This window comes from Symmachiella dynata (assembly GCF_007747995.1).
Taxonomy (GTDB): Bacteria; Planctomycetota; Planctomycetia; order Planctomycetales; family Planctomycetaceae; genus Symmachiella; species Symmachiella dynata.
In genome coordinates, this window is sequence record NZ_CP036276.1 from 6643811 (window position 1) to 6701481 (window position 57671).

The window sequence follows — 57671 nt, forward strand, 5'->3', positions numbered from 1 at the left end:
TCATTACTATGGAGCTGCGGGCAATGTCACTGCGGTCTTCGGTTGGCCCCGTGCAGAAGTCAGCTGCCGCATCTTCAGCCACCTGCGATCTACGCGTGACCAATGGGAAGCGCAAACGCAAATGCAGTGGCAATGCCAGTCGGGACAGCGGTTTACTTTGAAATGTGAGTTTCCTTCGGAATGGGACATCACGGTTGTCTCACTGCGAAACAGTTCGGGAAGATTCGCTACGGCCGAAGATTGGACCATCGTACCGGGCGCGCGTGATACGCGGACTTTGGTCGTCAAATTGAGCGAATCCCTATCGGCCACCAACCCGGTGACCATGGAATTCATCGCAACGCGGCCAATGACCGCGCATCATGAACCCTTGGCAATTCCGGCCCCTGTACCGTTGAATACCGAAGATGTGGAAACGTTGGTTTCGATTGCCGAAACTTCCAATGCGCAGCCTACGCTCCAACTCGGTACGACGTTTTCACCAATGTCGCAGTCCCGCGTTTCCCCAGACTGGCAACAGTTTTCTCTTTGGGAGACAGCCAAGCAGACCGATCGGTCCTCACAAGTCTTCCTCTCAACCGCCGTACGTCCCCAGGGACAATTCCTATTTCAGTCGGACCAAACTCCACTGAATATCACTGCCAATGTGCAAATGGAATTGTTCGACGACCGTGTCAAAGAAGATCTGAAAATCTTCGGCCGCGCCACCGGGCCCGCAGTCTCACAAGTTCTCGTTTTCGTCAACGAGCCGGGACCTAAAATCTCCTGGGAGTTACTCGAAGACAAAGACACAAAAGTCACCTCCCGCAGACTCACCACTTCGCGGCAGCTTGCCCTAGGCCTGCCCCGTTTCGGCGAGTTGTGGGAAATTGAATTCACTCCCCCGGCGACGACATTTACGCTGGTCGGCAACCGAACACGGACTTTCTCCGCCTCGGGACAGGCACCATTGGTTTTTGTACCGCGCGCAAAAAGTTTTCAAGGAACAGTCGAAGTCCAGTCCCCGCCGGAAATTCAACCACGGTTCGTCCCGCAGGACATGATTGAACTGCAAGAGGTCGACGCATCACCCAGCAACAATCCAACCGCTGCGAAATTGCACCGCTGGAGCTATCGTGCGGTGGATGCCGGATTGCGCATTGAAACACAAGTTCGCTCCAGTGGATCGCCGGCAGCCGCCATTTCCTCCGTCGACATTCATTCGCACCTCTCATCCACTGCCGAGGGTGAAAATCGTCACTGGGCGGTGGTCGACCTGACCGCACTTTCCGAGACCGCTGAACTCGAATGGACCCTCCCCGAGTCCGCATTACCAGGCTCGGTCCAGTTGGGAGATCAAACCGTCGAGCCGTTCCGCGTGGGAGAATCGTTTCGTTTACAGCGGGGCTCACGCGATCAGACCGCCATGGCTGTCATCCACTACCGGACACCTTCGGTTCCGCAGTTCGGTCCTGGGGTCGTTCAGACTCCCGTGCCAAAATTTAACGTCCCTGTCCTACGGTTTTCCTGGACCGTTGTTCGTCCGCCCCGAACGCAAATCCAGATACTCAACTTGAACGCCCGCCCCTACGGAGCCGCCGTCGGCGATTCGTGGAGCCGACGTTATTTAGGACCGCTGGCCCAGAAACCGGCATCGTCGCCCAGCCAAACCGCAGAAGAAAAACTGCCGCTCAACAATCCCCTCGATGAAGGGAACACGGGAACGGGAGCGGCGATTCCAGACGCTCCCCCCGGTTGGCAGTCGCAAACGTTTGAATTCGCAATGTCTCCCGTCGCCATCTCAGCAGCCATGTGGGATGTCGATCGCAACCGATTCATTTCAGTAGCCTTCCTCATGAGCTGCTTGGTCATCGCCGCCGGCATCCGAGCCTGCGGTCTGAATTTCAGCCACCGTTTTGTGATTGTCTGGCTTGTACTCTGTGTGGTCATCGCCACCTGGGTACCGACCGCCTATGCAGAAATCGCCGGTGGAATTGTCATCGGCTCATTTCTCGCCTGCCTGATTCCGCTGGTAGAAAAAATCATCGTCCGCGATTCTCCACGGACGGAAGAGCCGGTCTCGATAGGCAGTACGCGTAAATACATTCCAGTCGCGACGGCAATCCTCATGGCGGCGCTCTGCCTCACCCGGGCGATGGCACAGGAAACGACGACGACAGGCCGCGGCACTCAACCAGCACAGCACCGTGTGCTCATTCCCTATGAAGCCGGAGACCCGTTGGGTCGCAATGCCAAATGGGTCTATGTCGAGCCGCATACGCTCGCCGCATTAACCGGCGGTCAGTCGGACGAGCCTGCCGTTCCTCCCTATTTGTTCCGCTCGGCGCGCTACGAGCTGGCCGTCACTCAACAGGGGGGAAGCCAGTGCGACATGCGTTTCGAGGTCGATGTCCTAGCGACTTCCGACGATGTGACAATCCAACTGCCGTTGGAAAATGTGAATCTCCTGGCTGATGACCCCTGCCGCGTGAACGGCAAACCGCACCCGATTTGGCGGGACGCCGTGACCGGAAATTTGAATCTACAACTCAGCGGCCTCAAGCCGTTGGCGGAAAAAACGCCTCCAAACGATGCTGCCAATCCAGACGGTGAATCCGCGCCCTCCTCCCCGCAACATGTGCGATACCGGATCGACTTGTCGACCACAATTGCCAACGCTCCGGTAGAGAAACACATCAACCTGAATTGGAACATTCCGCGCGTCGCCAATAGCGTCTTGTCGGTCCAGCTCCCCACAGGCCAAGAGTTTGCACGCATCGAGTTGGATCAGCGACCGCCGTTCCTGCTCCAGCTGAAAGACAAAACAAAGCCGGAAGTCATCTCGGTGGGCAACACCGAACATGTGGACGTCATTTCGTCCGCTACGGTGGTCCCCAACACAGATCGCATCACCGTGGCCGCTGTCTGCCTTGCTGATGTGACCCCATCACTGATTCAATATCAAGCGCAAATCTCCTACCGTGTGCGGCAGGGATTCGTCAATCATCTCCTATGGAAGCTGCCTTCCGATATCGCTGTCCGTTCGATCCACGGCAAAAATGTGGCCGGGTTTCACGTGTTGCCCAGGCAACAGGGAGAACAGACCTTCGTCGTCGAGTTGGATTCACTAAACTCCGATCAAATTGAAATTCTAGCCGATTTCGTGCTGCCGGTTGCGGAAGAATCGCACGATCCGATTGTGCCTGTCTTGGATTTCGCACCGCAAGGCTATTTGGTCGAGGACTCCATGTCCCCCAATCAAATATTTGCCGTAACAGCGCCGTCGGAATTCGAACTGGAAATCAAACCGGCTGCCCCCAACAAGGTCATGCCGCTTGAGAAAATGGAGTTTTTGCGGCGTTGGAAAGGCAGCGCCGCGCAACCACGTGCTGTCTACGCCATCGAAGGCCCGGTTGATTTCGAGACGCACCTCCAAACCCTGGCCCCCAAACGCACCGTGAAGACTGTTTTTCACGGACGGATTTCGCGGCATCATCTCGATTGGGAACTCATCGCCGAAATGGACGTGCGCACCGCACTGGCATTTCAGCACCGTATGCAAATTGACCCGCGACTTCGCATCGAATCGATCTCGATACAACAAGCCGATGCCGAACGTCTACGCCGCGCGACTCGCACCCGCGATCAACTCGTGTTGTTTTTAAAAACCGGTGCCACGGGTAATCAAACCATCCGTATCAAAGGAGCCATGTCGCTAAAATTTCCCGGCGAATTCACGCTCCCCGCGATTGGGTTTTTTGACGCCAATCTGACGGATGCCGAAGTTGTCCTGTGGCAAGAAAATGATTTGGCGGTCCAATTGACCGGAATCGATGCCAATCTTCCCGTCCCCGACCGCGCTGCCTGGGAACAGGTGAACGATAGCGACCTGTTGGTCGGTCGATATCAAATCCCTGTCGGTACCGACATGGAACAAGTTGTGGTCAAGATCGACAAGAACTCCCCCGACATCGTGATGGATGCGGTCAATCTTCTCGATATGCGGGTGGTCGGCGTCCAAAAAATGACGACCGTTTTGCGGTTCAAAGTCGCCTCGGGCCACGCTTCGGAATTCTCTGTCAGACTGCCCAAGCAATTCGCTGATACCTGCGAAGTCATTTCGCCGGCGTCCACTCGTAAGGAACTTCGTGACGACGGATTAGAATTGACCTTTCTCCCCGACGACCCACGCCAACAGGAGATGGTTGCGCGCCTCAGCTTTCCTATCGAACTCGATGAAAGCGGGGAACTGGTGATTGATGAAATTTTTCCTATCAACGCCACCGTGGGAGAGGTTTTTGTACAAACTCTCACTGACGAAGAATCGTTTGGACCGGCGGCGGAATACTCGGGCTTGACCGAAGAGGAATTACCGGCGCAATTCGCTGATTGGATTCCTGTCGAGACCCCCGCAGCTTATACCAAATCTTACCGCGGCGGCGCCGGGCCATGGCGATTTCGTAACCGCAACAATCCCTCACAGGACGCGCTGACAATCGAATTGGCCGACACGCGACTGTGGCTTGACCACGCGCGGGGACTCGTCGGCCACACCAGTTATCTGATTTTACCCGGCAACAAAGAGCAGTTGGACGTGACGTTACCCGCCGGCGCGGAATTGCGGGCTGTGCTCACCGATCACGGGTTGGCCACCGTGTCGCAAGTCAGCGGCCAGAACATCACGATGACGTTGGATTCCGCGCAGGTCGGTCAAGAGATCATGCTCTATTGGACGCGACCCGCCGCCGGCCACAACCTGTTCACCGATTTCTATCGCCGCATGGATGTCCCCACTCCACAACCACAACAGTTCGTCGTCAAACAAAACGCGATGACCCTGATTCCCGCAGCTCATACTGGCCTAGAAGGCGCCGGGAATAATCTCGCGCCATTGAAATATGCACTGTTGCGACTGGATGCGGAATTCACGTTGTGCCGTGCACAAACCAACGCCGGCCACCCGCGTCTGAAATTCTTGTGGAACCGGCTGGAAGCACACTACGAACAAGTCGCACAACTCTTTGACCAAGACGCCGGTGAATTATCCGGCAACGATGCGGCACAACTACGAACAGAATTCGCTAAACTCCAACAGCGGATCACTAACCAATTGAGACAATTGCCCTCATTGGAGATCCCCGTTCTCGCCATGGACGACACGCCGATTAGCGAACCTACGCTATCGGACATCGTATCCCCCAACGGCAGTCTGCATGATTTCGATGCACTGAAAACTCAGCAGGCGACAAATTTCTCAACATCGGTATTTGACGAACGGCTCGCTCCTGCCATCGCGACCGTTTTGGGAATTCTTTTGGTCGCCATGGTTCGTTACATTTTGCGGCGACATATCGAACTCGATACCATCGCATGGCTGATCGACCATCCCCGCATCGCCTGGACCGCAGTCGGCCTTTTCTGGTGGCAGTTCATGAACCCCAGTTGGCTGGGACCGGCGATTATCGTGATCGCGGTGATCTCAAGATTCTATCCCCGGCAACAAGCGGCCAATGCAAGCACAGAACTAGACTTTGTCGTCGGCACATCCAGCAGCGCCTAGCGCGGAGGTACCAACTCGCTTCAGGCGGACGTGTGAATTTGAAAATACGCTCTAGCTTACCGCTGGAAGCTGCCCGGTGCCGGTTTCCTGTCGGCTATCGGCTGTTGGCTGTTTTCGAGAAGAATTGTTCACGTGGTAAATCGACAGACAGTACAAGATAACGGCGAATATAGTCGGATTCAACGAGGTGTTTTCACCGATGGGGCTGGAAATTAAGTTGGCGAGTATTTTCGCAACAACTGCAAGAGAGGCGCATGCCTGGAGAACAAAACGGTAATTGTAAACCTTTAAAGAGGCTGAATAGAAAAGCAACGTCAAGACAATGGTAACTTCAAACAAGCAGGCTGCCCTGAATTCCATTGTCTTGTCAAATACAAAGCTGGAGACGGCTAGGACCAACAACATTGTGATCAGAATATTCCAAGCAAATCCACCGGATCGTGACGTTTTGGAAGAGTTCATTACGTATCCTTCCTGCTAAACAAGCAGACGAATCAGGCTGACGGTGGTGTAGCGCGCGGGTGCCACTGGCTTCGGCCAATACTGTCCGGGAAATTATTAACGAGATCTTAACTTGCGCCAAGTGTGATGATTTGTTATTTGTTTTCGTATGGCAAACGAGCGAAGCAATCATCAATCGGCGGTGGACCGGGAATGGCCGGTGCAGGTGATTGGTGGAAAGTACGTCCGATTGCTCGCTCGGTACCTGCAAAAATTGCGAGATGAAGACGCACACGGGAATCGACGATTGTATCTGGACGATGTGTTTGTCGCCTACCTGTTGGCCTTTTTCAATCCGTCTATCCGTTCGCTTCGAACCGTGGAAGATTTTAGTCAGACGCGGCAAGCCCAACAGCACTTGTCGGTCCGGAAAATCTGCAAAAGCACTCTATCCGATTTCAACAAAATCGCTGACCCGCAGCGGCTGGAGCCAATTTTACAAGCACTGCGTTGTCAGCTGACTCGCAAGCACCACAGTCGCTCGAATTCCGCGGACGGTCTTTCCGAGATGCTTGAGCGGACGGTCGCGGTTGACGGAACATTTATTCCCGCAGTCGCTGAGGTCGCCTGGGCGATTGCCAACTCGAACAATCATGGAACAACACGTCATCGAGCGCGGTTGGATGCTCGTTTGAACGTAGCAACCTGGCTTCCCGAAGCACTTGTGGTTCCCGCTGTGGGCCAAAGTGAATCGGACTCGGCGATTGAGCATTTACAGGAAGGTTGCATTTATCTCTACGATCGCGGCTACATGAGTTTTGCGTTGCTTGCGGCGCATTATCACAAGCCGCATACCGAAAAGGCCGTAGTGAAATCCTCGTTCGTTGTGCGTTTCAAACCAGCGGCAGGTAATTCTCCGGACTTGAAAGACGCGACCGATTGTCCGCTCAGCGATGCCGACCGTGCTGCGGGAGTCGTCAGCGATCGTGTCGGCAATTTCATCTCGGCCACTGCGCGTCGCACCGGTATCTCGCGACTCAGGCTGCGCGAAGTGATCGTTACCTATGAAGAACAAGGACAGCCAAAAACACTGCGTTTGATCACCAATTTGCACGACGTTTCTGCAAAGACCATTGGACTTCTCTACCGGCATCGCTGGCAAGTGGAATTATTTTTCCGCTGGTTCAAATCGTTCGGCAACTTCGGCCACTTGATCAGCCACCAGCGCGAAGGCGTCTTGGCTCACCTGTACGTGACGATCATCGCTGTGCTGCTGATGTATCTGCACACAGGGTATCGCCCTAGCAAATACCTATTCGCATTGGTCAGCCAAGTGGCGGTCGGCGGCGCCACACTCGAAGAAATCCTGCCGATTCTCCAAGAGCGCGAACGCCAAAATGAACTGGCTCGCCAATCAGCCGCACGAAGGCGTGCGAAAAAAGGGCGGTGATTAAATCCAGGGCCGCAGTGCAAGCATTGCGACGCCCGCGCCCCCACATGCGCCGGCAACCCCCCCGAGTAGCCGGTAAAGCCGCGCCCCCCTATCCCAGCCCCCCCGCCAACACAAACACATATCAACAACTTGCCCCCAACCCATTTCCCGGACAGTATTGGGCTTCGGCAGTGCCCCTTAGGAACAACGGTATCGCCACCCAACCGCTTCCTCAAGACCATTATCCAATCAGCCCGCAGCCGACCATGGTCCGAGTTGCCAGATCAGTGTCCCGGTGGCCATTGCCAAGCAATAGTAGGCGAACCAATGCAACCGCATTGTCGCCACTGCTTTGAGAAGCAGTTTGAGCGCCACCACACCGACGACGAACGACGTCAGCGCGCCGGCGAGCAGTGCCGGCCATTGTGTGACCAGCATGGAAACGGCGGATTGGTCGGCCGACTCGAGCGACACCGCATCCATCAGCACTTTTAGCGCCGCTGCGGAGATGGCGGGAATGGCGATGAAAAATGAAAACGTGGCGGCGTCATTCCGCCGCAGCCCGCAGAGCATGCCCCCGGAGATTGTACTGCCTGACCGCGAGATGCCCGGCACCAGCGCCACCGCTTGAAACAGGCCGATCATGATCGCCTGCCAGGCGGTCATTTCTGCCAGTGGCTTTGCATCGGGCCGGTTGGCTGATTTTTGGCCGACCAACAACATCCCCGCTGTGGCGATCCATCCGATTGCCACCACCATGGGCGTCTCAAAAGCGCGGTCTAAGAGCGGCTTGAGCGTCAGCCCGGCAATCCCCAAGGGAATCGTTGCCAGCACGATGTACAGGCACAGGCGAAAGTCCTTCAGCAGGTTCCAGATCGCGCGGCGATAGACCACTAGAATGGAGAGCAGCGTGCCAAGGTGCAGCACCACATTGAGCACCAGATTCTCGTCGCTATGAGCAGTCGTCCCCATCCAGCGTCCGACGGGCGGACCAAGCACCACCAAATGCCCGGAGGAGCTAATCGGCAGAAACTCGGCAATCCCTTGCACGACGCCCAAAAGGACCGCTTGCCAAAATTCCGGACTGAACATGGGGTATCAATACATCTCGTGAATGCGCGTGGGCCGGCGGGCGACGACTTCCCACAGGCCGGACGAAAGCTAACTCACCACAGTATAACCGGTTTTTGTGACTGCGGCGGCGGTCAGCCACCAAAGGCAGCCACTGGCACACCCAGCCGCCGCTGGTCGGAACGATTACGCGGGCAAGTCACAGGCGGCGCGGAATGTAACAATTGTACCGAGCCAGTACCATTGGAATCGCCGGTACAGCTTCCGCTGAGTGAGATGCCTGCAAATCACTGGCACCCCATTTCACGGGCTGTTAAAAGATTCCCAGATGGTCGCGGGCATCATCGGTCATACGCTCTGGACTCCAGGGCGGTGCCATGACCAGTTTGATCTCGGCTTCGCTGACATCTTCCAGCTTTTCCAGCGCCATTTTCGCCTGTTGCATCAATTGCGGACCAGCGGGGCAAGCGGGGCTGGTCAACGTCATATCAACGGAAACTTTGCCCTCATCATCCTCGATGGCATAAATCAATCCCAGGTCAACAATATTGATCATCAACTCCGGATCAATAACATCTTTGAGTGCTTCAAGCAGCGCGGCTTCATCAGCCATGGTTTATTCTCCAAAAGTGTTCGTTGTAACTGTTTGGGCCGAAATAGAGAGATAATGCGGCAATGCCGCTTCCGCAAGTGACAGCGACCAAGAACGCCGCCCATGCCAACCGCCATTTCCGATTCCAGACTCCTCCGGCCATGCCCTACCTAGTAGCACCCCACGTCAACGATAACGCACAACAGAGCAGATTCAAGGGGGTTCTCGCCAGCCCGCTGCGAAAGATTCCCGCTTCAGGGCGGATGCGCTCGGTGCAGGTGTTTCCGCACTTAGCTCATAACTGCTCAGCCTCTTTCTCGCGGAGTTCTTCCAGGGCCTGGTCGATCCGCGAAATTTCTCCCGGCTCGGTTGCTTCCTCCCGCCGCGCCTCGAGTCGCGATCTCAACTCATCCGGGTCAATCTCCAAAATTGCCAGACCGTGCAGTGCGTTCGTCTGGTCCGTCCGAACCGAACTTCCCAGCCCGCTGAGCAGCACATCGACATACTCGTCGCGCAGTGAGGGATCGCTGTCCACCATTTCCTGCAGCACGAGATACTTGTAAAAGAAAACTCCCTTCTTCAAGTATGCAACCAGCGGTCCCCGCAACGACGGGTCGCGATTCACGAATGCCGCCAATGCCCAAGCCGCCGTGCCACTCTGGTCGACTTTGTTTGAATTCAGCCTAGGTTTCAGCCAGGCAATCATCCGCTGATCCGTCTCCGTCAGCGGCCCTGTGGCGTTTTCGGCATGCCTGAAGAAGAGCTTCGGTGCAGAATCACCAATCTCGGCGACGTGTTGCTTGTTTTCCAATGCGATGAGAAAAGCTTCGATGATGTTGTCCGACACTCGAGTCTTGTGAGCCAGCTCGGATGCCGCAAAAAGGCGAACATTTGCATCTGAGTGATGCAACAGCGCAATAAGATGGCTCTCCGTTTCCTCGCCAAGGCTCCGCAGCCGGCGAATCGCATCGTCCTGCTCATTGGGGTCCGTACTCGACAAATTCCGGTATGCCGACGACACTTCCAACCACGAATCCACGTGCGGTCGCAAGAAGACGATCACTGCCAGACTGACCACAACCGCCAGTCCCACCAGCAGAACCGCGTATAAGTTCCGCGATAGTCGACCGGTGTGAACGACCTCGCGCTGGGAGCTTGACTGGTCTGCATTCATCGACACTCGCCCTCCATCGCTGCTGGGGACAGGATCACGAAATCAAGTTGACGCCGTTCGTCGCTCTCTCGGTAGGAACTCTTATTGATGCAGCTTCTGTGGCGATTGAAAAATAGGTTGCGGCCAGAAATCGTTCGCCCATCCGCATCGTCATCTCACGACGAGTGCCCTCGCAATGAATGAGCAAGCTGGAGCAGAAAGTCGCGGTTGTCGGCGGTCAGATACCGCATGTGGCCGCCCATGCGGTTGAAGCTCTTGTTGTAGCGCAGGTAGTAGTCGGGGTTGTCGACCGGCGGCTCGCCTTGGGTCCAGTCCCAGTGAGACTTAGCCAGATCGACGACGTAGATCGAATGATCTTTGATCAAATCGTCGTGCTGGATGGCGACATTTTGGGAGATCGACAGCGATTTTTCGAACACCATCGGAGACATCACCGCCGAGCCGATCGAAAGGTAGACGCCCCCATCGAGCCGGCTCACACTCTCGGCGAAGGTGAGGAAGTCGCGTTCGGCAACGCGGCCCACGCTGGCGCCGTGATTCATGGGGTGGTTGTAAATAATGTCGTGGCCAAACATCGGATGCCCCGTGGATGGCACACCCAGCCGATAGGCGGCGGCTTGTACGCTGAAACGCTTCCAGGCATGCGGCACCTCCATCCGTCCCGCTGGCAGATCGAACGTCTTGATGATCGACAGCAGGTCGGCGGCCGCTGCCGCGCGGGCCGGGTTGTCGGCGGCGTGGGTGTTGATTTCTTCGACCAGCGAAGCAGCGTCGGGAATGTCGCCCCCTTCATTCTCGATGAAGGCGCCGACCGACTCGCCGTAACCTTTGCCTTCGTAAGCGCCGAGGTTCAAGGCGAGGTTGATGTTCCGGCCGGTTTCCTCCCAGTTGCCAAACTGGCCTTTTTTGACATAACCTTCAACATCTTCACTGGATTGCCCCTGAAAGGCGAACTCCCAGTCGTGGATGATGCCGGCGCCGTTTGTGGCCAAGTGCGTTACCCAGCCCGCCTCCATCAGTTCGATCATCACCAGCGCTAGACCGTTTTTGATCGAGTGGGCACCAAAGGTGAGCATCACCGGCGCGTCCTTTTGACGGGCTTCGACGATCCGCTCGACAGCTTCGGCAATCACCTTTTGCGCGACGTCGGTAAGTTGTTGCGGTGCAGCGTCGACGGGAACGTGGTCGCGCTCGATTTGATTTTTGTTGATGCGCGTGGAGAGCGGCAACATCTTGATCTTATGGCGGTCAAACTGCGGGTAGGGCATAGCTGTGTCACAATTTCCATGTACGTCAAACCAGGACAATCAACTTTGGGTGCCACTGCTGGCTTGTCTAGAAGTGCAAGTTGGGTCACCGGTAAAAAAACACTGGCGGGCAAGCCGCCAGTGGCCCCCTTACTGGATGGTCTGTTCTCTCAACCAAGCGGCATCAAACATCTGCGCCGTTCGTCAAATACGCCAACAACGCATCTCGTTCGCGGTAGTCGGGGATAATAATATCCGCGCCGGCTCGCATCAGGCGGTTCCGTTTCCACTCGTTGATTCCCTCGCGATATTTTTCATCGCTCGCGACGCCAACGGCGATGCCTCCCACGCGTTTGATCTCTTCGATTTCCACGTAACCGTCGCCGAATCCCAACAGTCCGCCATCGCCGAGGCTATTCTCCGCCATCAGTTTTTCGATGATCATTTTCTTGGAAAAGCTTTTGTACTCATCCTGTGCCCCGTAAACGTGCGGACCGAAATACGCATCCAGTTTCAATGCAGCCAACTCGTCGGCGACGAATTGGTGATCGGTTCCACTGGCCAAATACAGATCGCAGCCAGCCGCTTGCAGTTTTTCTAGCAGTTCACGCGATCCCGGTACGGTCAGGATTTCCGGTTCGACGCTGCCGTCTTTGAGGCCTGAAACACGCCCTGAAACCCGTTCCCACAACAGGTCGTGGTATTGCTGTTTGTATTCGAGCGGTTCCTTGGCCGTGCCGCCCCGTTTGCCGACCTCTTCGGCCAGATGAATCATCTGGTAAATGGTCTGCTTGCCGTTGAGCCGCATAACGAACTCTTCGACATGCTCGGACAATGCTTCGCGCGGTTCCGCCTGTGGAGTTTCAGCGAGAATGTCGACCATCATCGGGATCATGACTTCCGGCCAACCTTCGCGGACCAGCGACAACGTCCCGTCAAAATCAAATAACACAGCCGAAAACTGCCCACGCGGCAGATCAGGATTCACAATTTCAATACGGGTCCCAGGCAGGAACATAGGTGTGACTTTTTTCTGGAGCATTGTTTGTGTGATTGATTCACCACGGAGAGAGAAGCAGGCTTCAGGCTAGAGACTTTGGACTGTAGGTTTGGGAAATGAAGCGCCATTTCCTAAGGCCTACGGTCTACAGCCTACGGTCTAATACATCCGTGGTGAACTTCGTAATGTCAAATAATAATCGTCTGTTCGCGGTCAGGACCGATGGAGATGAATTCGACCGGGACGCCGACCAACTCGGCGACGTTGTCCAGATACTTGCGAGCGTTGGCCGGCAAGTCTTCGAGCGTTCGTGCCCCGGTGATGTCGGTTTTCCAACCTGGCAGTGTGCGGAAGATCGGCTTGACGACCGCTAAGTCTTCGACGTGCGAGGGGACATCGGTCGTTCGTTGGCCGTTGATTTCATAGGCCTCGCAAATCTGGATTTCATCCAGTTCGCTGAGCACGTCCAACAGCGTGACGGCAATGCAATCCACGCCGCAGACTCGCGCGCTGTAACCGGTCGCCACGGCATCCAACCAGCCGCAACGTCGTGGACGTCCGGTGACCGTGCCGTATTCGTTGCCGGTGTCGCGAATCAACTGGCCGATCTCGTTGTCCAGTTCTGTCGGAAACGGTCCACCGCCGACGCGTGTGGTATACGCCTTGACGATACCGATCATGCGATCGATATGCCGTTGCGGCACGCCGCTGCCGTTGTGAATACCAGCTGAGGAACTATTCGACGACGTAACAAACGGAAACGTGCCGTGATCCACATCCAGCAAACTGCCTTGGGCCCCTTCGAACAACAACCGTTTGCCGGCGGCGATCTCACGATGCAGTCGTGCCGTTGTATCGGTCACGTGCGGCTTGAGGATGCGAGCGTATTCCAAATACTCTTCCGCCACAGCCGCGTGGTCAATTGTCTCAGAGCCAGGCGCCAGGGCCTGGATGATCGTATTTTTCTGTTCGACGATGCTTTCCAGCCGACTGCGGAAAGAAGCTTCGTGGTACAAATCGCCCACCCGAATCGCATGGGTGCGTCCCGCTTTATCACGATAGCAGGTGCCAATGCCCCGCATCGTCGTACCGATCGCGTCATCTTTACGGCTGGCTTCGAGCACGGCTTCTTCGGCCATGTGGTGCGGAAAAATGACATGGGCGCGATCGCTGATGATCAGGTTCTCGCCGATCTCGATCCCTTGTTGGCGAATCGCCTCCATTTCGCTGAGCAGGGCTTTGGGATTGACGACCAAACCCGGCCCGATCACCGACAATTTCTCCGAGCGCAAAATGCCCGTCGGTAAAAGCGACAGCTTGTAGGTCTTGCCGTTAAAGACGACAGTATGGCCAGCGTTATTGCCCCCTTGATAGCGCACGACAATATCGTGCTCGAGGGTCAAAATATCGACGAGCTTCCCCTTGGCCTCGTCACCCCACTGTAATCCAACGACTGAAGTTGCCGACACGAGATTCAATTCCTCAATAGATTTCCCGCATTCCCATCCGGACACTTGCGCCGAGTCGGAATGTTGTTTAGTGATATACGGGCGCATACTCTGCCCGAAAACAGGCCTGTTGTTTCAATGACCGAAGATTCTGGACTCAGCATTCCGCTCGCGCGTGTCCGGTCATCCCAGCGGTACCATGTGATTTCTTACCCGGTTGCGGTAGAGCCAGTGGTGGACCAAATTTCGTCCGATCAGTCCTGCTCCCTGCATCAATGAGTCCGTCCGCAGGTCGCTTCACGATCAACAACGATTCACCGGAATCGGCAGTCGCCGGGACGTGGATTGCCCCGTACGGACATCAGATTGTGAAGGAGTTGCACCCTGTTTGCAAGGCTCGCGAAAGGGGCCAGCAGAGATAAAGCCAGCTGGCACCTCCAATTCGCCGGAACCTGCTTGTCAGTAGGAACTTGCGAGCACGCATCATCAAAACCGGAGGAAGAGCGATTTTTGCAGGGAATCTTGAAGACTTTTTACGGATTCCGCCGACAACGAGTACTGGTCCGTTGTATGTTTAAAACAGGCATTGGAACACGACAGTGAAAAATGCCCGAGCACAGCGGTTACCTTCCTCCCCACGTTTGTTGCCGGTGCTTTGATGAGCGACAGTAAAAAACGCGTCCTTGTCGTTGACGACGACAACGAAATCCTCGACTCCCTAGAGTTGGCGCTCGGGTCGCGCGGTTATGACGTGGTGCTCGCACACGACGGCAACGAAGGTCTCGCCCGCGTCGAACGGGATTCCCCGGATTTGGTGATCCTCGATATTGTGATGCCGCGCCGCAACGGTTTTAACGTACTGAAGTGCCTCAACCTCATGTCGACACTCAATCCGCGGGTGATCATGGTCTCCGGGAATGAGGACCCGCGGCATCGAGCCTTCGCCGAATCGAGCGGCGTCGATGCCTTTGTCAGCAAGCCGTTCGATGTCGACTACGTGCTCGATTTGGTCGATCAACTGCTCACGTTCAAATAGCGTGACAGTCTTTCACCAATCGTCGACAGCACCGCGTTTGCGCGACTAGAGCATTTCACGGGGGACGTTGCCCCCTTCCAATAGGTGCACAGGGCGACCGGTGGGATCGGTGATCGTGTCGTCTGGATGTAAGCCCAAAGCGTGATAGATGATGGCACAAAAATCATTGACGCCGATTTTGCGCGACGTGGGATGCTCGGCATTCCCGTTCGTACTGCCAATGACCTGACCGTGGCGATAGCCTCCGCCGGCAAACAGAATGCTCTGCGCCTGTGGCCAGTGATCGCGACCAGCGTTGGCGTTGATCTTGGGAGTCCGGCCAAATTCTCCAGCTGTGACCACCAACGTATCGTCCAACATGCCGCGCTGTGCAAGATCCTCGATCAGTACCCCCACCGCACGGTCGTGTCGCGGCATTTTGCTGTTCAATGCGTTATTGATGTTACTGTGATCGTCCCAGTATCCGGTATTCAGCGAGACAAACCGCACCCCGGTTTCGATCAGTCGCCGTGCCAGTAACGCTTGTTCTCCCCAGCCTGGTCCATAACGTTCGCGGGTCCGCGGGTCTTCTTGATCCAATTCAAACGCCTGTCGCGTGCGGCCGGAAAGCACGATGTCCAACGCCTTTTGATCGATCTGATCTAGGTTTTGAAAATCGGAGTTCGTCTCCACCCGGCGGCGCAGGCCGTCAAATTGCTCCTGCAAGGCAACGCGATTCATCAAACGGTCGCGGCTCAGACCGTCAACGAGTTGAAAACTTTTGTGATCGCCGGTCGGCAAGCGGCCCGCTTCGTTTCCGTAGCTGTATTCTCCATAACGGAACGGGTTATGCGCGACTCCCATCCAAGCGGCACCGTGGTAGCCAAAGCCGCCGTCGTTCATGTTCACCGTCGCCAGCGTATCTTTTTTTCGCGGCCCGAGCAGGTGAGACGCCACCGCCCCCATCGATGGTTGCCGTGCCGGGCGATCTGAACCGGTTGCCCCCAGACGTCCCGTTAACATCCAGTGCGCCGCAGCCCAGTGATCGCCGTTGCCATGCGAGAAACTGCGGATGACCGTGCACTTGTCCATCACCCGGGCATGATAGGGCAACAATTCACCGACATCCAAACCGGGCAGATTGGACTGGATCGACGAATATGGCCCACGCACCTCGGCCGGAGCGTCGGGCTTCATGTCGAAAGTATCGAGTTGCGAGGGGCCACCATGTTGCCAAATGAGAATCACTGAGCGGGGCGAGGTTGAGCTTGTCGCAGTTCCACCAACGTTGGCCGCGCTCGCCGTTCGTCGCAACAAATTCGGCAGCGATAATCCGAGGAGTCCCAGCGAACCAATTTCCAGGAAACGTCGTCGGCGAATTCCGTCACAAAATTGACCGGCCGGTCTTGAAGTCTCTGCGATGCGAAACACAATGAATCCCTACCGAGGAAAGCGTCAAATGAGGCGTGATAACGAATGGGGGCGTGGAATCAATCAAGCGGCAATCTCGCCGTTTGACCTGACAAATTATAGCACGCTTGCACTGCTAAGGGCAGTCTTCTTGGCCCGCTTAGCGACAACCGTGAACTCGGCAGTTCCCGAGGTGCATTGAAGTTTCGCCCCTGGGACCGTTCAATGGGAAACAACCCCAGCCTACGAGCGGCGCGCGTCGTTGCCCTCAGCAAATTGGGGGTCTGCATTCACTTCCCGGGAAACGGCCATGCGAGACTTGTCTTTCAACAAACTCCTCCGCACCGCACAGCGCGGACGGTTTCAAACGCTTTTTGTTAGTTTGATTCTATTTTCATTGATGACGCCCTTCATCAAATACTCAACATTTGAGGGCCTATTTTTCTACGGCTTGCTCGCTTTGAGTCTGGCAGCGGCTGTTCTGGCCGTCAGCGATCAACGCAGCCTCGCCTATCTAGCCAGCGTGCTACTAGGGATTGCCTTTTTGACCACGACTTGGTCGACGTTTTTCGAGAGCTCTCTGATCTCAAAAGTCGCGGCGAACACCATTGCTGATGGGACAGCTTTCATAGCCTTCGCATTTACCGCCACATTGATTCTGGGGACTGTCGTTAAGCCGGGACCGGTCACGACGGACAAAATCTTCGCCGCCGTGTGCGTCTATTTGTTATCGGGCATCGCCTGGGGTCTATTGTACGTGCTGGTGTATCTCAACGATCCCAGTTCGTTCATGTTTTCCTATGGGGAGCCTTGGCGCGAGAACGCACCCAACGAGACATCCTCGGTCTTTTCAGTGTTTTGCTATTTCAGCTTCGTCACCATGACCACGCTGGGCTATGGCGACATCTCACCGGCGTCAGATCTCTCGCGGACGTTGGCCTGGCTGCAAGCTGTGCTGGGGCAATTGTACATCGCGATTTTGATCGCCCGCTTGGTCGGCATGCATGCACAAACAGTGCACGAACAAATGCAAAGAGATCCATCCACCAAGAAATAGACACCGGGCACGAGGCAGCCGCAGCGTCCGTTTGTTGCATTAAGGCGCGGGTTTTCGGGGATTCCAACCGTTACTCTTCGTCTTGTTGAGCAACGTATTGTTTGTCGGCCGCGCCGATTTGGCGGGTGGCTTCGCTTCCGGCGGAACAGTGGTCGTTGCCGGTTCGCTCTTAACAGGCACGGTTTTGAGCAATTCCGGCGGCGCGGGAACCGTTTTCTCTGTAGGTGCTGTCGGAGTGGGCGGCGATTTGGGAGATTCTCCGGCCACTTGTTCGACTTCAGGGGGCGTTGCCGGCTTTTCGGAATCAGCCACCTTCAATGTGGATTGCGCACTGGCGAAATGAGCTTCCTCCTCGAAGGGAGTCACAGGCGATTTCTTTTCTTCGACTTCTTCGCCTAGCAATGGCAAAGCAATCTTGGAACCGGCGAATTCCGTTCCTTTGTGAATTGTGCCAGATTGAAACGGGCCGATGCCAAACACCGTGGTACTCCGTGCGGTGCTCTTCGATTGATTGGTCCCCGATTGCCAAATCGGTTGTCCCGTTTCGCGGTGATAGGCAAACACACCAATCTTGGCGACCGCCAATTCGTCTCCCTTTTTGGCAAACGCAATTTCCGGAATTGTCGGCGGCGCCGCCGCCGGGGCATTGGGAACCGCTGAGGCGACTGTCCCTAACAGATTGTTGGCGGGGATGCCCCACACGATTTCGTGGCGATCTGCTCCCAACGCACCCACGCGGGCCTCGATCACAAAGTCCGCTTGTTCACGGGTTTCCCGCAACCGACAGTCGGCCGCCATCATTTGCTGACGCAGAGAGCTGATGATGTAATCAGAGTTCACAAAACCGACCGAAGCCACATTTTTGATATACGTTGTGTCAAAAAACACGTTTTGGCCCCGCAAGTCCCGAAAATCGATTTCGCGAACGGAGCGATCCACCGCATCGGAGGCTAACAATTGCTCCGTCGCATTCCGGCTGATCGTGGTCCCACAGCCACAAAGGAACAGACTGGCAGCCGCAAACAACAAATAGAGTCCAAGAGTAGCGTTCAGCATCCGCATGGTTGTTGGTTTCATGCCGGCAAGGGCAACGTGAATGAGAGGGCGGGCATTCGATTGTTGGACAGCCCCCCCGGTGAGGGGAGTCCGCATTCAAGAGGGGCGGGAGTATAACGGATCGCCGTTGATCTCCAAACGGGAGTTTTCGCGTGAAATTCGCATCTCAAATCGACTTGCGCCGACCGCAAGACTGGCTTCGGACATTCTCATTTTTGATAATTTCACGCTGAAGTCGAAAAACTGCATGAGCCACGATTGGCCAGTCCCACGTGAGCCGACTATAATTTGAGTACGCACTTGTGCGCATGACGGCCGGCCGCCGTGTCGCTGAATCGAAAAAATCGATCGCCTCACGGATCACTCGCACGGCAGCCATTTCGGATTTGACGATTGGAGAAACTTTCAACGATGACGATTTCAGTCACCGACTATTTCGAAACCCGCAAAGCGGACCGCAAAAAAGAGACCCGCTACTTGGCGGTCATCAATAAGGACTCCTGCACGTCATGCAATTCCTGCGCGACGCAATGCCCGGTGGACTGCATCTACGAAGTTGTCAGTAACATTCCGTCGGAAAGCTACCACCAGATCGACACATCCCGCTGCATTGGCTGCCAGATGTGTTACCGAATTCCAGCGGAAAGCAACGACCACTACAACTTGGAAATCTGCCCCTGGAACGCGATCGACATGCTTCACAATCCCAACGTGAAGCCCGATGAAGTCTCCGCGCTCGAACCGTACTATCGCGGCACAGAAAGCGATCTGCCTTGGCCCAAACTCGAAGAATACGCCTACCAGTTCTTCCTCGACGGCGAAGTCTTCCTGCCGGTTGGCGAAGAGGATTTAATTGCATTCATGCAACCGCTGGCAGCTGAGGTTTGGTTTCTGACACCCGACGAAAACGCGCCCCTGATCGTCGAAGTCCCCGGCGGAAACGACTTTGTCCGTTATCGCGCCACCGAAGAAGGCCGGGCGATTTTGGATGCGATGTTCGAAGATTACGACCGCATCTTTTTGGACTGAGGAATCGGCCGTAGGCTTTGGGCCTTGAAACGCAATCTCAAAGCTGAGCACTGGTTTGGAGTCGCGGTGGCTGAGAACGACACAAAACAAAGGCGGTTCCGTGAAAGTTCTCGTCCCCGAAACAGAAATCCAAGCAGCCATCGCGAAACTGGCCGGAGAGATCCACGCCCAATACCAGGACCGTCCGCTGACCGTCTTGGGTGTTTTGACCGGTAGTGTGATCCTTCTGGCCGATCTGATTCGCCAAATTGAATTGCCGCTCCGCGTCGGTTTACTGCAAGCCTCAAGTTATCGCGGCGCCACAACGACTGCGGGGGACTTTGTGATCAATCCCGATTTCATTCCCGATATCGCTAACCGCGACGTGCTGCTGCTGGATGATATTCTGGACACTGGGCAGACACTCACGCGAATCTTAGAGCAGGTCCAAACGCTCAAGCCGCGCAGCATTCGCACCGCTGTGCTTTTGTGGAAACATGAGCGGACCACGTTCGAAGTGCAGCCGGATTACCATTGTTTTCGGATCCCCGATGAATTCGTCGTCGGCTATGGATTGGATTACGACGACCATTATCGCAATCTCCCTTACATCGCCACGCTGGACGACGAAGACATCGCCGCCACGGGCAATTGAGTTTTTTTCAATGCCCTATGCCGTTTTCACTGCTGAAGTCATCACCCCCCGCGGGCGTGGCGCCGTGGCGACGCTTATACTCACCGGCGATGCCGACCTGTTGGATCAGGCCCAGCTATTTCGCGCCGCCAACGGTCAGTCGGTGAGCAGTCAATCGCCGCAACGCATCATCTTCGGAGACTGGGGCAGCCAGCCGAGTGAAAAAGTCGTCCTCTGCCGGACCGCGGACGACCAACTCGAAATCCACTGCCACGGCGGAGACGCCGCCGTCCGCAGAATCCTCGCCGACCTGCGGCAGGCCGGATATACGACAACCGACTGGGAAAACAAAACATCGCGTGCGGCCAGCGGTTTCGCTGAGGAATGCGCCACAGCCATCGCAAACGCCAGTACCCTGCGCACAGCGGCCATTGCCCTCGACCAACAAAACGGCATCTTGCGCGCCGCCTACGAACAATTGCAAATCACCGACTGGAATGCTGCAACGCGTGCCGCAGCCACGGATCAACTCGATGCGCTGCTGCGTTGGGCCGACATCGGTCGTCACCTCACCCGGCCTTGGAGTGTGGTCCTCGCCGGGCAACCGAATGTCGGCAAGTCGAGCCTGATCAATGCATTGGTCGGATTTTCCAGAGCTGTGGTGCATGACCGCCCCGGGACGACACGGGATGTGGTCACCGCTGAAACGGCACTGGAAGGTTGGCCGATTCAATTCGCCGATACGGCAGGAATTCGCGCAGCGGCGGAACGCATCGAGGCGGCCGGTATCGAACTGGCGCAAACGAAATTCGCCGCCGCCGATTGTCGCATCCTCGTCCTCGACAGCGCAGCTCCACCCAACGACGAGACCCGCGCTCTACTGGCCGCTTGGCCCGATGCGATTGTCGTGGCCAACAAATGCGATCTCCCCAACGTCTGGAACGACGCCTTACCGGCCGACGCGTTGTTGACATCCGTGACAGCCCCGCAAGGCATCGACCAATTGGCCCGCGCCGTCATCAAGCGTTTGATCCCCGCTCTCCCCCCCGACGGCACTCCCGTTCCCTTGTCACATCGGCAAATCGACTTACTACAAATCGCCCGCTCCGCTCTCGTTGAGGACAACCAAAATGAATATGCCTCAGCCACTGAGGCAATTCTTGCGGGAAGCGTCTAATGGAAAGACGCGTCTGACCTAAAACGGTTCCTTCATGCTCTTGATAATGCTGCCAATGAAGGCGCTCGCCGAGACGTGTTTGAGCAGTTGATCACGCCCCCACCCCAGAGCGGCCGAATCAACGAACATCATGCGGCCGGCGGTGCGGGAATCGTTTTGGTTGGCTTTGACGATCTTGTAGCACCGCTTTTCATACAGCTCCAATGCCAGTGGCACGAGCTGAGCATCGGCGCGGGAGAGTTCATCGGCCAGGGCAGCGGCGGAGCGCATGGCGTTGGAGGCGCCGACACCGGCGGTGGGCAGAAAGGCCATACCGGAATCGCCGCACAGCACCACGCGGCCTTGGGTCCAATGCTCCATACGAACGTCATACATCGGCCAATCAAATAGTTTCGGAGCATCCTTGAGCGCCTGTGCGACGGCTTCGTCGTTGTCTATCAGTTCGGCCAGATGCGTGGTCAGTGCGTCATGCACAACGTCGTCAGGAGCATACTGATCTCCGACGACTTTAGTAGGCAGCCCGGCGCAATACATGCGGCGGTCTGGGGCCGGGTACCCGCCGAAGAACCAGCCGCGGCCCCAATACTCGCGAACTAGTTCCGGCGGAAACAAATCGCCGCTGCCCCACCAAGTCCAACAGGTCCACTCAGAATCAAATTTCTCCCCCGCACCAAAGACCTGCTTGCGCATGTCGGAGTGAATGCCGTCGCAGGATACGACTACGTCGAACTCGCCTTGAGTCCCGTCGCTGAATGTGGTGTGAACCGTTTCGCCAGTTTGTTCGACTTTGGAAACCGTCGTCCCCATCCGAATCGGCAAGTCGCCGCACGCCTTGCGTAACAGATCAATCAATGCCGTGCGTGAGAGCATGTACATCGGGCCGATTTCGTTGGTCAGGACCGACATGTCGAGGCTTTGCAGGATCTCGCCCGTGTGATCGGCGATTTCGTAGCGCTGCACTTCCAAGCCACAGTCGACCAGATCGTCGTAGACCCCCAATCCGTGGAGCACACAACTTCCTAGGGGATACAGACCAATGCCGTAGCCGATGTCGGTGTACTCATGCGCTTTTTCGATAACGACCGGTGTGCGACCCTGTTGTCGCAATTTCGCTGCGAGCGTCAACCCGGCAATGCCGCCTCCCACGATCAAGATACGCATCCGTGGTCTCTCCTTTTGCTGGAATGAGGCCTCTCAGAGGCACTTAGATCCTCACCCACGCTTTAATTTGGTGGTGATTGCTCCCCAGGCGACAGCGGCCGTCCGCTGGGAAATGTTACTATGTCTACTCTCCCATGGCGACCCTTGGATTTCCCCATTCACTTTTTAACCATCGATTCAGGAGTAAGGGATTACCAGGAAGAGGACAGAGAACATTATCTCACAATCGTAAATCTGTCGAAATCAGCAACATCGGTGTCTCGATATGCGATGCGTTCACTATCGGCTGCTTGCTGCTCTGCTGGAAAGAACACCTGATCTATGAAAGACTCAAGCCCTCATACAAGTTGGGGTGGGCAAGACTGCCTAACGTCAACGAACGACTTAACCACGTTTGTCAAAGGCCTGATTCCGCGTCAATCCCACACCGGGCGTGAAATGCGAATCAATCTGCGTCGCCCTTTTGTGGCTGAAATCCGTGTGCAAAAAGTCGACAAGGATTACCAACCGGTCGGGCTTGAATTTGCGACAGTGACGCGCGACATTTCCGTCGGCGGCCTGTGCTTTATTGCGCAGATGTTCATCGAAACCCCGCTGGTGATCGTGCAAATTGACCACCCTGCGGGCGTGGCAAAGCGACTGCTCATGGAAGTCCGCCGCTGTCGTCCGTTTCGCAAATATTTCGAAGTAGGCGGCCCGTTCGTAACGGATATGTCCTGAAGGGACAACGCGGGTGCCACTGGCGGCTTGCCCGCCAGTGCCGTGTCAGACTGGGTTTTCCTTGTCCAGGGACGTCGGTCCACGTGCGCACTAGCCCCTCACTTGGGACGACGTAAAACTTCATGGAGCACTGTCGTACCAAGAATGTGCACCAAACATAATTCCTGGCGAGGCCGGCTAGGGCTGCGTCTTGTCCTCGGCGGTCGGTTTATCGCCCGGCAAGCGGCCGGCCTCCTTGAGGGCTTGTCGCAACAGATATTCGATCTGCCCATTGATGCTGCGCAATTCGTCATCGGCCCAACGTCGGACAGCATCCAACACTTGGGGATCAGCTCTCAACAAAAACGAATCACGCTTAGCCAATGAACTGGCTCCTCTTCTGCTAGTTATCAACATGGAGTTTGAGGGACTGTAGGCTACAGACTGTAGACTTTAGGTTTGTAACAACAACGCGTTTCCTACTGTCTACTGTCTACTGTCTACTGTCTACTGTCTACTGTCTACTGTCTACTGTCTACTGCCTACTGCCTACTGCCTACTGCCTACTGCCTACTGCCTACTGCCTACTGATACATTCACCTCAATGATACAACGACCCCGTATTGACCACCGGTTGCGTGTGGCGGTCGCTGCAGAGGACGACTAAGAGATTGGAGACCATAGCGGCGCGGCGTTCGTCGTCCAACTCTACGATTTTGTCTTTGGCCAAATGCTCCAGCGCCATTTGTACCATGCCAACGGCCCCTTCGACGATTTTTGTACGTGCGGCGACGACCGCTTGGGCTTGTTGTCGCTGCAACATGGCAGCGGCAATTTCCGGCGCATAGGCGAGTTGGCTGATGCGGGCTTCGATGACATGCACGCCTGCTTTGTCGAGCCGTTCTTGAATGTCGTGCCGGAGTTGGTCGCTAATTTCGGTCGTGCTACCGCGGAGAGAAATCTCGTGGTCCTCGCTGTCATAAGGATGCCGACTGGCCAAATTGCGCAAAGCCGCTTCGCTTTGGATGGCGACAAAGTCCTCGTAGTCATCGACTTCAAACATAGCCTCGGCGGTATTGACGACCTTCCAGACCACAATAGCGGAAATGTCAATCGGATTGCCGTCGCGGTCATTGACCTTGGAAGGACTCCCGGCGGAGCGTGATTTTTTCTGCGTCACGCGGCCTTGTTCGTTTTTGATTTCCGGAGTGGTTGTGGAACCGGTTTCAAAATTGTGGACCCGCAACGACACCTTCTTTTTGGAGAGAAAAGGATTCACCCAATAAAAGCCGGAGGTGACGACCGAGCCTTTATAGATCCCAAACAACAGCAGGACCCGCGCCTCGTTTGGCGCGACCGGCATGCAACCAAACAGACTAATGAAACCGCACAACCCCGCCCCCACCCCGATCAGCACCGGTTGAAGTTCCTCTTTATTCGCCCCCACCCCGATCAGGACGGGCGCCGCAACGACCAGTGCCAGACAAATCACCAGGGGAATCCAACCGGTCAGCGGCCGGACTTTACGTTCTTCGTGCATGAGCATTCTCCTCAAGAGTTGCACAGGGATGGGATACCATAATGATATCACTTTGGTATCTTTGCGTCTAGCCAGAAATCACCAAAGTGGCATGCATGTGCTGTTCCACCAAGCGGACTGAATCGCGGTTCACTCAACTCATGGAACGTCAGCACAGCCACCTTGGATCACAAAGCTCGCCACTACCGGCGCAAAGAGAGCAGCAAAACCTGCGGACTCAATTTCAGCCCAATCGACAGCAACCAACGATTGACGCCCGCCGCCGCGCGGCTTAGACTTATCGCTCACAGTCGCGGGACGTAGCTCAGCTTGGCTAGAGCACCGGCTTTGGGAGCCGGGGGTCGCAGGTTCGAATCCTGTCGTCCCGACTATTCTCTAAATCCGGCCTTTCGGCGAGTTCGTCGAAGGGCTTTCTCTTTTCCAGGACTAGGTTTACGTCGCTCACAACCCGGTTCAAACAAACCGCGTCGAGTATATCGCGCCTGACCGTATTGTTTGAACCGCGCCAGATTTCTGCCGCCTTTTGCGTCCAATCGAAGAGCGTGACCGCTAGTTCGCCACGGGCCGGATCGACGTCGCCTAGTTTGTCCAACGACTCGTCCGCGCTGGCTGCTTCGGCCTTCAGCTCGTTGGATTTGGCCTTATATGCGTCATCGTCGATCGTCCCCGCCAGGTACGCGTTGAGGAGGCGGTCCTGCATGTTCGCCAATTCCGTCTTCCGCTTGGCAAATGAAGCGGCTTGTTGACGCCGGTAGCCCGTCAAGTCGTGCACAGCGGCACCAAGTTCCTTGCGGAACCATTCGGCGACCTCGAGCGTGGGCATCCGCATCTTCTCTAGGTCAGCGGCAATCGCCTCTTCGAGATCCTGTGCTTTCCAGCGAACCTTGGGGTGATCGGGGCCACGATTGTTGTTGCAGCACCGGTAATAGATGTGTTCGCGGATTCCACCCCCTTTGAGCTTTCGGCGAATGCGTTCTCCGGTAATCGATTGTCCGCAGTATTCACAGCGGAACAAACCACCGGCTAGCGGCAGGTGATAGGTTCCTGTTCGCCGCTTTCGACCACACAAGATCTCCTGACATGCATCGAACGTTGCGCGATGGATGACTCGCTGATAGCGCCCCTCGAACACATGGCCGTTCCGGTGCAGTTCACCGATGTAGAAACGGTTATTAAGAATGTGCGACAAAGCTGTACGGTTAAAGCGGGACTGGCTGTCGCGGAAAACATGACCTTCGCTGGCGAGTCGGTCGGCAAGGCTTTTGAAGGTATGGCTGCCTGACGAATAGAGGTCGAATATACGAATGAGCGACTTGGCCTTTTCCGGATGTGGTACGACTGGCTCTTCGCGGTCATCAACATTGAGGTACCCGTAAGGGGCCAATCCCGTGGGCCAGCCCTGGCGCACTTTTTCATCGAGCCCCTTGATCACCTCTTCGCGCAGATTATCGCTGTAGTACTGAGCAACGGCTGCCATCACATTAAACGAAAACGTTCCGGCAGCGCCTGGACCGAATTCGTTTTCCACAAAGGAAAGTTGCACGCCGCATGCGTCCTCCAGTTCCTGCAGGCGGACCGCGTCGCGCATATTGCGACAAGCTCGATCTAACTTGTGGCAGAGGATCGCTTTGATCTTTTCCCGCTTGGCGTTCTTTGCCAGCCACCGCAGCATCTCATTGAAGATCTTTCGTTCGGCACCGCGCTTGGCTGACTCGTCGAGTTCAAATTCCCGGACGACATTCCACCCCAACCGCTGTGCCTTCTCTCGCGTCACTCTCAACTGGGCGTCGATCGAGTATCCCTCTTTTTGTTCGCGGGATGAGACCCGCGTCCAAATCACCACATTCATGATTACGGCTCCTCTTCGGCACTCAAAAACACTTCTGCCAACCGTCGGACGCTCATCAGAATTTCCACCGCTTCGTCTTGACTGATCACTCGGCCATAGGCTTTTGACCAGACGCGACGGGCCTCGGCGATCCGTTCGTCCGACAACCACTGCGTCGACAACGGGCGCACGCCGCCCGAGTCGGACTCGGGTCCAGTGTGCCGGTTTGGCGGTGGAAATCCAGGCATGTGAGGCGAAGAGGGCACGAAATCTATTCTTGGAAAGCCATCATGTGGTGCCGGCCCACGGACTCGGCATCTGCACCCATTCTTCGCTTCATTTCGTCTGAAGACCGCCCCCTAAAGGCAAAAACGGCGAAACTCATATGTGGCGCATGTCCCCGTAAATTCGCGCATGTGTGGCGCATGTCCCGCGCATATGCGGCGCATATGAGTTTGCAATAGCGACTTATCCAAACGCACCTTTCTGCGTAGCATTCGGGCGAACGGAAACAGCCCCGAATGAATCGGGGGTGGCAATTGCAATCTTGGAGAGAGGTACGACGTGGTAAGTCCCGCCGACAACTGGATGCGCGTATCGCACAGTGACCCCTGCCCCGTTTGCGGCAAACCGGACAACTGTTCGGTTTCCAACGACCGTAAGGTGGTGTGGTGCGGGCGCGTCTCCGACGGTGCGCTGCGCGTGAATGCCGGTGGGCAATATCTACACCGCTTGGATGACGATCCGTATGACCGGAATCCGCCACCTCCGGTGCGTATACGGCCATCGACTCGTTCGACTTCGCCGACACAAGACTGGCCCGCGCTGGCGGAGCGGTTTGCTAATGGTGCTGAAGAACATCGTCATCGATTGTCCAGGCAATTGGGCGTTTCCGCTACGGCACTTGCTGCCCTCGGCGTCGGTTGGAACGTCGAACGTTTCTGTTGGACGTTTCCCGAGCGGGATGCGATCGGTCAAATTATTGGGATCGCCACGCGGCGACGGGACGGCTCGAAAATTCGCATGAAGGGTGGACGCACGGGGCTGACGTACGCGTCCGACTGGGATGCCGGTGCAGGCTCGATTCTGTTGGTTGAAGGCGGAAGCGACACTGCAGCGCTTTTGACGATTGGGCTTAGCACCTTGGGGCGGCCGTCCAATTGTGGTGGTGTGGATCATCTGGTTGGCATGTTGTCCGGGGTTGATCACAACCGTGAGATCATCGTCATCGGAGAACGGGATGAGAAACCCGATGGCAAATGGCCAGGCCGTGACGGTGCGGTTCGCACTGCCAAACGCTTGGCCGAAGTACTCGAACGTCCCATTGCCTGGGCACTGCCGCCGGACAACGCCAAGGATGCCCGTGGTTGGCTCAATGTGATGCCTGAACTTCCTGCAGATCGATTGGCGGATCTATTCGTTTCCGGTTTGGAAACCGCGGTGATCAATCCGCCAGTCGTAATCCACCCACCGAAGCCAACTGGGGAGGCGGTTGCGGTCGACGATTGGCGAGATCAGATGCTGCAAGTCCGACTCCGCTCGCTCGGTTGTCCGGGCGTGTACATCGACGCCAGTACGACCGGTGCGGGAAAGTCGCACGTCGACCTAGCAGTGATTCTCTGGGCTCTGGGCCGGAGGAACGCCGCATGAGGTCGCTACTTATTTATCCAACCCACGAAAATTGTGACGAGGTGCGCGAGCAATACGAGGGAAACGACATCATTGCCGCCTGTTATCCGCCGCGTATGACCGAAGACACGGGCGAGCGCCCACAGAATTGCTGGAACGACAACGCCAACATTGCCGAGGGGATGGGCCTGTCGGTCGTCCAAGCCGTCTGCCCGGCTTGCGAGTTTCGCAAAAAATGCCGCGAGTCGGGTTATTTGGGCCAGTTATCTACGGTGGCAGATGCCCACGTGGCAATTGCGACGCACAAGCGAGCCGAATACACCGGCCTCGCGGAATTATCGCAAAGCCGTGAGTACCTATCGATTCATGAAGATGCAATCAGCTTGCTGAGGCCGCCGGCCGAGATCAGTCTCGGTGACATCGTTCAGGCTCGGCTGTTGGTTCAAGACTACATTCTCAATGATCCGGCATCCCTCAATTGGTTTGGCGATGCGACCCGTGTCGACGACGAGGGCAATCGGTACCAGGATGAGGAACTGGCCATCCGCCGTGAACGCCAATACGTGTATTTCCGACTGATGTCAGGGCTTTTAGAGCATTTATTTCAGGCGATTGAAGCTGCTGACCAGACGGACGAATGGTCGCCTCCGGAGACAGCCAGAGTTCCCGCCGGTTTCGAACGCACCCTGTTCTTTAGCATCCGCCGCGCGAACATCGATTTCCGGGATCAGCCATGGCGGTTCTTGCTGACGGCCGCCTCGGGCAAACTCCATTTGGCGGCAATCATTGTTGAGCGGCGATTTCACAAGGGAGGCGGACAGGGGAATGCGTATCTGAAGAAATCGGTCGTCGGCGTGATCGATAATCCGCCGCCGACGAACTGCGTGGTATGGATCAATGACGCTACGGCCGACACCGAACACGTCGAAGCGATCGTTGGCCACGCGGTTCACCAAGCCACACCAGACGGACACATCGAACTCCGCAAGAAGGCGGTACAAATCCCGCGCGACATTACCCGGCGGACCTCCGCCAAGACCGTTCGCGGCCTGATTCGCGGAGTAATGGCCGACCGACCGCAGTTCCGCCGCATTGGCATAATTGGCCACAGTACACACATGTCGGTCCTGAAGAAGTTGGGGGCCGGTTTCGATGAGCGGATTGTCAAAACCAGTTATTTCGGCAGCGGTGAGGAAAGATCATCAAACGACTGGCACCACAAGTGTGATCTGATCATCGTTGCCGGCACGCCGCGGATTCCGCCTGCAGCGATTGCCAAACATCTCGTGCAAATCGGCGAAATGAGCGCCGCAACCTGCGAACCGGAATGGGGTGTTATCTACTGGCACGGCGAGACCGAGTCGCATGAACCCACGAAAGTGAATTCGCGCGGCTACAAGAATGAGGCGTGGCGACGCGCCCACCAAGATCTCGTCCGCGCTCAGATCGTGCAGGCCACCGGTCGGGGCCGCGGCATCCTGGAGACCGGGTGTGAAGTCCTAGTCCTCTCCGATGAGGAGTGTGGTCTGCCCCTTTCGGATTCCGGGGTTGAAATCCTCAACGATGCCAGTGTTGCGATATTGAACGCGCTCAGTGAATTAACGACGGAAAATCCTAATAAGTATATATTAGGAAAACCCGTCGTTAGCACCGGTCAGCTTGCCGAGACGACAGGCCTGTCCCGTTCGCGCTGCCGGGATCTGCTTCGTGACCTCGAACGCCGCGGGCTCGTTCAAAAGATCGGCGAACGCTCCGGTTGGCGTCTTGTGTTGAGTTCCGCCGAGGAGGTCGCGCCATGTCCGTGACTTCACCGCTGAATATGCTTTCCGCCAATGACGTTGTTCGGCTGGTTGCTCCAGTGACACCTAGGTGGGGCTGCCACAGAAATGCCAATAGGTACTTCCGGGCGATCCTGGCAAGGTGCCCCCCGCGAAAACAGTCGCGCTATTGATGACAGTTTGTTTTGGTTGTCCGAATCACCTTAACCCCTTGGCATGACACATGATGCTGACTGAAACATGGAAGGCCAATGATGAAATCCGCGACAGGCATGACGAAACGAAAACGAAAGTCGCAGCGTGTGCGGCAGGCGATCATGGAGCATTGGCGGTCACTGAGCGATCGCGAGATTGCTCTTGGGCTGCAGGTCAGCAACAGGACTGTCTCCCAACATCGGAAACGACTGGAAGATGAGGGGCGGATTCTTCCCCGGTCCGAAAGTACACAGGCTGTCGGGGCATGCCAGTTCGAGGTGTGTACTTCCGCGATTTCGCCGGCCCCGCTCAACGACCAGCTCTACGATCCGGTCGATGAATCCGAACCATCATTCTGTGCGCTGGTTGAGAACGTCCGTGAAAATGGAATCTTGGAACCGATCGTGGCCAGCGGCGATGGCTACATCCTCTCGGGGCATCGTCGCCACGCGGCGGCACGATGTGTGGGGTTGGAACGCATTCCGGTCCGCATCCGGCACGACGTGTCGTACGTCGGCGACCGGGATGAGTTTCTACGGTTGCTCGCAAGCTACAACCGCCAGCGGGTTAAGACGACTGCCGAACAGGTGCGTGAGGAGGTCGCGTTGATGTCAGAGCGTTCCTGTTCGCGGGTTCGCCGGTTTCGGCGCGATTCAGCAGTTGTCGACGGCAATTGCACGGTTGCACTTCGAAAACGCAAACGCCGGTCGGCAATTCGGGACAAGATGGCACTGCGGGAGGCGATCATAAAGGTCGTCCAAGACGAGCAACGCAATTGGCCGTTGAGCGATCGGTCTGTTTTTTATCGGCTGCTCAATATCCCCGGACTGGTCCGCAACGACCGTACGCGCGTGCCCTTTACCAATACGCCAGCCGCTTATGACGATGTGACCAATATGCTCACTCGGTTGCGACTGGACGGCTCGGTGCAGTTTGAGGCGATCTCCGACGAAACGCGGCCGGTCATGATGTGGGACACACATCGCGCCGCCGGGGATTTCGTCCGCCGGGAATGCGATCAGTTCCTGACCGGCTATTGGCGCGATCTGTTGCAAAGTCAGCCGAATTGGATCGAACTCCTGGTCGAGAAGAACACGGTCGCCAGCCAACTCCGCGCCGTCGCCGGTAAATACACGATCCCGATGACGAGCGGTCGCGGTTATTCGTCGCTGCCACCCCGCAAAGAGATGGTTGATCGCTTCAACAAAAGCGGTCGTGAGAATCTCGTAGTGATTGTGGTCAGCGACTTCGATCCTGAAGGGGAGGACATTCCGGCGAGTTTCGGTATATCGCTACGGGACGACTTCGGTGTGGCCGCCGATCAGCTGCGAATCGTCAAAGCTGCGCTTACGGCCGATCAAGTCGAGACGATGGATCTGCACGAGGGGCAGCTCTCCAAGGAATCCTCGTCGCGGTACCGCCGGTTCGTTGAGGCCCACGGCGACCGGGCCTGGGAATTGGAATCGCTCACGTCAGAGCAATTGCGGGAAGTGGTAGAGGCCTCCATTCGCGATGTGTTGGATCTAAATGCATTTGAGGCGGAAGTAGATCGCGAGCAACAGGAACAGAGTGAGTTGGAAACGAAGCGCCGGCAACTGCGCCGGTCGCTGATCGACGATGTGAACGACCTCGACTAAGGTTTCAACTATATCAACATCCCACGGAGTCCGTGACTATGAAGATTGAACAATGGCCCATCGATCGGGTCAAACCATACGACAAAAACCCTCGCGTAAATGATCAGGCCGTCGATGCCGTGGCCAAGTCAATCAAGGAATTTGGCTTCCGCCAACCACTTGTCGTCGACGCGGACGGCGTGCTGATCGTCGGCCATACGCGCTGGAAGTCCGCCCAGAAGCTGGGGCTCTCAAAAGTTCCGGTCCACGTTACAAAGGATCTGACCCCCGAACAAATCAAAGCGTATAGGATCGCAGACAACAAGTCCGGTGAATTAGCTGAATGGGATTTCGATCTGTTGGCAATCGAACTCGGCGAATTGCTGGCATGTGACTACGACTTGAGCCTGATTGCGTTCGACGAAGACGAACTCGCCAAGCTACTCGGGGATGATGTGCAGGCAGGCATGACCGATCCGGACGACGTGCCCGAGCCCCCCGATGAAGCGATCACACAGCCGGGCGACCTGTGGCTCCTTGGTGACCATCGCTTGCTGTGCGGCGACAGCAGCAAGCCACAGGATGTGGATCGATTGCTCGACGGTGCGGCTATTCATCTTCTGAATACTGACCCGCCCTACAATGTCAAAGTTGAACCGAGGTCGAATAATGCGATCGCCGCTGGCAACAGCAGCTTTGCAAAAACCAACAAGCACCATCAGAAATTCGACCTGGAACGTCACCCGGAGAAGGCGAAGGCGACGCACAAAAAAATGCGAGCCAAGGATCGACCGCTGGAAAACGACTTCGTATCCGACGAAGAATTCGACCGACTGCTCGATGCGTGGTTTGGTAATGCGGCCCGCGTGTTGGTACCGGGTCGCGGGTTTTACATTTGGGGCGGCTATGCCAACTGCGCGAACTATCCGCCATTTCTCAAGAAACACGGGTTGTATTTCTCGCAGGCCATCATTTGGGACAAACAGCACCCCGTGCTCACAAGAAAAGATTTTATGGGGGCTCATGAATGGTGTTTCTACGGTTGGAAGGAGGGCGCGGCACACAAGTTCTTCGGCCCCAACAATGCGACCGATCTGTGGGCTGTCAAGAAGGTCAATCCGCAGAGCATGATACATTTGACGGAGAAGCCGGTCGAACTTGCCGTGCGGGCGATCCAGTACTCGTCGCGAACGGGCGAGAACGTGCTCGATCTGTTCGGCGGAAGCGGCTCGATGTTGATCGGGTGTGAGCAGACCGGTCGCAAGGCTTTCTTGATGGAACTCGATGCTCCGTATTGCGACGTGGTTGTCGAGCGCTGGGAGAAATTTACCGGGCGGAAGGCGGAGCGGGTGGCGAACTCAGAAGTCGTACACACTTGAGGTCATCTTGCATCTTGCCAACTCCACACCTCAACACGGCACTCGCGGGACAGAGATGGTTCATAGAGCACGGTACATGCTTCGCAGAGGTCGTCGGCAGGATTCCATTTGACAAAATCACGATATGCGTCGAGCAGGCGACGCGGACCAAGAACAGGACATTGGGGAGATTGCAATCTGTGAATTATTTCTTCGCTTTTCCATCCAGTCTTTGCGGCGAGACGTGTCACCGCATCCGGACTAGGCTGCGGGTCCGAATGAAGCGCACTGATTACGCCATCCAGCAGTGGTTTAATAACAGATGTCATATTGCGAACAGCGTTTGGGAGTTTGACGATAACGCGCATCTCAAACAGACCATTGACGGCACGGGACGGACCTGTACTTGCAACACTAGCTGGCCACCAGATCTGATGGGGTTTCGTAGCGGACGTCAGCGAGCAAATTTCGAAATTCAGGCTACAGCACGGATCACGTGGCGGAGAATGAGATGGTTCGATCAATCGGTATTCATGGTAGTGGTTGAAACTTCCGCCACAGGGACTCGACGGTGGTTGTGTGCGGTTTCGTTCGAATCGAAGTCCCTCCATCGCCACTGCAGCAAAGGCAGCTGCGCCAACGTTGTACAAGAGCACGTTCTCGACATCGCAAAATCTGCAGTCAAGAGAGCGATACGTGGCGGCGAGGATATGACCGGATTTCGGCTCAAGAGACAAAAGCGCTTTCCGCAGTGCATCCCGCGCTTCCCGCATATTTCCCTTTGGCTCGAACGGCAGTCTGGTATCGACCCAGAACTGCACCGAGCTTCGATCGGCTTCCAGATAAAATCGAGCTTCATTTTTCATACGTCGAACATTACACCACTCCACGGCAGCGAATTCCAGCACTCCATCGAAATGGGTGTGCATCTCGAGCCGATCCATCGCCAATCCGCGAAGTCACTTATTGCACGCTGGGTACGTTTGTTAGGGCATCACATGGAGGTGGCAACGTGATTTATTTGGCCAGCCCCTATTCACACACCGATGCGATTGTCCGCGAGCGCCGGTTCCGTGCGGCGTGCCGTGTTGCGGCGCGTTTGATCCGCTCTGGTGAGGTCGTGTTCTCGCCGGTGGCGCATGGGCATGCGATTTCGCTCTACGGTGTCCCGACGGATTGGCAATTTTGGGAGCCACATGACCGACGGTTCTTGGAACAGTGCCATGAGGTCGTTGTGCTCATGCTTGACGGTTGGCAAGAGAGCGTTGGCGTGCAGGCTGAGATCCAAATCGCAGGGGAACTGGGCAAGCCGGTGCGGTATCTGGCACCGGCCGGAAACGGGGCGACGACGTTGGCCCACGTCGCCGAGGAGGCGGAGCGTTGAACAAACCTACCCCCAACAAGAAAACGCCCCGACGTTGGCAACGTGGGGCGTTTGTCGCGGACAGGGCCGGGAACTCGCTACTTATTGAGCGTGAACTGGCCCCGATCCGCCTTCAGGAACCGCGATTCCTTGCCCTTCGTTTGGATCTCGCGAATGATTGCCGCGTAGAGCGTAGCGTGCGGTGTCCGGCCGCCGGGGCTAGTCCAATATCCCTTCGCCGCCATCCGCTCGATCATCGTCTTGGCGTTGAGCGGTTCCTTGGATTCGCCGAGAACCTTCGCGGCCGCGTCGAGGGCACTCATTTTCTTATCGCCCGACTTCGCTGTGGTCTTTTTCGCCGCTGGTTTCTTCTGGGCGGCTGGTTTGGCGGGCGTTTTCTTTGCCGTCGCCGCTTTGCTCGTGGCAGTTTTCTTGGTCGTGGTTTTCTTCGCAGCGGTCTTTGTCTTCGTAGCCATGGTCGTTTTCCCTCATCGAAACTGGTTTGCGGTTTGCCCGGCGACCGACGCGGTCGCCGTCGACTGGACACCAGTTACCTCACCTTTCCGAAGACATCCAGCACTGTTTGGCAAGATTCTCCAGAATTCCGAAAGGTCGCCTGATGATCGAGAATCACCCCGAATCGATGAATCCGAACGCACTACCGATCGAAGTAGCGGTGCGTCTATTGACTAAGGCGGGCGGACGTATTGTCACTGAAGAAATGCTTCGCGCGGACATCGACGCTGGTGCACCGACAAACCTCGATGGCACGATTAATCTCGTGCACTATGCCGCTTGGAACGTGCAGCAAATAGCAGGGATGACCGATGGCAATTGACCCGCGCAACTTGCGACCGTCCGAACTTGTGCGGCTGATGAACTCCACGCCGTTGGGTGAGGTGATCAACGAACGGCAGTTGTATCGCCATCGTTCGCGCGCGGGGTTTCGGATTGGCGATGGGAAATCGGTGGACCTACTACGGTATGTCGCTTGGCTCGTCATCGAGCGGCACACTCCGAAGCCGGAAGCCGATGGTGACCCGTACGAAACACTCAAAGACCGAGCGCGGGCCCGTAACGCGGCGCTGTCCCTCGCCGGTCGCGACATCGGCGAAATGCCGGCCGTCATCGATCCGTCCAGAAAGGCAAAAGCGGAAACTGATTTCTGTTATTTCTGCGAAGCCTACTTTCCGCTGACGTTCTACTTAGAGTGGTCCGCCGATCATCAAAAGGTGATGGCCAAAATCGAACAGGCCGTTTTGCATGGTGGATTGTTCGCGATGGCCATGCCCCGCGGTTCGGGTAAAACGACGATTTGTGAATGCGCCTGCATCTGGGCCGTGCTGTTCGGACATCGCGAGTTCGTCTGCCTGATCGGATCGGACGAGGGGCATGCGATGGACATGCTTGACTCAATCAAAATGGAACTCGATGGCAATGAATTGCTGTTGGCTGATTTTCCGGAAGTCGTGTTCCCGATCCAAAGCCTGGAAGGGATCGCCAATCGGTGCAGTGGTCAGCTCTACAACGGCGAAAGGACACACATCGGTTGGACCGCGAAGGAAGTCGTGTTACCTACGATTCCCGATTCCAAGGCGAGTGGAGCCATTATCAAGGTGGGTGGGATCACCGGACGGATTCGCGGGATGAAGTTCAAACGACCCGACGGGCACACGGTGCGTCCATCGCTCGTTGTTTTGGACGACCCGCAGACGGACGAGTCGGCCCGTAGTCTTTCACAATGTGCGAATCGCGAAAGCATTCTGGCCGGAGCGGTATTGGGTTTGGCAGGTCCCGGTAAAAAGATTTCAGGCATCATGCCCTGCACCGTGATCCGGCCGGGCGATATGGCCGACAACATTCTCGATCGCGACAAACATCCCGAGTGGAACGGTGAGCGGACGCGGATGGTGTATGCGTTCCCCACGAACGAGAGTCTCTGGGCACGGTATGCGGAATTACGGGCCGAAGGGTTGCGCAACGGTGACGGCGGGAAAGCAGCCACTGAATTCTACGGCGAGCATCGCGCTGAGATGGATGCCGGTGCGATCGTGGCGTGGCCCGAGCGTTTCAATCCCGACGAATTGTCGGCGATCCAACACGCGATGAACCTCAAATTGCAGGACGAGGCGGCGTTCTTCGCGGAGTATCAGAACGAGCCGCTGCCCGAGGAGAAAATCGATGACGATCTGCTCACGCCGGACCAAGTGGCCGCGAAAACCAATGGCATGCGGCGTGGTGAAATCCCTCTCCCCTGTAACCACTTGACGATGTTTATCGACGTGCAGCAGAAATTGTTGTTCTACCTCGTGGCCGCCTGGGAGGACGATTTCACCGGCTACGTTGTCGACTACGGAAGTTACCCAGATCAGAAACGGCAATACTACACATTGCGGGACGCGCGGCAGACACTGGCGGCGGTTGCGGAGGGGACAGGACTAGAAGGGTCCATCTACGCTGGACTGGAAGTGCTAACAAATGATTTACTCGGTCGCGAATGGCGTCGGGACGATGGTGCGGCGATGCGGGTTGAACGCTGTTTAATCGATGCTAACTGGGGGCACTCGACCGACGTCGTCTATCAATTTTGCCGGCAGAGTTCTCATTCCACGATATTGACGCCCTCGCACGGCCGGTTTGTCGGCGCATCGACCATTCCCTTCTCAGAGTACAAGCGCAAACAGGGTGAACGCGTGGGATTGAATTGGCGGATTCCCAACGTGCGTGGCAAGCGCGCCGTGCGACACGTGGTGTTCGATACGAACTGGTGGAAATCGTTCGTACACGCGCGACTGGCTGTTGCCATGGGCGACCGCGGCTGCTTGTCGCTGTTCGGTTTCAAAGCCGAGACACACCGGTTGATAGCGGAACACATCACGGCTGAATACTTCGTCAAAACAGAAGGGCGAGGCCGCAAAGTCGATGAATGGAAGATGCGCCCCGAGCAGAGCGACAATCACTGGTTGGATTGCTTGGTGGGCAGCGCGGTTGCGGCTTCGATCCAGGGGGCGGTCTTATTCGGGACCGGCGCAGCACCGCCCAAAGAAAAGAAGCGGCTCAAGCTTTCGGAATTGCAGCGGAGCAAGCGGTAGGTGGAGGGAGGGAATAGAGATGCGGAAGAACCTCTTGGTACTCCCTCTACAACCTCGAGTAGCCAAGCCGTTCGCTAGTCGCATCGAATGACACTAGCAGGAACTGGTTGTCATACTTCTTTCGACGGTGGTGAGCGCAAGGGGAGGCGTCAGATCGATTCGCAGTTTTTGAAAGTGCTCAGCCAGTTGTTCAGCAGTGAACTGTTGGGACAAGTATTCAAGCAGGTCGTCTTGCCGAGGCTGACCGAACACCATGCGGTAAACGGCTAAGGAGCGTTTGAGGTCGGGGACCATCGATATTTCTTTACTCAAAGGCAGCATGGGAAGGTGCCTTTCGATCATGGCTCCATCTTCAATGCTGTATAGCCAATACGGAATAAGGTCGTGGTTTGTCACGCGACTCCGGCGGGCGGCCTCGAATAAATAAGTCCAAGGGTCTTCATCACGTCGAGAGTCCGAGATCGCGGTAACGTGCCGACTCGCCACATTCTTTCTGACAGCATGGCCTTTGTATCGGTGTACCCGGCCCTCGCGCTGTTCAAGGTCGACTGGATTAGCTGGCAGGTTCCAATGCACAACGGCGTGACAATACTGATGAAAGTCCAATCCCTCTTGGCCGATTGAGGTGGTGGCCAACACGAACGGCCAGAACGGCGAGTTGAAAGCCGCCCTGACATGTTCTTTTCGGAGTCGGGAACTCTCCTGCTCAGCATGGTCGTCGCCAAATCGCATTGCGAAACGGGAACGGGTGACGTGAGACTGAACTTTGATCGCGCCGTCCTTGCTGGCTTGAATGTCGTCTATATGCGGCTGAGAAACACGAATCGTGACAGCTTCTGTTAGAGATGTGGCTAGCGCTTTCACGGATACCTCCGGTGGTTTCCCGGCGAGCGACTGAGCGTCGTGCTGAACGTGCATGTACTCGTCAAGAACACTCTGCAAACAGCCGTCACAACAGTACTCGAGTACCCGCCGCCAATAAGGTTCGGCACGATTCAATCCGCGAATCATCGCGATGACTTCCGGTAGATTGAACTGATACCGGAGCGCCCAGCCAATTGCCCCTGCGGCATCACGAACTTCCATGTTTGTCGTAAGCTGTTCACCCTGGCACATTCGCACGAGAGCGCGTAGCGCTGCCGTCGCTGGCCCGCCGATTGCGGCTAACGCCATTACATCACCTAAGTCGTCAGGCGGTCTGCCAAGTTCACCGGGGTTGTTGGCCAGTTCCACGGCACGTTTGACGTGATCAGTCCAGGCAGTATCAGCCGTACCTTCTCGTCTTGGGATGTACGGCCCGCGCCAATCCTCCGCCAATGAAGCGTATTCCAGCCATTCACCGATCTCATTCGGCCACGTTTCAAGATCGAGCAGAATGGGTGCTACCCAATACCAATCAGCGTCTGTTGGACCTGTGTTCGGTTGATTCCGCGTGAGTTTGCGTAGTGCTTTCTTAATAGTCGTGCGAGCCTTGCCCAGCACTTCGGACAGCGGAGGACGTCGGCCTTCTCGGAGTGCAGGCTTCGCCAATTCCAGTGGGTCACAATAAGTCGCGAAGAAGCTACACGGGTAAACCAACCCCAGAACAGGCATGCCGCTCAGTCGCCCTTGCGAGCGAGCGAAATCCAATAGTCTCGCGCGTCGCTCGCGATCGGCGGTCGTGTTTCGGGCTTCCGCATCAAATGACTGAAACATCTGCCGTTCTGCTTCATAGCTGAGAAGCACTGAAATTGCTTTCGGCACGACTTTCCAGCTTGAGAATATCAATCGCTTCGTGAACTGTCCCAGACCCGTCGCCGCGAATGGCCCCGCCAGTTCGTGATAGGGCGCTGATGGCGGCAGCCAAAGGAGCTTCCATAATTCAGCACCGTCGCACTCCAGTGTCTCGCTTGCCAACTCTCTGAGTCGCGAATTCACAGGATCAATCGACTCGTAATTCTCCATTACACCGGTGGAGAGCAGCGAGTGCTTGCACGCAAGAAGCTGCGCGGCGAGTTCTTTGGCGGCGCGTGAGCCTCGACGAAGCCAATCAGCAGTGGTGTCGAACGACTGCTTCAGCTTGTATTGCTCCATGAAGTTCAGCAGGAAAGGCGCGGACTTCCAGTATTCCGTTTGGTCTGTCAACTGTCCGCCGTTGACTGATTCCAACCAATTGATAAGCCGCCCGGTCTCAAGGAAGGACTCAATGTCTTCTTTGGTAATCGGAACCGGAGATCGCACTTCCTTCAACATGGCATCACGAGTTGTCGAGACGGCCATGCGTTCCGTTCTCACCATGACATCTCGCAGCTGTGACTCCAGTGAGCATCGATGTTTTTCGGCTTGTTGTCCATCTCCTTCGGTCAACTGATACAGCGATCGTCGAAACTCGCGCAGAGTTTTGTCGATTCGTTCCGCTGCATTTGCATCCGACAACAGGAAGTTGATTGTCTTGAGGAAATCCCGGTAGTGATCATCGTCACCTGCATCGAGGCCGCGTGTGTACATCTTGTAGGGTGTTGCTGAAAGCAGAAGGACGCGAGCATCCTTCCATTCGAATAACTTCTCAGCCAGGAGGCCAGCATCGTCCTCGCCTTCCAGCAGGCTACGAAACCGTTGAAATTCGTCAAGGATGATCAGGTCCGGGCTCAATGCACGGATACAGGTTTCCGCGAGCAAAGCTCGCAACTCACCAATCATCGAGCGTATTTCGGAACGAGTGTCTTCGGGTATCCGTTTCCATTCCCGTGACCTTGGCAACTCGCGGCATACGCGATTGAACCGCACCTTGAGCGTTGACCGCCCTCGTTCTCGACATTCAGCATTATCGTCCGCAAGTGCTGCGCGAAACGCTGATTTCAGACCACGTGAAATACTGCGGTCTCTGTCGAATCGCTTGATCTGTTCTCGGAAATTCTGTTTTTCGACGCCGACCTGCAAGACGTTTTTGGGAGCCGCCCCATCCAACTGCCAGATTGACTTCAACATCCAGTACAGCAGCACTCGTTCCTCTTTACGGCCCGTCGCATTCTTGAGATCGAACGACGTTCCGGGAGTCAGGGCAATGAAATTCAGTTTGTTCTTCTTCAAATCCTCGACATGCTGTGGCAACAATGTGATGCGATCCGGTGACTTGAACTCGACGTCGCTACTGATGTTCAGCCTCTGCACGTTCTGCCGTGCAATATCTCCGCTGGAACAGATATAGATGATGTTGATACTGCGTTGTTGCCACAAATGCTCCACAACTTTGGCAATAACGCCACGTGCGACAAGCGTTTTACCGAGTCCAACCTCATCAGCAACGAGAAATCTTCGAGTTGGCTCATTTGCCTCGTACATGCGATCGAACACATGTTCGACCGTGCACCGCTGGAAGTCTTTCAGCCGATTCAAAACCACTTCAGGGTTAGGTTTTGGGGTAGCCTGAGTCATGGCTGCATCCCCCTTCGCACTTCCCAGATCGGCTTCCAGGTCTCTGCGAACTCCGGTGGAATGATCGCCCTTCCTTCAGGTGTTTTTTCCAAATCGGCAACCAATTGGGCGATCCGATCCAGTTTCTCTGGTGCCTTGGCCAACGCCTTGAGCATGGGTTCGAGCAAAGGAAGGTCGAAGGCAGAGCTGCCGTCCTGTGATCCGCTCGTTGATCCGTCAATTCCCTCCAGCAGGTTGAGCGTATCGCGAGCATCCCAGCCGTCGTCGGCGAGCAGAAACAACAAGTAACGCATGAGCTGAGCGCTGTTTCGCAGCAGCGACAGGAGCAGGCGTTCGCGGCGGTTTTCTGGCAAACCCTCAATGGGTAGATTGACGACAAACTGCCGCTCCTGTGTTCGATCCTCGATGCCAACTCGAACACTAAACAAAATAAATGGAGTCAGTCGGTCAAAGTGCAGTTGCTGAAAGGTAACGCTACCCGCGTCGGTAAAAGTCTGTTTCCAAGATTCCCGCAGCGTGATTGGTCGACAACTCACGTCACGAGCAGAAAGCCACCTTTCCGGGAACGGCAGTACGGCATGGACCTTGAGGTCGAACAGTTCCTCCTCAGGGCTGGTGACGGCTTCAACCTGGACGCGCAGTTCGTGCTTCGCAATGGCCATCTGCGTGTCGTCCAGCAGGCGTTCCAGTTTCTCTGCAACTTCATCAACCTCGTTTTCCTGCGGACGAACAAAGGGTTGCAGAAGCGTGTGGAGTCCATTCTTGTTCTGTGGATCGAGCACAGCTTCTACTCCGTATTCCTCGTGCTTTCCGACCAACTCGACAAGGATTTCGACGTTCTTTCCGAAAGCTGCGTCCGTCGCGTTGGCGGAACCGGTCCAGATGTGCCCCTCACCCTCCTGATCAGCAATGTAAACCTTGGCATGCAGACCAGATAGATTGTCTTGTCCTGCATCCTGTGCTGTTTCCTCGTTCGTTTGACCTTCTTCGGTAGCCTCGTTTGCAAACTCAACCGGTTCTTCACTGCCTGCCGAGTCTGGAACGTCTGATTCAGCGGCAGGATCGAGCGTGTATCTCGCCGTCAGTTGCTCAAGGGTTTCTGGCGTGAGTCGCATCAGTTCCTCAGCGCGTGAAATGATGGTTGTTTCAACATCTTGGGAAAGACGGTTGAGCAGTCCGTCCGACACGAATGGTGAAATCACCAGTAGGCGGTCCATCGGCTCCTCGAACGGCCACTGGTCTCGGCTTTCAAGCCCCAAGGGCCAGAACCGGATCGAATTCGAACCTTCCGGTGGTTCAAAAGCGACACGCGGCAGTTCCTTCGCAATCAGTTCTGCATGCTGGCGATATGTCTCCGTAGTCGGCTGCCTCACAGCGAGGTCCGGCAATTGAGAAATCATTTGTGCGAGCGGAGCGTTCTCAGCAGATCGAGGCTCACGCGGCCAATAGGTTCCATCGATGGCGAGCATCGTGTCCCAGGAACGATCAAATGTAAGGTTTCGACTGGGGCAAAGAACTCGGTACTCGATCGGCCATTCATCGTCAGGCTTTTGTCCCACGGGCTCGAACCGTAGGACCCACAGCTTTGGGTGAAACACCCCTCCCAGCGGCGCGGCGACTTCAACGACGCATTGCTCCAAATAGCCAAACAGCTGACGGGCTTTGGTCGGTGGTTGAATCTTTCCTGCTTGGCAGAACAGAGTCACATTGTCCGCATAACGCCGCAGCGATTCCAATAGAGCCGTGGGAGTTGCAGTTAGTTTGCCTTCTTTGGTCTCACAATCAAATAAGGTGAATGCCAACGGCGTGACCAGCAACGCAAGCAGATCAAGGCTGTAAGTCGTACCGACAGCACATGACAAACGGTAACCCGTTGGGGGCCTCAACAGCTCAAACAGTAGTCGGCGATCGGTTGGCTCCAGCATTTGCGTTAATCCTTTAGTGGCCGTACGATGTCTTCAATGATCTGTGAAGACGTTGGCCAACGATAATTCAGCTGGGTGGTTCCCGACTTGCCACCCCAGTCCTGTAACATCTGGTGATTTCCAATTCGTGCGCGACCTGTTTTGATTTTGCGTTCTCGATCTTTGACCAGAAATCTGGCGTCACTGTTGTCAACGATCGACGCCTCGCTTGCAGCCTCGACAACCATCTCATGCCAGCGATTGACAAACGTCTTGGTTGGCGGAGGAACCCGATGCGCTGTGTTGCTTTCAACCAACGACCAAAAGGCATCGCGTTTGTCGGCGACCGGTGACGCCCTCATCATTGGAACGTCCTCCCACCATTCAGTCAGGCTGTCGCGGTATTGATCGCAGAGGTCAGAGAATCGAGGATGCGACTCAGCCAGCAGCAGGTTGTAGAGCAAAGCCGCACCGTGCATGACCTCTGAAAAGTGTTGGGCATGGTCCACCAGATTGCGGATTTGCTCGGGCAATGCCTGGCACGCCTCATCCAGCCATGGCAATGGAGCTTCAGGAATGATTTCGTGGCTGACGTAGTGAGCCAACAAACTGCCAGCCGTCGTCTGCCTAATACGATCAGCAAGATAGTCCGCTTCCTCGATTGTCAGATCGAATGTCGTTCCGTCCGGGAATGTTTCCGGGGGTGACGGAATATGAGGATGCCAGTTCGCCGAACCAATGCTCCCCGCGTCGTCCAATTCTTCAGCAGCAGGAGCACGGTAGAGTTTGTCGTAATAGAGATCAAGCCAGCGGTGATATTCGTCTTTTGATCTCGCGAGTTGGAGGATTCCCCACTTACGCAATCCCGCCCAATATGCGGTGCTTGGCAATCTCTGGAGTTTGCCTCGTGAACGAGCCCCGATCACGCCTAAGTCCGCGCCGGCAGCCAATAGCTTGTCAATCAGGACCGTCTCCGCCTTGCGTGCTTCCATGGCAATGTTCGCGTAGCCGATTTTGCGACGTTCGAGTTCGAGATAGACCCACGGGATAAAAAGAAAATACCGGGCACGCGTCTGGATCGTACTTGTACCGGGAAATAGCAGGTCCGCCAATGAATCACGGACCGTGCCAATTCCCAGTTCGTCTCGCGTATCCTCATCGGAATACTGGTCAATCACCTCCATCGCCTGGCGACGTTCGCCTTCGGAGAAATCGAGCCATGTGAAAGTTGAAGCCATGGAAAGTACACTTGTTGCTCTGAATGTTTGTTTACTCTTGCCACATTGAATTCAACGTGTCCCTGATATTGTCAAAGGTCGGCATCAGGTGCGATTTTGACACTCCTTCAGCAAACAATAGCCGGCGCAAATCTTTTGCCTCACACGAAGGTAACACTAGCTTCTTCAGCGTGTCTGGGGTGCAGATGTCTTCGAGTTTCGGCCAATCGCCGTGCAAAACGAAGTCGCCATCTGCCGATCTGTGATACGTGAAAAGTCCGGCCTGCGAATGTAGGAAGCCGATCTGGCTTCTTGGTACTCGGTATTCCGTCCATTCCGATTCGAATAGGGCTAGCCCGTTCAAAGCCCAGACTGCAACTGCGCCAGCGGGATCGTTCGGGTTTTCCGCTGCAAAGTAGGCTGCGTTAACTGGGTTCTGCGTCCAATCAAGAAGACGTGTGGCCATGCCGTGGTGCTGCGCCAATGCGTACGCTGGATGCGGCGATGAGCAGTGAGAGTCGTTGGAAACCACTTCGCGGGAGATCTTGTGCGAAATAAATCCACCCGGAACGTGCAGTCCGAGTTCATCGGCCAAAGAGGTGAATGCTTGCACTTGCAAGAACTCGAATCGCCGCTGCGCAACCTGTTGGCGAATCTGTTTTCGATCTAATTCTGAACTGCCAAGTAGTCCTGTGTTCACCTTGATCACATCGTCAATGATCTCGTCGGTGATCGTTTCAAGGACTGCCTGAAAGTGATTGTCTTTCCAAATGCTAGGACGCCAGGCCGATGGTGTGAGTCCCCAGGTCGAGTCACCTTGACCACGAAAAACCCACGGTGTAAGTGACGCGTTGTCACTCAGCCAACGCGGATTTGATCGTCGAAGTGCATCGAGGAATTCGCGAGCAGTGTTGAAGGTGATCGTTTCGTATTGCTGGTTGAAAGCCATCTTTCCTGCACTACTTTCCACTGTGACACTCCTTTACCGCGACATTGGTCAGTCCATTTTGTTTCAGAAGCGTCTGCACTTCACCCACGTATGTCGTTTCAGCGTTTGGTTTGACCGCAACCTCTTGAATCAAGTCAGTGAGTTTGATCGGTAAATGAAACCCCCTCTCGTCCGCCGCCCGAAGTTGTTTGTATTCCGACCGACTTTTGGAAAGTACCAGTTCGCGATGATTCTGTTTCTCAAGGTCCGTGAGACTGGGGATTGGCTCCGATGGCCGAAGCGGCTTTGAAATCCGCAAAGGTAATCGGAGAATAATTGGCGACTTGGCCACCATGCGAACTTCGTCTTCGTAACTCCACCCCTCCTCAACAATCGCAAGAATGCTGCGAAAGTCATCGTACTCAAGGAAGTAACTCGAATAGTCAATGTAACCGACCGCACAAACGGAAGGTTGTGCGTGGCGAACTGGTGTATTGTGAGCCCAGCCGAGCGCGCGCTCAAGCTGCCCAACCGTCGTCTTGAAGGCGATACCATTTTTCGAAGTTGCGTAATCCCACATGCTCGAAGATATTGTTGCGTTTCTGTGCCAACAGGAAACCCCGCAAAGTTGGGCCATCAGCACGTTGCAGTCTCGAACAGTCTGCGTAGAAGCTGCCAGGAACCGTTGCTTTCTCCTTGCCGCCTCTTGATCAGTGAGCCCTCGCGACATCGCCATGTGGTCACAGTACTCTTCCGGGCTCTCATTGATGTCGGGAAGAGTTCCTTCATTGTCATCTTCAAACGTCCACGGATAACTGAACCACAGCTGTCCGACATCATTGAAGTATTTGATGTTCTTTCCCTTATTATCATCATCTGTCCAAAGACTATGCTCCGAATACTTGCGGAGCATGTCCTCAAACTTCCAGTCATCTATATAGCGCCATATCGATGTGTTGGCATCAGGTGGGTGGGGATCACTTGTCATTGTCAAATTTGCGTTTTCGCCTCCTGTTTACTATTGGGACTCGCATTGACAACACGGGGATGCTTACGCGACCGGAAAACAATGACATTGTTCATTGGTCTATCTCGCCATCAAACAGGAGCTTTTGAATTTCTTCACTCCCGAGGGATTGTTTGATCTCATTCACCTTCTTCTGAAGTCGCTCGATCACCAGCGTGTCTGAATCGTCAGTGAATGCGTAAACCCCAACAGGGCCGGGCCGCCCAACTCGAAGGAACTGCCCAATTCGGGCATCGACGGTGGCTGGATTCCATGGAAGGTCGTAGAAGATGACAGCGGCAACCTCCGGGATGCGAACCGTCATTGCCGAGGTACAGACCAGCACGCCGCCATTCTGTGAAAAATCGGCAATGATCTGTTCACGTTCTCCATAGGAGCTACTGCCGGTTATGGCAGTAACATCAAAATGATTGTCGCTGAGCGCACTTTCCAGATACGTTGCCGTATTCACGTAGCTTGTGAACACACAAATTCGCATGTCTCCGCTGGAAGAAACACCAATCGTATGCAGGAGTTCGAGCAACGATTCAAGTTTGGAATCCGTCTCGACCTCCTCAAGCATAGCGAGCAATCTGGGTACGTCGTCCATGAAAGATGATTGCGCCAGCGACTGACCATCCAAGTTCTCATCTGCGGATTCCGGTTCGATTTCGACATCGTCTGATTTTGACGCGACATCTCGAAGGCCATGAACTGTCTCGTTCCTAACTCGTTGCATTTGACTCAAACGCTGTTCAAGTGCTAGCAAGCTTGAAGATGCTGTTTGCAGCAATGCGGTTGCCTCTAACTGTGATCTCGGCTCTTTCACACCTGCTCGACGAATACACGCCTGCAATTCCAACAGAATCTGTTGTTCGTCATCTCGCCGGACATGATGTATCCACTTGATTTGAACGTCGGGAAGCAATGGGTTCCCATCGTTGTCCCTGACGGTGTCACGTGACCAGACCGTTACCTTCGCGTCGTGAAAAAGCGGATTCGCGACACCTTCGCCGTCTGGGATCTTCGAAAGCGCATGAAGAAGCAGCGACCGGGCTTGTGGGCTGCTCTCGAATAGCCGCTGTACAAGCTCGTATCGTTGTGTCTTTGGCCTGAGATGATGCGCTTCGTCAACAACAATCAGGTCCCAGATCGTTTTCGATAACAATTCTGCGACGTCAGCCTGTCGAGCGAAGTCGATTGACATCACCACTACACCGGTGTTCATCCAAAGGTCATCATCCTCGCCAGCGACCATCTCGCGTAGGCGGCGGCGATCGACAAAACGACATGGTACTTCGGGCGAATTACGCTGAAGCATGTCACACCATTGTTGGGCAATCCCCATCGGTGCCAGGACCAATACTCGTTTCGCCTGGCTGTGATAGAACGCGTATGCAACAATCTGGCTTCCAATAAAGCCTTTTCCCAGACCTGGTAGGCTGGTGAGTAGATGTTTCTGCTTGGAATCCGCAGCCAGAAAGTCGGCAGCGAATTCGGCTTGATGAGGGAAGCAGCCGAGTTCCAGGAAGGCGGTTGTAATCTCACTTTTATTCATTGTTGCCCCTCCCGCTGTCTCGCTTCGGCGGTTCGTGCCTTTCTCAGCATCCAATCTCGGTTCGAGGCGAGTGACTGATATTCGTCCACGGTTATCTCACGCCTGAAGTGGAAGATTACATTGCGGATGTCGCGTAGTTGTTCGAGTTTGGCTCTCGTGCGTGGACGACTACCGCCAAAGAATGGTGCAAAGTGCGGCCACCTTCGTCCATCGCCAACGATCTGGATGTAGTCGTTGAATGACATTTTGTGGAGTTCGGTTGGCATGCTCTCGGCATCGTACTTGTCCTTGAGACACTCATGAGCACACGCAGCGAGCGTCTCTGGATTAACGGCGATAGTCATCAGCGCCCTGAGAGCCAATTCAACTTCACCGATCAGGACAAAGGGGCTGGCGACGCGGTACAGATACCGAAGGATGTCCATCGAAGTGACTATACCGAGAAGCCGGTCGGGCGATCCGACAAGAATCGAATTGTTCCGGTCAATCACATCGAACCACTCGGCAAACTCGTCGGTCACTCGTGCGAACGACGGCTTTGAGTCCATGCAATCTTCAACGGTGAGTTCCAAGGCGTCGAACTTACGATTTTTGGTCGCCGCAAGACTCTGGGTGATGACTGCCTGTGCAAAAGTCTGGTGGGAAAACAGCCCCAGCACCTCGCGTCCCACGACGACGGGAACCTGTGAAAACCTATGCTTGCCGAGCAGATCAAGGGCGTCTGCAACGGGCATTTCTGGTTCGACTGTCAACAGTGATTGGTCATCAGGTATTACGCTGTTCACACGGTGGAACAACTCCGTCAAGGATGGCGGGTCTGGCTCGCGTGGCTGAGATGTGTTTTCTGTTGGTTGCATAGGAAAGGTCTCGACTTATTCCTCACCGTCTTTCCGGGTGATTGAACATGTTTGCGATGACAGGTACTGGCGTTGCAGTAACGGAATTCCTGTTTCTCGCCACCATTCAGAGCAGATCTGGCCGCTGGACATTCCGCCGGCGTCGTATCGTTCGACGAAGATGGGCTGGTCGCCTCGCAGCATGCTGCCAGTCAGGTCTTTGATCTTCAATTCCACTTGAGCAATGAACTTCTCAGCCGTTTCTGGAAGCTCGGCTGCTGAGAAGTGGTCGCGGAGTTCCTTCCAGAGGAACGGATCGCCACGCAGGCCCCATTGCCTTGGTTCCGTGAAGACTGACTGGATGCGGTTGGGCGCACTCATGACTCCACCTCCGCTTCACGTGGTGGATGGATGTGGGAGGTGTTGAGTTCGGGGGTCCATTGGGCGAAGGGGATGAAGTTGCCTTCGGCGTCGGTTGGTGGGCCGGGTGGTGGATTGAGGATGGTTTGGTAGGGTTGGCCGGTGCGGATGGCTTTGGCCATTTGATCGTAGATTTCGAGGATGGTGCGTTTGGTGCGGTATTCGCCGTCGTATTTGGCTTCGTCCTTGCGGCGAACGATGGGGAAGGTGTCCATAATGTAGTCGACGGCGTCGCGCGGCGAGGGGAACATCTCGCGGAGCGTCGGATTGTCGGCTCCCCATTCTTCGTCGGAGCCGAGATAGAGATGGAAGTAGGCCGCATCCAGCTCGCACCGAATCTGAAACCGCCGCTCCTCATCCCAGCGAAACGGCGGTCCGTCATAGCCACAGTCTGTCGCGAATTGTTCTAGGTCCCAAGCTGTAAAGCTAAGTTCAAGGACCGCAGTCCCAATCCACTCTTGCAGCAACTCGCCGCTGCTCCACGGACAAATCTGTCCAAACAAGCTCTTCTTCACAAGTGGAAGCTGGGCAAAAATAAAGTGGCTCAAATTGATGCCGCCCATTTTTTCACGCAGCACAAAATCCAATCCGAACACGTTCAGATTTGCGACCAGGGATGCACAAACTTTTGTAGGATGATTTGCGTAGATTTGAAACAGGCTATGGCCCGCTCCGGCCCGTGGTGTTACGACAACTATGCACGTCCTCTCATTGGTCGGGCTCGTAACAGCGCAAAAGTGCATAAGCCAACAGCGGTCCCATCTGGCTTCCACCTTGCGATCAACAGACTCGGCATTGACCCAGTATTGGGGTGTTACCGAATACAGCGGGTCAGTGAGACGATTTGATGGCGTTACGTCACTCGATGCTTGTCGCCCCTCGTTCGATGTGTTCACAATTACACTGGCTGCCCGGTGGTTGAATTGTTGGACCATCTTACCTTCGTAAAGGACAACAGGTTTGGCCAAATCGTTTGCGTCGCGGAATAACTCATCTGCCTCGTGAGACATCTGGAACATGCTGGTGGTCTCAATCATCCAGCAGTCATCGGAGTTGTTGTCGACGTTGACAGGATGCCTCTTATGCATCTCGTTGACGAGCTGCGCCGATGAGTTAGTTCGAAAAACGGGGCATGTGCGACTCAGTGGGTTTACACGTTCGATATCCTCCGCAGACAATGGAAAAACACGGGTGTGATCGGAGAGCTCAGACGTTGCATGGAGAAAGAATCCGAATTGAGCGGCCACTCGACTTCCACGTTGCCGTCCTGTAGTAACTAGTGAAAATCGCATGCTTGCATGGACGGTTGGGAAAAATACTTTCCTGTTCTCAAAATCAAATAGCGACACAAGTCGGCGAGATGACATTAGGAATTCAAAGAATTGACTTGTGCCCTTGTTTGTTGCAAGGCCACTCGGCACTACATTCCCGGAACGTCCATTCTTTGCTATCAATTTTGTTGCAAGTTCCACGAATAGGTTCGCGGTGCTGAGATTACCTTGAGCTGTGAGCGGGAGTAATTGCCCAATGTGCAACAAATGAGCGCTTGCGAGAATCAGGCGACGGTGGCGTTGCCATCGCTTCCAGGAGTCGGAGTCGTCTTGTTCCAGACGGGCAATTGCTTTCTGCCTTTTAGCGCGGTTTTCGATCAAAGCAATGTCAGGGCGGACGTCTCCGAAGAACTTGCGTTCTTCAGGGCGAAGTTCATCCCATGGGGGATTTCCTAGAATCGAGTCAAATCCACTGTCCCACCCACACTCTTCATTGTCAGGGTTCGCGTCGACTGAGGGTAGGACGAATACATCGGGAAATGCCAAGTGCCAATGAAAGAATTGGTGCCGCGCGCTGACTTGCTGCACTTCTTCACGAACATGCGGTAGTACATTATGCGGGCTCCGTTCAATGTCACGAAACTTGCGTTCGGTTGGGCAAAGCCGGCCAAGGTCACTCTCGTCTTTCTTCCAAACAAAAGTCGCGCACCATGTATCCGCCCAGAAGCGAGCGTTGAGGTAGTCGGCTCCTTTGACGAGGTCTTGGTATCGTTGCCGCTTGGCAGCAATCGAATCAAGAGAGTCGTCCTCGGCGGCGGTCAGCTTGGCAAACTCAGCGGCGGCGTTGCCGAGCTTGAACACTGGCTCAAACAAATAGCCCTGACCGGCTTTGTATTCACTGCGTTCCTTCTTATTGTCTTTCTTGAGGTCTGCGCAAACCTTCTTGTCATCGCCTTCGATTGGCTTGAACGCATCATCGGGGATGCCGTCGGCCAACAGTCGCGGTGTGGTTCCGAGCAGGCTATTGCCACACTGGATGTGGTGATCAAGAAATGAGAGCGGCTTGCCCGGTTCGAGTGCTTCCATCCAGAGGCTGACTTTGCACAACTCGACCGCCATCGGGTTGATGTCGACGCCGTAGATGCAACGGCCGATGATGTCTCGCTTGGCATGCTGCACGTCGAGTGTGTTGGGCTGATCGTCGCCAGTGCGAAGACGGGCCAAGTGCATCGCCATTCGTTCGGCGGCGGCGATCAGAAAGTGACCACTACCGCAGGCTGGGTCGCAGACTTTCAGGTCCAGTAGCGCTGCTTCAGCTTCGGCCGGATCGGGAACGTCGATCGCTTGGCTGACGACAGGATCAAGAGCCGAGTCAAGGAGGCAGTTGATGAGCGACGTCGGTGTGTAGTAGCTGCCGGTAGTCTTCCGTTCGTTGCCGGCGGCGGTGCCGAGTGTGAAGGGGCCTTCGTCGGTGTCGATGTTGGGATGCAGTTCCAGCAGGGATTCGTAAACGCTGCCAAGTTCCTCGCTGCCCAGATTGCCGAAGTCGACCGGACGCCGGTAACTGCTGCCTCGGCCCGACGTGTCTTCGGTGTAGCAGAGATTGCGAAACGCATCGAGCAAATCCTGATTGGCGAGCAACGCATCATCCAGATCGGGCGTGGAATCGTCCGAGAATAGAAACGAACCCATGCCGGGAATGCCCAGCGGCGCGTAACCTTCCCGCAGCTTCAGAAACAGGACCTTCAGCGATTCGTACAGATCGGTGTGAGCGGTGCCGCGTCGTTCGTAGGCCAGCGAACGAATACGGCTGACCGAATAGAAGCGGGCATACCGATCGCGTACTTCTGGCGTTGTGTCGGTCGGATGCAGCAGGTTCTGGCCATTCTCGGTCTTCTTTTCCTCGGCGACCAGCAACATCAGCAGCCGATAGACGACTCGCAGCAACTGACGGTAGTAGTCCTGCGTCGACAGCTCGCCGGTCCGCAGTCGCTCGCGGAGTGCGTTGTTGCCTTTGGTAGTGAGGAAGCCGGCACCGAGTGACTTGATGGCCGTTTCGACACCGTCCCGCAGTTTTTCACGAGCTCGCGTTCCCTGCTGGTCGGCCTGATTGGCCCATTTCTCCAGCCAGCAGTCTTCCGGCTTGCCGTCTTGTGCGATTTCGACGCGCGATTGATGGCAGAGCAGAAACATCAGCATGAAGTCGGCGTAGTGTTCACCGTCCATCATGGCTTCCAGATCGAACTCGACATTGGCCGCTCGGGCCAGCGCCGCGTTGTCTCGCAGCAGAAAAAGCTTCAGCCCGTTGGAGACAAACCCCCAGCGATGTTGGGCACTGCGGTTGAGTTGTTCCTGAAGCAGACTGTACGGAGCACGCGTGGCCGCCCCGGAAACTCCCGGCGTGCGACGATCCAGCGGCAGACGGGCCGACAGCAGGTGAATCGGAACGTGATTCTCCCAGCCATGGCTGATCGGATATTCCTTGCCATCAATTTCGATCGCCTTCTTGGCTTGCAGGCGACCGTAACCGAGTTCCTGAAATAACGGCAGCAGCCATTCATCACGCGTGACGGTGGTCCCGGCATCCGACGCTGGCAATGCCGCGAACTTCTTGCGGAATGACTTCCACGCGGCCAAGCATTCATTCCACGCCCGACTAGCCGCTTCGTTCAGCCGTTCGCCACTGCGCAGGTGATAGTCTTTGGGTGACAGCCCTTTGAGATCGGGATCGCCCTCAACAACGCGCGTCAGCAAATCGACCGGCAGTAGCAGACCAGCAGTGGTGACAGTTGTAAATGGGTTACGTGATCGTATTCGCACGAGTTGTTTTCCAGTTGTCCGTTAAAGTGTTTCCGTACTCGTATTCCGTATGCCCCAACCCGTCTCCCTGACAGGGGAAGGGGCTTAGTATTTATTTGTATTCGGCGTCGAAATTATCCACTTGCCCGCCTAATTCGATGATCACGTGAGGAGCAGGTGGCGATTGGGATAGACCATCGCGTTCCCATCTTCGAGCTTCTCTCGCATTTGCACGAATCATGGACATTGCCCATGGCTGAAGCCCCGCTTCGGACACTTCGACTCTAGGCGGCAAGATGATGTATCCGTTACGGCTATCACCAATTCCGACATAGTCCCTCTTGGCTACGCACAAGGCCGTCAATGCACAGATAACCGCAGCTCTATGTTCGTGGTCAGTGACATCGCCAGTTGTTGATTCGATAGTACGATTCGGCAACAGGCGACTGATTAGTTCCTCAAATCGGTTTTCATCAGGCATGTGGCGGCCTGGTGCATCGGGCCCTAAAAGCCACTCGTAAAAAATGTCTGATTTTGCTTTTGATGAGGGACGCCTGTCTTCATCGAGCATCACAGCGAGAAAGGTTGTGGGAAACGCCTCAACAACGGCCATCTCGTGGATGGCCGCAGCATGTTCCGATTTTCTTACACACCCTGCCGCGATTACGGATTGTGCAAACAGATTTGCATGCTCATTGAGCATAATTCCGTTTGGCGAACTTGATTGTCCTGGCTTACCGAATCCTAGATTGCTGAATCTTCGCGTCAGCAGGAGTTCGGCAAGTCGGTACTCGTCTATGCGGTCCAATCCAGGACGTAACGGACCATCTAGGGCCACGGCATGAAATTCCTGATCACCCACGAGTTCACGAAGCGTTCTCTGACGGGCCTCATAATCAGTGGGGATGTGGTGAACGTCGAAACTGATTCTATTCTCAGTCCAGCGGAGCAGACACGCTCCAGTCGTATCAATTTGTTCGGACCAACCAACGTCGATCCCTAACACTTGCCCGCTGGCTTCAGTGTCCCGTAGAGGTTGTTCATTCATGCTCCACCTCCCATGACTGGCAGATAAACGTAGAGCCCCAAAACATCGGGGGGCAGTTGCGGCTCGATGCTGTACTTCACACCGGTGCGACGCGCGGCAGTGCGGACTCGTTGATGAGCGTCCAGCAGTTCTTTACCGTGGGCTTCGGCGATTTCATCGAGTCGTGGGCGGACGTGCTGAAACTCGTCGATCACCTTTTGAATAAAGTTGCGGGCGACATCATCGGTGACGTTTTCATCAGGCTTGGCGAGTAACAACGATTCGGCATCGGCTCGATCCAACCAATCCGCCGTCGACGGAGCGCTGCGGAAACCGACGATTTGCGTGTCTTCGGCAAGCAACGGACTGACCTCTTCGCCTAGAGTGGTGATGATGTGATACCGTAGGCGGAGCAACAGCAGTGTGGTGCGAGTCTTCACGGCTTTGGTGCGGATGACACCGCAACGAGCCGCTGGGACCGGACCGACGCCAGCTGTGCCATCATCCAAGGCCGAGTCCATCACGTAGGTGGCAAGTCCTTCGGTGATGGGATGCGTTCGTGAGAGATAAAATTCCTTGTCGGAAACGGGCAACTCAAACCGGCCGGCAAACGTGAGATTGTCGCGGATGGATTCGCGGACAGCCCGAGGCGATTCGGTAAGATCGAATTCAAAGTGACCGTCACGGCCGCCGACCACGCCGCGATATGCCTTCACGCTGGATGTGACAAAATTCTCGACGTCGGTGGACGATCCGATCGCAGATTGAATCTGTTCAACTTCCTTGGCAACTTCATCTGGCTTGATGGTGTGCTGTGCGAACAGCGAGCGGCTTTTCTTTTCTCTATCGGCGGCGTTCTGCCACTCGTCATTGAACTCCGTTGTCATCGGTTTGGTTTCTTCGTCGTCTTCAAACGGCAGTTGCTGCTGTTGAGTGTCTTTACGGCGAAGTAGCAGACCTTCGTACAACGCCTCCAGCACCGCGTTGCTAGTGGTGGGTACGGGGACGGAAACGCCGGTCGCTTTGCGGATTCGTTTGTGCTTATCAATCAGCACTTCCAGGACCACGCCGTCGATCTGGTTATCAGTGCCGTAGTAGGTCATCACTTTGACTTCCGGTTTTGGCTGACCAAATCGATCGACACGACCTTCACGTTGTTCGTGTCGGGTTGGATTCCAGCTCAGGTCGTAGTGAATGACCGAATCGAACAGGTGCTGAAGGTTGATACCTTCAGACAGACAGTCGGTGCAGACAAGCACGTATTTGTCATGTTCGCGTAATTCGGCGATACGCTGTTCACGCTCGGCGGGAGGAATCTGCCCGGTGACAGCGATGACTCGCACGCCTTTGGGCAACTTCTGACGAAGCTGTTCCGCCACATACTCTGCAGTAGCAATAAACCGGCAGAACAAGATTGGGCGACTGCCATCGGAGACCAGTGCCTTGACGATGGGGATGATGCTGAGCAGTTTGGGGTCGCCATCGCCTTCCAGCTTGTCAGCCGCTCGTGCCATGTCGAGCAAACGTTTCCGTTCACGGTTGACGGAAGACTCGTCGGCTTCTAGGTCAGTAATGTCTGCACCGGCCACCATGTCTTGTGTTTCACTGGAGTCGTCGGATTCATCGTCGAACACCAACGGACGACTGATTTCATCAACTTCTTCGGGGGATTCGGCAGAGATCGCCTGCAACTTATTGCGGAGTGTTGCGGCGGCAGCGGCTGGACTGCTGGCGAGTGCTCGAAGAAGCGCCAAGGCTGCCCACCAGCGAACGCGTTGCCGGACGCCTGACATGCCCTCGGAATCTTCAACCACTTCTCGGGCGTAGTTCAGCAGACGGTCGAAGAGCTTGCGATAGTCTGAGTTGCCGAGCTTGTAGGATTTCTCCTGTTCAAGCCGGTCAGGGAACGAAGTATCCGATTCCAGATAATGGCGAATGTCTCCGCGCCGGCGCTGGACGAAGTAACGAGCGAGTCGCTCTCTGTGCTTACGATTACCGTCACCGGAAAGGTTTGTTGGCAGCTCGGCAAATTCCGGGTTTAGTAATCCGAGAAGCGACCGGAAACCTTCTTCATTGCCGGAGTGAGGTGTCGCCGTCACCAGGACGATGTGTCGATCTGGTTTCTCGGCCAATGCCTTGACGACCTCGTGTCGCTGCTGCCGTGTGCTGACTCGTCCCGGCTGAGCAGATGAGGTACAGGTATGAGCTTCGTCCACAATGACCAGTTCGGGGCAGGCTCGAATGAAGTCGTCACGCCGGGATTCGCTTTTGATATAGTCCAGCGACACGATGGTGTAAGGGAATACGTCGAACACGGACCGGTTACCGCAAATACGGTCTAGCCGGCGAGCAGTATTGGACAGTACCAGTTCGGCTTCGATGTGAAACTTGTCTTGCAGTTCGTCCTGCCACTGTTCCGCAAGATGAGGGGGACAAAGGACAGCCATCCGCTGGACTTCAGCGCGATCGAGCAATTCGCGAGCGATCAGCAACGATTCAACCGTCTTTCCGATCCCGACGTCATCGGCAATCAGGAGGCGGATCGGGTCGAGCTTGAGAGCCATGAGTAGTGGCACGAGCTGATAGGGACGAGGTTCAACGGCAATTTTGCCAAATGACCGGAATGGCCCCGCACTTGAGCGAAAACCAAGGCGAATAGCATCTCGCAGCATGAGGCAGGATTGAAAATCTCCCAGGCGAGCCGGATTGGGCAAATCGAAACTAGCCGGAGCGACTGTTTCAAGCTCCGTGTCGATGCCAGCGACTTCTGCATCTGTGCCACCCAATGGCCGCACAACGAGGAAATCTTCTTTCGATTCCGGCAACACGACCCATTCGCGGCCGCGCGCTCTTACTAATGTCCCAACAGTAAAACTCATGAACTGGTTCCCGCACTGTTATCTATTTGTTTCAGAAATTCGGATGGCTTCCCAACCGACGTCACGAACACTTCGTCGCGAGCACGTGTGATTGCGACGTACAGCAACTGCCGTTCGCGTTCGTAGGCAGCGTCGTAGTCTCCCTGATCACGGAGTTTGCCGAGTGTGTACGAATGCGGGACGACGTTGTGATTGCAGTCAACAATAAAGACGGCTTTGAATTCCAGCCCCTTCGCACGGTGCATGGTGCCAAGATTGATGCCGCCTGTTTCGCTGAGGTCTTCGTTGTCGCTGAGATCATTGATGTCCAAGCCGGCGTCATGGAACACGCTACGCAACGGTTTCAGGTACTTGCCCGAGCGAGCGAAGATGGCGATCTCTCTCGGAGAGATTCCCTGCGTCTGCAATGACTGAATCTGACTCAGGACGAAGGCTTCCTGTTCTGACTGATTGGCAAACTGCTTGATTGTCGGTAACGGCCCATTCAAGAGACTTTGTGATCGGCGATCCTCTGTCCCTTCGTTAAAATCGTCGGAAGCACCGGCCAGCATGCGATCGGCGAAGCGTCGAATTTGCTCCGTGGTCCGATAGTTGATCCGCAGGATGTGTGAGCGGCCTCGAATGTCGATGCCCAGTTTCTTCAGGCTGAACCCACCGGGATAGATTCGCTGGCCAGCGTCGCCCAGCACCATCAGGTCTCCGGGATTCGTGGCTGACAAAGCGCTGAGCAGTTGCAGTTCCTGCGGCTGTAAATCCTGAACTTCGTCAACGATGACAGCGTCGAAGGGACTCTCAACCGTTCCATCCTGAAGTGCTTCGCGGGCGACGCGGCAAATCCCCGACCATGGATAG

Annotated in this window: 43 protein-coding genes, 1 tRNA gene and 1 pseudogene (2 of these 45 running past the window's edge); 17 read left to right on the plus strand and 28 right to left on the minus strand. The window is 55.5% G+C overall.

Annotated elements, in window-relative coordinates:
* Positions 1-5539: the 3' portion of a hypothetical protein gene (locus tag Mal52_RS25295; RefSeq protein ID WP_145379346.1), read on the plus strand. The gene continues 1184 nt to the left of window position 1, outside the view; only the last 5539 of its 6723 coding nucleotides appear in the window; its start codon lies beyond the left edge, outside the window; it ends in the stop codon at positions 5537-5539.
* Between the two features lie 51 nt (positions 5540-5590).
* On the opposite strand, the gene Mal52_RS25300 is transcribed toward Mal52_RS25295, so the two are convergent.
* Positions 5591-6001, minus strand: coding sequence for a hypothetical protein (locus Mal52_RS25300; RefSeq protein ID WP_145379348.1), 411 nt, complete (start codon positions 5999-6001; stop codon positions 5591-5593).
* A 148-nt stretch (positions 6002-6149) separates the two neighbouring features.
* Between Mal52_RS25300 and Mal52_RS25305 the strand changes: the two genes are divergently transcribed.
* Positions 6150-7430, plus strand: coding sequence for an IS4 family transposase (locus Mal52_RS25305; RefSeq protein WP_145377761.1), 1281 nt, complete (start codon positions 6150-6152; stop codon positions 7428-7430).
* Positions 7431-7661: 231 nt separating this feature from the next.
* Here Mal52_RS25305 and Mal52_RS25310 read toward each other — a convergent pair whose 3' ends face one another.
* From Mal52_RS25310 to Mal52_RS25335, 6 genes are all read right to left on the minus strand, one after another.
* Positions 7662-8504: an undecaprenyl-diphosphate phosphatase gene (locus Mal52_RS25310; protein WP_145379350.1), complete on the minus strand. Its 843-nt coding sequence runs from the start codon at positions 8502-8504 to the stop codon at positions 7662-7664.
* Positions 8505-8796: 292 nt separating this feature from the next.
* Complete coding sequence (locus tag Mal52_RS25315) at positions 8797-9096, minus strand: metal-sulfur cluster assembly factor (RefSeq protein ID WP_145379352.1); 300 nt, start codon at positions 9094-9096, stop codon at positions 8797-8799.
* A gap of 274 nt (positions 9097-9370) precedes the next feature.
* Positions 9371-10249, minus strand: a complete 879-nt coding sequence (locus tag Mal52_RS25320; protein WP_145379354.1) for a hypothetical protein — start codon at positions 10247-10249, stop codon at positions 9371-9373.
* 155 nt (positions 10250-10404) lie between these two features.
* Positions 10405-11517: a GSU2086 family protein gene (locus tag Mal52_RS25325; protein ID WP_145379356.1), complete on the minus strand. Its 1113-nt coding sequence runs from the start codon at positions 11515-11517 to the stop codon at positions 10405-10407.
* 163 nt (positions 11518-11680) lie between these two features.
* Positions 11681-12514, minus strand: a complete 834-nt coding sequence (locus tag Mal52_RS25330; RefSeq protein ID WP_145379358.1) for an HAD family hydrolase — start codon at positions 12512-12514, stop codon at positions 11681-11683.
* Between the two features lie 170 nt (positions 12515-12684).
* A complete protein-coding gene (locus tag Mal52_RS25335) occupies positions 12685-13965 on the minus strand; it encodes an adenylosuccinate synthase (protein ID WP_145379360.1) in 1281 nt (426 codons plus the stop codon).
* Positions 13966-14602: 637 nt separating this feature from the next.
* On the opposite strand from Mal52_RS25335, the gene Mal52_RS25340 reads away from it, so the two are divergent.
* Positions 14603-14980, plus strand: a complete 378-nt coding sequence (locus Mal52_RS25340; protein ID WP_145379362.1) for a response regulator — start codon at positions 14603-14605, stop codon at positions 14978-14980.
* 45 nt (positions 14981-15025) lie between these two features.
* On the opposite strand, the gene Mal52_RS25345 is transcribed toward Mal52_RS25340, so the two are convergent.
* A complete protein-coding gene (locus Mal52_RS25345; RefSeq protein WP_197534460.1) occupies positions 15026-16390 on the minus strand; it encodes a DUF1501 domain-containing protein in 1365 nt (454 codons plus the stop codon).
* Positions 16391-16418: 28 nt separating this feature from the next.
* Between Mal52_RS25345 and Mal52_RS29995 the strand changes: the two genes are divergently transcribed.
* A complete protein-coding gene (locus Mal52_RS29995) occupies positions 16419-16571 on the plus strand; it encodes a hypothetical protein (protein WP_197534461.1) in 153 nt (50 codons plus the stop codon).
* Positions 16572-16679: 108 nt separating this feature from the next.
* Positions 16680-17426 (plus strand): potassium channel family protein, encoded by a 747-nt coding sequence (locus Mal52_RS25350; protein ID WP_145379366.1) that lies wholly within the window; start codon positions 16680-16682, stop codon positions 17424-17426.
* Between the two features lie 39 nt (positions 17427-17465).
* Here the strand turns inward: Mal52_RS25350 and Mal52_RS25355 are convergent, their stop codons facing one another.
* Positions 17466-18488, minus strand: a complete 1023-nt coding sequence (locus tag Mal52_RS25355; RefSeq protein WP_145379368.1) for a DUF6655 family protein — start codon at positions 18486-18488, stop codon at positions 17466-17468.
* A 405-nt stretch (positions 18489-18893) separates the two neighbouring features.
* Here Mal52_RS25355 and Mal52_RS25360 point away from each other — a divergent pair, with 405 nt between their 5' ends.
* The 3 genes from Mal52_RS25360 to Mal52_RS25370 all read left to right on the plus strand — a co-directional run bounded on the left by Mal52_RS25360 (position 18894) and on the right by Mal52_RS25370 (position 21301).
* Positions 18894-19511, plus strand: a complete 618-nt coding sequence (locus Mal52_RS25360) for a 4Fe-4S binding protein (RefSeq protein WP_145379370.1) — start codon at positions 18894-18896, stop codon at positions 19509-19511.
* A gap of 100 nt (positions 19512-19611) precedes the next feature.
* A complete protein-coding gene (gene hpt / locus Mal52_RS25365) occupies positions 19612-20145 on the plus strand; it encodes a hypoxanthine phosphoribosyltransferase (protein ID WP_145379372.1) in 534 nt (177 codons plus the stop codon).
* A 10-nt stretch (positions 20146-20155) separates the two neighbouring features.
* Positions 20156-21301 (plus strand): GTPase, encoded by a 1146-nt coding sequence (locus Mal52_RS25370; RefSeq protein ID WP_197534462.1) that lies wholly within the window; start codon positions 20156-20158, stop codon positions 21299-21301.
* A gap of 18 nt (positions 21302-21319) precedes the next feature.
* On the opposite strand, the gene Mal52_RS25375 is transcribed toward Mal52_RS25370, so the two are convergent.
* The gene (locus tag Mal52_RS25375) at positions 21320-22462 is read right to left on the minus strand and encodes an FAD-dependent oxidoreductase (RefSeq protein WP_145379377.1); all 1143 of its coding nucleotides are present in this window, start codon (positions 22460-22462) and stop codon (positions 21320-21322) included.
* A gap of 321 nt (positions 22463-22783) precedes the next feature.
* Between Mal52_RS25375 and Mal52_RS25380 the strand changes: the two genes are divergently transcribed.
* Complete coding sequence (locus Mal52_RS25380) at positions 22784-23182, plus strand: PilZ domain-containing protein (protein ID WP_145379379.1); 399 nt, start codon at positions 22784-22786, stop codon at positions 23180-23182.
* Between the two features lie 177 nt (positions 23183-23359).
* Here the strand turns inward: Mal52_RS25380 and Mal52_RS25385 are convergent, their stop codons facing one another.
* Together Mal52_RS25385 and Mal52_RS25390 are read right to left on the minus strand one after the other, a co-directional pair.
* Positions 23360-23545, minus strand: a complete 186-nt coding sequence (locus Mal52_RS25385) for a type II toxin-antitoxin system antitoxin (protein WP_145379380.1) — start codon at positions 23543-23545, stop codon at positions 23360-23362.
* A 217-nt stretch (positions 23546-23762) separates the two neighbouring features.
* Positions 23763-24701, minus strand: coding sequence for an SPFH domain-containing protein (locus Mal52_RS25390; protein WP_145379382.1), 939 nt, complete (start codon positions 24699-24701; stop codon positions 23763-23765).
* A gap of 293 nt (positions 24702-24994) precedes the next feature.
* Between Mal52_RS25390 and Mal52_RS25395 the strand changes: the two genes are divergently transcribed.
* Positions 24995-25069: transfer RNA gene (locus Mal52_RS25395), tRNA-Pro, on the plus strand.
* A gap of 479 nt (positions 25070-25548) precedes the next feature.
* On the opposite strand, the pseudogene Mal52_RS30630 reads toward Mal52_RS25395, so the two are convergent.
* Together Mal52_RS30630 and Mal52_RS25415 are read right to left on the minus strand one after the other, a co-directional pair.
* Positions 25549-26550, minus strand: a pseudogene (locus Mal52_RS30630) (recombinase family protein); the annotation flags it as partial.
* A 2-nt stretch (positions 26551-26552) separates the two neighbouring features.
* Positions 26553-26795 carry a hypothetical protein gene (locus Mal52_RS25415; protein ID WP_145379386.1) on the minus strand — a complete coding sequence of 81 codons (243 nt, stop codon included), beginning with the start codon at positions 26793-26795 and terminating at the stop codon, positions 26553-26555.
* 298 nt (positions 26796-27093) lie between these two features.
* On the opposite strand from Mal52_RS25415, the gene Mal52_RS25420 reads away from it, so the two are divergent.
* The 4 genes from Mal52_RS25420 (at position 27094) to Mal52_RS25435 (ending at position 33126) form a co-directional block, all read left to right on the plus strand.
* Positions 27094-28179 carry a hypothetical protein gene (locus Mal52_RS25420; protein ID WP_145379388.1) on the plus strand — a complete coding sequence of 362 codons (1086 nt, stop codon included), beginning with the start codon at positions 27094-27096 and terminating at the stop codon, positions 28177-28179.
* Positions 28176-29963 carry a winged helix-turn-helix transcriptional regulator gene (locus Mal52_RS25425; protein WP_145379390.1) on the plus strand — a complete coding sequence of 596 codons (1788 nt, stop codon included), beginning with the start codon at positions 28176-28178 and terminating at the stop codon, positions 29961-29963. The genes Mal52_RS25420 and Mal52_RS25425 overlap by 4 nt, the downstream gene beginning before the upstream one ends.
* A 224-nt stretch (positions 29964-30187) precedes the next feature.
* A complete protein-coding gene (locus tag Mal52_RS25430; RefSeq protein WP_145379392.1) occupies positions 30188-31768 on the plus strand; it encodes a ParB N-terminal domain-containing protein in 1581 nt (526 codons plus the stop codon).
* 38 nt (positions 31769-31806) lie between these two features.
* Complete coding sequence (locus tag Mal52_RS25435; RefSeq protein ID WP_145379394.1) at positions 31807-33126, plus strand: DNA modification methylase; 1320 nt, start codon at positions 31807-31809, stop codon at positions 33124-33126.
* A gap of 2 nt (positions 33127-33128) precedes the next feature.
* Here the strand turns inward: Mal52_RS25435 and Mal52_RS30000 are convergent, their stop codons facing one another.
* The gene (locus Mal52_RS30000) at positions 33129-34049 is read right to left on the minus strand and encodes a hypothetical protein (RefSeq protein WP_197534463.1); all 921 of its coding nucleotides are present in this window, start codon (positions 34047-34049) and stop codon (positions 33129-33131) included.
* A 68-nt stretch (positions 34050-34117) separates the two neighbouring features.
* On the opposite strand from Mal52_RS30000, the gene Mal52_RS30005 reads away from it, so the two are divergent.
* Positions 34118-34489, plus strand: a complete 372-nt coding sequence (locus tag Mal52_RS30005) for a DUF1937 family protein (RefSeq protein ID WP_197534464.1) — start codon at positions 34118-34120, stop codon at positions 34487-34489.
* A gap of 77 nt (positions 34490-34566) precedes the next feature.
* Here the strand turns inward: Mal52_RS30005 and Mal52_RS25445 are convergent, their stop codons facing one another.
* Complete coding sequence (locus tag Mal52_RS25445; RefSeq protein ID WP_145379398.1) at positions 34567-34944, minus strand: winged helix-turn-helix domain-containing protein; 378 nt, start codon at positions 34942-34944, stop codon at positions 34567-34569.
* Positions 34945-35087: 143 nt separating this feature from the next.
* On the opposite strand from Mal52_RS25445, the gene Mal52_RS25450 reads away from it, so the two are divergent.
* Together Mal52_RS25450 and Mal52_RS25455 are read left to right on the plus strand one after the other, a co-directional pair.
* Complete coding sequence (locus Mal52_RS25450; protein WP_145379400.1) at positions 35088-35306, plus strand: hypothetical protein; 219 nt, start codon at positions 35088-35090, stop codon at positions 35304-35306.
* The gene (locus Mal52_RS25455) at positions 35296-37560 is read left to right on the plus strand and encodes a terminase gpA endonuclease subunit (RefSeq protein WP_145379402.1); all 2265 of its coding nucleotides are present in this window, start codon (positions 35296-35298) and stop codon (positions 37558-37560) included. The genes Mal52_RS25450 and Mal52_RS25455 overlap by 11 nt, the downstream gene beginning before the upstream one ends.
* A gap of 93 nt (positions 37561-37653) precedes the next feature.
* On the opposite strand, the gene Mal52_RS25460 is transcribed toward Mal52_RS25455, so the two are convergent.
* From Mal52_RS25460 to Mal52_RS25515, 12 genes are all read right to left on the minus strand, one after another.
* Positions 37654-40974: a helicase-related protein gene (locus Mal52_RS25460; RefSeq protein WP_145379404.1), complete on the minus strand. Its 3321-nt coding sequence runs from the start codon at positions 40972-40974 to the stop codon at positions 37654-37656.
* A complete protein-coding gene (locus tag Mal52_RS25465; protein WP_145379405.1) occupies positions 40971-42443 on the minus strand; it encodes a phospholipase D family protein in 1473 nt (490 codons plus the stop codon). Before Mal52_RS25465 ends, Mal52_RS25460 begins: the two co-directional genes overlap by 4 nt.
* A 461-nt stretch (positions 42444-42904) precedes the next feature.
* Positions 42905-44116 (minus strand): DUF6361 family protein, encoded by a 1212-nt coding sequence (locus Mal52_RS25470; RefSeq protein ID WP_145379407.1) that lies wholly within the window; start codon positions 44114-44116, stop codon positions 42905-42907.
* Between the two features lie 31 nt (positions 44117-44147).
* Entirely contained in the window at positions 44148-45065 is a 918-nt protein-coding gene (locus tag Mal52_RS25475; RefSeq protein ID WP_145379409.1) for an FRG domain-containing protein, read from the minus strand.
* Positions 45055-46011: a hypothetical protein gene (locus Mal52_RS25480; RefSeq protein WP_145379411.1), complete on the minus strand. Its 957-nt coding sequence runs from the start codon at positions 46009-46011 to the stop codon at positions 45055-45057. The genes Mal52_RS25475 and Mal52_RS25480 overlap by 11 nt, the downstream gene beginning before the upstream one ends.
* Positions 46012-46102: 91 nt before the next feature.
* Complete coding sequence (locus tag Mal52_RS25485; protein ID WP_145379413.1) at positions 46103-47587, minus strand: helicase-related protein; 1485 nt, start codon at positions 47585-47587, stop codon at positions 46103-46105.
* Positions 47584-48444, minus strand: a complete 861-nt coding sequence (locus Mal52_RS25490) for a CBS domain-containing protein (RefSeq protein WP_145379416.1) — start codon at positions 48442-48444, stop codon at positions 47584-47586. The genes Mal52_RS25485 and Mal52_RS25490 overlap by 4 nt, the downstream gene beginning before the upstream one ends.
* Before the next feature lie 15 nt (positions 48445-48459).
* Complete coding sequence (locus Mal52_RS25495) at positions 48460-48804, minus strand: hypothetical protein (RefSeq protein ID WP_145379418.1); 345 nt, start codon at positions 48802-48804, stop codon at positions 48460-48462.
* Positions 48801-52934 carry an Eco57I restriction-modification methylase domain-containing protein gene (locus Mal52_RS25500; protein WP_145379419.1) on the minus strand — a complete coding sequence of 1378 codons (4134 nt, stop codon included), beginning with the start codon at positions 52932-52934 and terminating at the stop codon, positions 48801-48803. The genes Mal52_RS25495 and Mal52_RS25500 overlap by 4 nt, the downstream gene beginning before the upstream one ends.
* A 91-nt stretch (positions 52935-53025) precedes the next feature.
* The gene (locus tag Mal52_RS25505; protein ID WP_145379421.1) at positions 53026-53961 is read right to left on the minus strand and encodes a DUF429 domain-containing protein; all 936 of its coding nucleotides are present in this window, start codon (positions 53959-53961) and stop codon (positions 53026-53028) included.
* The gene (locus tag Mal52_RS25510; protein WP_145379423.1) at positions 53958-56819 is read right to left on the minus strand and encodes a helicase-related protein; all 2862 of its coding nucleotides are present in this window, start codon (positions 56817-56819) and stop codon (positions 53958-53960) included. Before Mal52_RS25510 ends, Mal52_RS25505 begins: the two co-directional genes overlap by 4 nt.
* Positions 56816-57671, minus strand: partial view of an ATP-dependent helicase gene (locus Mal52_RS25515; protein ID WP_145379425.1) — the end only. Its footprint extends 1235 nt past the window's final position; the window shows 856 of its 2091 coding nt (coding positions 1236-2091); the start codon falls outside the window, past its right edge; the stop codon is at positions 56816-56818. The genes Mal52_RS25510 and Mal52_RS25515 overlap by 4 nt, the downstream gene beginning before the upstream one ends.

Excerpts from the sequence above, each read along its gene's own strand:
- Mal52_RS25300 (WP_145379348.1), bottom strand. The coding sequence starts at position 6,001 with ATGAACTCTTCCAAAACGTCACGATCCGGTGGATTTGCTTGGAATATT.
- Mal52_RS25305 (WP_145377761.1), top strand. The coding sequence starts at position 6,150 with ATGGCAAACGAGCGAAGCAATCATCAATCGGCGGTGGACCGGGAATGG.
- Mal52_RS25310 (WP_145379350.1), bottom strand. The coding sequence starts at position 8,504 with ATGTTCAGTCCGGAATTTTGGCAAGCGGTCCTTTTGGGCGTCGTGCAA.
- Mal52_RS25315 (WP_145379352.1), bottom strand. The coding sequence starts at position 9,096 with ATGGCTGATGAAGCCGCGCTGCTTGAAGCACTCAAAGATGTTATTGAT.
- Mal52_RS25320 (WP_145379354.1), bottom strand. The coding sequence starts at position 10,249 with ATGAATGCAGACCAGTCAAGCTCCCAGCGCGAGGTCGTTCACACCGGT.
- Mal52_RS25325 (WP_145379356.1), bottom strand. The coding sequence starts at position 11,517 with ATGCCCTACCCGCAGTTTGACCGCCATAAGATCAAGATGTTGCCGCTC.
- Mal52_RS25330 (WP_145379358.1), bottom strand. The coding sequence starts at position 12,514 with ATGTTCCTGCCTGGGACCCGTATTGAAATTGTGAATCCTGATCTGCCG.
- Mal52_RS25340 (WP_145379362.1), top strand. The coding sequence starts at position 14,603 with ATGAGCGACAGTAAAAAACGCGTCCTTGTCGTTGACGACGACAACGAA.
- Mal52_RS29995 (WP_197534461.1), top strand. The coding sequence starts at position 16,419 with ATGAGGCGTGATAACGAATGGGGGCGTGGAATCAATCAAGCGGCAATC.
- Mal52_RS25350 (WP_145379366.1), top strand. The coding sequence starts at position 16,680 with ATGCGAGACTTGTCTTTCAACAAACTCCTCCGCACCGCACAGCGCGGA.
- Mal52_RS25355 (WP_145379368.1), bottom strand. The coding sequence starts at position 18,488 with ATGCGGATGCTGAACGCTACTCTTGGACTCTATTTGTTGTTTGCGGCT.
- Mal52_RS25360 (WP_145379370.1), top strand. The coding sequence starts at position 18,894 with ATGACGATTTCAGTCACCGACTATTTCGAAACCCGCAAAGCGGACCGC.
- Mal52_RS25370 (WP_197534462.1), top strand. The coding sequence starts at position 20,156 with ATGCCCTATGCCGTTTTCACTGCTGAAGTCATCACCCCCCGCGGGCGT.
- Mal52_RS25375 (WP_145379377.1), bottom strand. The coding sequence starts at position 22,462 with ATGCGTATCTTGATCGTGGGAGGCGGCATTGCCGGGTTGACGCTCGCA.
- Mal52_RS25380 (WP_145379379.1), top strand. The coding sequence starts at position 22,784 with ATGAAAGACTCAAGCCCTCATACAAGTTGGGGTGGGCAAGACTGCCTA.
- Mal52_RS25390 (WP_145379382.1), bottom strand. The coding sequence starts at position 24,701 with ATGCACGAAGAACGTAAAGTCCGGCCGCTGACCGGTTGGATTCCCCTG.
- Mal52_RS25425 (WP_145379390.1), top strand. The coding sequence starts at position 28,176 with ATGAGGTCGCTACTTATTTATCCAACCCACGAAAATTGTGACGAGGTG.
- Mal52_RS25430 (WP_145379392.1), top strand. The coding sequence starts at position 30,188 with ATGATGAAATCCGCGACAGGCATGACGAAACGAAAACGAAAGTCGCAG.
- Mal52_RS25435 (WP_145379394.1), top strand. The coding sequence starts at position 31,807 with ATGAAGATTGAACAATGGCCCATCGATCGGGTCAAACCATACGACAAA.
- Mal52_RS30000 (WP_197534463.1), bottom strand. The coding sequence starts at position 34,049 with ATGGATCGGCTCGAGATGCACACCCATTTCGATGGAGTGCTGGAATTC.
- Mal52_RS25445 (WP_145379398.1), bottom strand. The coding sequence starts at position 34,944 with ATGGCTACGAAGACAAAGACCGCTGCGAAGAAAACCACGACCAAGAAA.
- Mal52_RS25450 (WP_145379400.1), top strand. The coding sequence starts at position 35,088 with ATGATCGAGAATCACCCCGAATCGATGAATCCGAACGCACTACCGATC.
- Mal52_RS25455 (WP_145379402.1), top strand. The coding sequence starts at position 35,296 with ATGGCAATTGACCCGCGCAACTTGCGACCGTCCGAACTTGTGCGGCTG.
- Mal52_RS25460 (WP_145379404.1), bottom strand. The coding sequence starts at position 40,974 with ATGACTCAGGCTACCCCAAAACCTAACCCTGAAGTGGTTTTGAATCGG.
- Mal52_RS25465 (WP_145379405.1), bottom strand. The coding sequence starts at position 42,443 with ATGCTCGCCATCGATGGAACCTATTGGCCGCGTGAGCCTCGATCTGCT.
- Mal52_RS25470 (WP_145379407.1), bottom strand. The coding sequence starts at position 44,116 with ATGGCTTCAACTTTCACATGGCTCGATTTCTCCGAAGGCGAACGTCGC.
- Mal52_RS25480 (WP_145379411.1), bottom strand. The coding sequence starts at position 46,011 with ATGACAAGTGATCCCCACCCACCTGATGCCAACACATCGATATGGCGC.
- Mal52_RS25485 (WP_145379413.1), bottom strand. The coding sequence starts at position 47,587 with ATGAATAAAAGTGAGATTACAACCGCCTTCCTGGAACTCGGCTGCTTC.
- Mal52_RS25490 (WP_145379416.1), bottom strand. The coding sequence starts at position 48,444 with ATGCAACCAACAGAAAACACATCTCAGCCACGCGAGCCAGACCCGCCA.
- Mal52_RS25495 (WP_145379418.1), bottom strand. The coding sequence starts at position 48,804 with ATGAGTGCGCCCAACCGCATCCAGTCAGTCTTCACGGAACCAAGGCAA.
- Mal52_RS25505 (WP_145379421.1), bottom strand. The coding sequence starts at position 53,961 with ATGAATGAACAACCTCTACGGGACACTGAAGCCAGCGGGCAAGTGTTA.
- Mal52_RS25510 (WP_145379423.1), bottom strand. The coding sequence starts at position 56,819 with ATGAGTTTTACTGTTGGGACATTAGTAAGAGCGCGCGGCCGCGAATGG.